47 protein-coding genes and 1 tRNA gene (2 of these 48 only partly in view) are annotated in these 57,671 nt (G+C 46.4%); 26 read left to right on the top strand and 22 right to left on the bottom strand.

Translation table 11 applies throughout. From position 1 onward, the window contains the following. The 5 genes from ACJJIC_RS10990 to ACJJIC_RS11010 form a co-directional block, all read left to right on the top strand. On the top strand, positions 1–47 hold the 3' portion of the coding sequence (locus ACJJIC_RS10990; RefSeq protein ID WP_445357886.1) for a DDE-type integrase/transposase/recombinase. Its footprint begins 322 nt before the window's first position; 47 of the gene's 369 nt are visible here — the last part of the coding sequence; its start codon lies off the left edge, out of view; the stop codon is at positions 45–47. A 396-nt stretch (positions 48–443) separates the two neighbouring features. Then, positions 444–668, top strand: coding sequence for a hypothetical protein (locus ACJJIC_RS10995; RefSeq protein WP_445356904.1), 225 nt, complete (start codon positions 444–446; stop codon positions 666–668). A 318-nt stretch (positions 669–986) separates the two neighbouring features. Beyond that, positions 987–1,862, top strand: a complete 876-nt coding sequence (locus tag ACJJIC_RS11000) for an RbmA family biofilm matrix protein (protein WP_445356905.1) — start codon at positions 987–989, stop codon at positions 1,860–1,862. Positions 1,863–2,161: 299 nt separating this feature from the next. Beyond that, positions 2,162–2,896, top strand: coding sequence for an RbmA family biofilm matrix protein (locus tag ACJJIC_RS11005; RefSeq protein WP_445356906.1), 735 nt, complete (start codon positions 2,162–2,164; stop codon positions 2,894–2,896). A 424-nt stretch (positions 2,897–3,320) separates the two neighbouring features. Next, positions 3,321–3,476 (top strand): hypothetical protein, encoded by a 156-nt coding sequence (locus tag ACJJIC_RS11010; RefSeq protein WP_445356907.1) that lies wholly within the window; start codon positions 3,321–3,323, stop codon positions 3,474–3,476. A gap of 858 nt (positions 3,477–4,334) precedes the next feature. Here ACJJIC_RS11010 and ACJJIC_RS11015 read toward each other — a convergent pair. Further along, positions 4,335–4,871: a hypothetical protein gene (locus tag ACJJIC_RS11015; protein WP_445356908.1), complete on the bottom strand. Its 537-nt coding sequence runs from the start codon at positions 4,869–4,871 to the stop codon at positions 4,335–4,337. A 296-nt stretch (positions 4,872–5,167) separates the two neighbouring features. On the opposite strand from ACJJIC_RS11015, the gene ACJJIC_RS11020 reads away from it, so the two are divergent. The 3 genes from ACJJIC_RS11020 to ACJJIC_RS11030 all read left to right on the top strand — a co-directional run bounded on the left by ACJJIC_RS11020 (position 5,168) and on the right by ACJJIC_RS11030 (position 6,277). Continuing rightward, positions 5,168–5,518, top strand: coding sequence for a Y-family DNA polymerase (locus tag ACJJIC_RS11020; RefSeq protein ID WP_445356909.1), 351 nt, complete (start codon positions 5,168–5,170; stop codon positions 5,516–5,518). Between the two features lie 349 nt (positions 5,519–5,867). After that, positions 5,868–6,161: a hypothetical protein gene (locus ACJJIC_RS11025; protein ID WP_445357887.1), complete on the top strand. Its 294-nt coding sequence runs from the start codon at positions 5,868–5,870 to the stop codon at positions 6,159–6,161. Continuing rightward, on the top strand, positions 6,158–6,277 hold the full coding sequence (locus ACJJIC_RS11030; RefSeq protein ID WP_445357888.1) for a DUF4113 domain-containing protein: 120 nt from the start codon (positions 6,158–6,160) through the stop codon (positions 6,275–6,277). Before ACJJIC_RS11025 ends, ACJJIC_RS11030 begins: the two co-directional genes overlap by 4 nt. Before the next feature lie 60 nt (positions 6,278–6,337). Here ACJJIC_RS11030 and ACJJIC_RS11035 read toward each other — a convergent pair whose 3' ends face one another. From ACJJIC_RS11035 to ACJJIC_RS11065, 7 genes are all read right to left on the bottom strand, one after another. Beyond that, positions 6,338–6,718: a hypothetical protein gene (locus tag ACJJIC_RS11035; RefSeq protein ID WP_444909949.1), complete on the bottom strand. Its 381-nt coding sequence runs from the start codon at positions 6,716–6,718 to the stop codon at positions 6,338–6,340. Between the two features lie 280 nt (positions 6,719–6,998). Next, positions 6,999–7,075: transfer RNA gene (locus ACJJIC_RS11040), tRNA-Arg, on the bottom strand. Between the two features lie 107 nt (positions 7,076–7,182). Continuing rightward, on the bottom strand, positions 7,183–9,402 hold the full coding sequence (locus tag ACJJIC_RS11045; RefSeq protein WP_445356910.1) for an ATP-dependent helicase: 2,220 nt from the start codon (positions 9,400–9,402) through the stop codon (positions 7,183–7,185). A gap of 72 nt (positions 9,403–9,474) precedes the next feature. Continuing rightward, on the bottom strand, positions 9,475–11,229 hold the full coding sequence (locus ACJJIC_RS11050; protein ID WP_445356911.1) for a SulP family inorganic anion transporter: 1,755 nt from the start codon (positions 11,227–11,229) through the stop codon (positions 9,475–9,477). Between the two features lie 112 nt (positions 11,230–11,341). Next, positions 11,342–11,773 (bottom strand): DUF6691 family protein, encoded by a 432-nt coding sequence (locus ACJJIC_RS11055; RefSeq protein WP_445356912.1) that lies wholly within the window; start codon positions 11,771–11,773, stop codon positions 11,342–11,344. A gap of 14 nt (positions 11,774–11,787) precedes the next feature. Then, the gene (locus ACJJIC_RS11060; RefSeq protein ID WP_252082222.1) at positions 11,788–12,219 is read right to left on the bottom strand and encodes a YeeE/YedE family protein; all 432 of its coding nucleotides are present in this window, start codon (positions 12,217–12,219) and stop codon (positions 11,788–11,790) included. Positions 12,220–12,223: 4 nt separating this feature from the next. Beyond that, positions 12,224–12,538, bottom strand: a complete 315-nt coding sequence (locus ACJJIC_RS11065) for an ArsR/SmtB family transcription factor (protein WP_252082221.1) — start codon at positions 12,536–12,538, stop codon at positions 12,224–12,226. A gap of 97 nt (positions 12,539–12,635) precedes the next feature. On the opposite strand from ACJJIC_RS11065, the gene ACJJIC_RS11070 reads away from it, so the two are divergent. The 3 genes from ACJJIC_RS11070 to ACJJIC_RS11080 all read left to right on the top strand — a co-directional run bounded on the left by ACJJIC_RS11070 (position 12,636) and on the right by ACJJIC_RS11080 (position 15,853). Further along, positions 12,636–13,514 (top strand): MBL fold metallo-hydrolase, encoded by an 879-nt coding sequence (locus ACJJIC_RS11070; RefSeq protein WP_445356913.1) that lies wholly within the window; start codon positions 12,636–12,638, stop codon positions 13,512–13,514. A 65-nt stretch (positions 13,515–13,579) separates the two neighbouring features. After that, positions 13,580–13,993 (top strand): protein tyrosine phosphatase family protein, encoded by a 414-nt coding sequence (locus ACJJIC_RS11075; protein WP_445356914.1) that lies wholly within the window; start codon positions 13,580–13,582, stop codon positions 13,991–13,993. Between the two features lie 147 nt (positions 13,994–14,140). Next, a complete protein-coding gene (locus ACJJIC_RS11080) occupies positions 14,141–15,853 on the top strand; it encodes a SulP family inorganic anion transporter (protein ID WP_445356915.1) in 1,713 nt (570 codons plus the stop codon). Between the two features lie 97 nt (positions 15,854–15,950). Here ACJJIC_RS11080 and ACJJIC_RS11085 read toward each other — a convergent pair whose 3' ends face one another. The 3 genes from ACJJIC_RS11085 to ACJJIC_RS11095 all read right to left on the bottom strand — a co-directional run bounded on the left by ACJJIC_RS11085 (position 15,951) and on the right by ACJJIC_RS11095 (position 19,973). Next, positions 15,951–18,128, bottom strand: a complete 2,178-nt coding sequence (locus ACJJIC_RS11085; protein ID WP_445356916.1) for a hypothetical protein — start codon at positions 18,126–18,128, stop codon at positions 15,951–15,953. Positions 18,129–18,493: 365 nt separating this feature from the next. Then, positions 18,494–18,643 (bottom strand): hypothetical protein, encoded by a 150-nt coding sequence (locus ACJJIC_RS11090; protein WP_445356917.1) that lies wholly within the window; start codon positions 18,641–18,643, stop codon positions 18,494–18,496. A gap of 418 nt (positions 18,644–19,061) precedes the next feature. Continuing rightward, complete coding sequence (locus ACJJIC_RS11095) at positions 19,062–19,973, bottom strand: LysR family transcriptional regulator (protein ID WP_445356918.1); 912 nt, start codon at positions 19,971–19,973, stop codon at positions 19,062–19,064. Between the two features lie 126 nt (positions 19,974–20,099). Here ACJJIC_RS11095 and ACJJIC_RS11100 point away from each other — a divergent pair, with 126 nt between their 5' ends. The 5 genes from ACJJIC_RS11100 (at position 20,100) to ACJJIC_RS11120 (ending at position 27,175) form a co-directional block, all read left to right on the top strand. Then, positions 20,100–20,942: a type 1 glutamine amidotransferase domain-containing protein gene (locus ACJJIC_RS11100; protein WP_445356919.1), complete on the top strand. Its 843-nt coding sequence runs from the start codon at positions 20,100–20,102 to the stop codon at positions 20,940–20,942. 160 nt (positions 20,943–21,102) lie between these two features. Beyond that, positions 21,103–21,930, top strand: a complete 828-nt coding sequence (locus ACJJIC_RS11105; protein ID WP_445356920.1) for an SDR family NAD(P)-dependent oxidoreductase — start codon at positions 21,103–21,105, stop codon at positions 21,928–21,930. Between the two features lie 454 nt (positions 21,931–22,384). Further along, positions 22,385–23,260 (top strand): SDR family oxidoreductase, encoded by an 876-nt coding sequence (locus ACJJIC_RS11110; protein ID WP_444909942.1) that lies wholly within the window; start codon positions 22,385–22,387, stop codon positions 23,258–23,260. A 1,535-nt stretch (positions 23,261–24,795) separates the two neighbouring features. Then, positions 24,796–25,719, top strand: a complete 924-nt coding sequence (locus ACJJIC_RS11115) for a DMT family transporter (RefSeq protein ID WP_444909941.1) — start codon at positions 24,796–24,798, stop codon at positions 25,717–25,719. 280 nt (positions 25,720–25,999) lie between these two features. After that, a complete protein-coding gene (locus ACJJIC_RS11120; RefSeq protein ID WP_445356921.1) occupies positions 26,000–27,175 on the top strand; it encodes a glycosyltransferase family 4 protein in 1,176 nt (391 codons plus the stop codon). A 754-nt stretch (positions 27,176–27,929) separates the two neighbouring features. Here ACJJIC_RS11120 and ACJJIC_RS11125 read toward each other — a convergent pair. Then, positions 27,930–28,538: a short chain dehydrogenase gene (locus ACJJIC_RS11125; protein WP_353375134.1), complete on the bottom strand. Its 609-nt coding sequence runs from the start codon at positions 28,536–28,538 to the stop codon at positions 27,930–27,932. Positions 28,539–28,664: 126 nt separating this feature from the next. Here ACJJIC_RS11125 and ACJJIC_RS11130 point away from each other — a divergent pair, with 126 nt between their 5' ends. The 3 genes from ACJJIC_RS11130 to rho all read left to right on the top strand — a co-directional run bounded on the left by ACJJIC_RS11130 (position 28,665) and on the right by rho (position 32,095). Further along, entirely contained in the window at positions 28,665–29,552 is an 888-nt protein-coding gene (locus ACJJIC_RS11130; RefSeq protein ID WP_445356922.1) for a LysR family transcriptional regulator, read from the top strand. 574 nt (positions 29,553–30,126) lie between these two features. Next, positions 30,127–31,011, top strand: a complete 885-nt coding sequence (locus ACJJIC_RS11135; RefSeq protein ID WP_445356923.1) for an alpha/beta fold hydrolase — start codon at positions 30,127–30,129, stop codon at positions 31,009–31,011. A gap of 145 nt (positions 31,012–31,156) precedes the next feature. Continuing rightward, the gene (gene rho / locus ACJJIC_RS11140; protein WP_445356924.1) at positions 31,157–32,095 is read left to right on the top strand and encodes a transcription termination factor Rho; all 939 of its coding nucleotides are present in this window, start codon (positions 31,157–31,159) and stop codon (positions 32,093–32,095) included. A 103-nt stretch (positions 32,096–32,198) separates the two neighbouring features. Here rho and ACJJIC_RS11145 read toward each other — a convergent pair whose 3' ends face one another. The 5 genes from ACJJIC_RS11145 to ACJJIC_RS11165 all read right to left on the bottom strand — a co-directional run bounded on the left by ACJJIC_RS11145 (position 32,199) and on the right by ACJJIC_RS11165 (position 39,060). Then, positions 32,199–32,660, bottom strand: a complete 462-nt coding sequence (locus ACJJIC_RS11145; protein ID WP_252085463.1) for a PaaI family thioesterase — start codon at positions 32,658–32,660, stop codon at positions 32,199–32,201. Between the two features lie 21 nt (positions 32,661–32,681). Beyond that, a complete protein-coding gene (locus tag ACJJIC_RS11150; protein ID WP_445356925.1) occupies positions 32,682–33,632 on the bottom strand; it encodes a DMT family transporter in 951 nt (316 codons plus the stop codon). Positions 33,633–33,760: 128 nt separating this feature from the next. Then, positions 33,761–35,863: a 3-hydroxyacyl-CoA dehydrogenase NAD-binding domain-containing protein gene (locus ACJJIC_RS11155; protein ID WP_445356926.1), complete on the bottom strand. Its 2,103-nt coding sequence runs from the start codon at positions 35,861–35,863 to the stop codon at positions 33,761–33,763. 60 nt (positions 35,864–35,923) lie between these two features. Beyond that, a complete protein-coding gene (locus ACJJIC_RS11160; protein WP_445356927.1) occupies positions 35,924–37,126 on the bottom strand; it encodes a 3-oxoadipyl-CoA thiolase in 1,203 nt (400 codons plus the stop codon). 56 nt (positions 37,127–37,182) lie between these two features. Further along, positions 37,183–39,060: an acyl-CoA synthetase gene (locus tag ACJJIC_RS11165; RefSeq protein WP_445356928.1), complete on the bottom strand. Its 1,878-nt coding sequence runs from the start codon at positions 39,058–39,060 to the stop codon at positions 37,183–37,185. Between the two features lie 457 nt (positions 39,061–39,517). Here ACJJIC_RS11165 and ACJJIC_RS11170 point away from each other — a divergent pair, with 457 nt between their 5' ends. Both ACJJIC_RS11170 and ACJJIC_RS11175 read left to right on the top strand, forming a co-directional pair. Then, positions 39,518–40,717 carry an acyl-CoA dehydrogenase family protein gene (locus ACJJIC_RS11170; protein WP_445356929.1) on the top strand — a complete coding sequence of 400 codons (1,200 nt, stop codon included), beginning with the start codon at positions 39,518–39,520 and terminating at the stop codon, positions 40,715–40,717. Between the two features lie 27 nt (positions 40,718–40,744). Beyond that, positions 40,745–41,872 carry an acyl-CoA dehydrogenase family protein gene (locus ACJJIC_RS11175; protein ID WP_445356930.1) on the top strand — a complete coding sequence of 376 codons (1,128 nt, stop codon included), beginning with the start codon at positions 40,745–40,747 and terminating at the stop codon, positions 41,870–41,872. 76 nt (positions 41,873–41,948) lie between these two features. Here the strand turns inward: ACJJIC_RS11175 and ACJJIC_RS11180 are convergent, their stop codons facing one another. Next, complete coding sequence (locus ACJJIC_RS11180; RefSeq protein ID WP_444885339.1) at positions 41,949–42,749, bottom strand: IclR family transcriptional regulator; 801 nt, start codon at positions 42,747–42,749, stop codon at positions 41,949–41,951. Positions 42,750–43,124: 375 nt separating this feature from the next. Here ACJJIC_RS11180 and ACJJIC_RS11185 point away from each other — a divergent pair, with 375 nt between their 5' ends. From ACJJIC_RS11185 to ACJJIC_RS11200, 4 genes are all read left to right on the top strand, one after another. Then, a complete protein-coding gene (locus tag ACJJIC_RS11185; protein WP_444898506.1) occupies positions 43,125–44,534 on the top strand; it encodes a serine hydrolase domain-containing protein in 1,410 nt (469 codons plus the stop codon). A 23-nt stretch (positions 44,535–44,557) separates the two neighbouring features. Next, complete coding sequence (locus ACJJIC_RS11190; RefSeq protein WP_444898505.1) at positions 44,558–45,352, top strand: class I SAM-dependent methyltransferase; 795 nt, start codon at positions 44,558–44,560, stop codon at positions 45,350–45,352. A 501-nt stretch (positions 45,353–45,853) separates the two neighbouring features. Then, positions 45,854–48,070 carry a M3 family metallopeptidase gene (locus ACJJIC_RS11195; RefSeq protein WP_445356931.1) on the top strand — a complete coding sequence of 739 codons (2,217 nt, stop codon included), beginning with the start codon at positions 45,854–45,856 and terminating at the stop codon, positions 48,068–48,070. A 612-nt stretch (positions 48,071–48,682) separates the two neighbouring features. After that, positions 48,683–50,908, top strand: coding sequence for a M12 family metallopeptidase (locus ACJJIC_RS11200; protein ID WP_444898503.1), 2,226 nt, complete (start codon positions 48,683–48,685; stop codon positions 50,906–50,908). 190 nt (positions 50,909–51,098) lie between these two features. On the opposite strand, the gene ybiA is transcribed toward ACJJIC_RS11200, so the two are convergent. Beyond that, on the bottom strand, positions 51,099–51,656 hold the full coding sequence (gene ybiA, locus ACJJIC_RS11205) for a riboflavin biosynthesis intermediates N-glycosidase (RefSeq protein WP_444904452.1): 558 nt from the start codon (positions 51,654–51,656) through the stop codon (positions 51,099–51,101). A 527-nt stretch (positions 51,657–52,183) separates the two neighbouring features. Next, positions 52,184–52,333, bottom strand: coding sequence for a hypothetical protein (locus ACJJIC_RS11210; protein ID WP_444888684.1), 150 nt, complete (start codon positions 52,331–52,333; stop codon positions 52,184–52,186). 644 nt (positions 52,334–52,977) lie between these two features. Between ACJJIC_RS11210 and ACJJIC_RS11215 the strand changes: the two genes are divergently transcribed. After that, positions 52,978–54,867: a phosphatidylinositol-specific phospholipase C domain-containing protein gene (locus ACJJIC_RS11215; RefSeq protein WP_445356932.1), complete on the top strand. Its 1,890-nt coding sequence runs from the start codon at positions 52,978–52,980 to the stop codon at positions 54,865–54,867. Positions 54,868–55,227: 360 nt separating this feature from the next. Here ACJJIC_RS11215 and ACJJIC_RS11220 read toward each other — a convergent pair whose 3' ends face one another. Further along, positions 55,228–56,883, bottom strand: a complete 1,656-nt coding sequence (locus ACJJIC_RS11220; RefSeq protein ID WP_445356933.1) for an amidohydrolase — start codon at positions 56,881–56,883, stop codon at positions 55,228–55,230. 110 nt (positions 56,884–56,993) lie between these two features. Next, a protein-coding gene (locus ACJJIC_RS11225) for a PQQ-dependent sugar dehydrogenase (protein WP_444898499.1) crosses the window boundary here: on the bottom strand, positions 56,994–57,671 show its 3' portion. The gene runs 384 nt beyond the window's last position; only the last 678 of its 1,062 coding nucleotides appear in the window; its start codon lies beyond the right edge, outside the window; its stop codon occupies positions 56,994–56,996.

Genomic DNA, 57,671 nt, shown 5'->3' on the forward strand with positions numbered 1-57,671 from the left:
TGGCTCGATACATTAATGATTTTCTAAAAAGTGAGAAGCATACCTGAAAGATCAAAAGCTGAAAGAAAGGTAAAGCTGCCCGCAGCTTGTCGAACAGATCAAAAATCAGGTCTGGGTCGGTGACGTTGGCCAGCTAGTATTTCAATTACTCGGAGTAGGGCGCTTAGGTGGCTGGGCTGTCTACGACCAAAGCCAGTTTTTAGCGGTTATCGGTGAATGACCAGAGCGCAGACATCAGCCCAGGCCCGAAGGCACAAATCTGCGTATTAGCAGGAATCAAGCAGATTTAGCGACATACCCAATAACGGCAAAGCCTACGCACAAGAGGACACCCTAGCGCCCGCCGTCAAGCCCGGGACACTATCGACGCACAACTGCAGCTAGAAGAGCAGGCCATACAAAACGATCCGCCGGGCACTGCCAGTAATGGCGAGCGTTACCTAGTGGCTTCGGGAAGCGGCGCCTGGGCCGGCAAATTCGGCCAGCTTGCTCGCTATGTGTCAATGTCAGGCTACAGGAAATTTTGTCTGGCAAAAGTGGCCCCGAAAAAAGCGGACAATCTGCTGTATATGAAAGGCAGTGGCGGCTGGCGTATCGCTTACCGCTGGGGGACTCTGCCGAAGATCACAGGGAATGCAAACAGTGATTTGGCTGGGGTGCTGGGGTAGATGTTATCCGCGTTAAATAATGTTTACTGGGGCAACCAGGTTAGTTGATCACTCTGCTTTTAACTGTTGGCTTAGTTGGTACATATATAGAGGTGAAAATTTTGGGGCATGGGGAAAGAATGAAATAAAATACTTCGGACAGTTTTGGCCTAGCTGTTTTAGGGTTGTAGCTCTGTAAAGGTATTTTTTCACAATTTGGAGATGTCCAAGAGTGCGATTAATGCCGATTATCAAGCTGCAGGCCTTATTAGGGTTGGGCATTAAAAAAACTGTCCGAAGTATTTATTTTTTTCATGGTATATGTAATAGGTTGTAATTTTGAAAAAGCTGGCTACAGAATCCGCTCTGCACAGGGCTGTGTTAAAAAATTCTATCGGTGGTATCACTTTTATCTGTGCATCGGCACTGGTTCATGCGGATACAATCAGTACAAAAATAGATCTAGGTGAGCCGTTTCCCTTTAGGATGGAAGATGGAGTTAGACATGAGGTGAATTTAGATGTTGGCTATCAATTCGATAACATTAAGAAAATTTGCATCAATACTAAGGTTAAAAATGGAACTGCCGACGCAGCATTTTATATAACAGAAAGTGAACCTTCAGGGCCTTTCACTCTCCCAATTATTGATTCGATGGCGCAAATGCTGGTTAGGAGTATAGAGCTTCCAACACCGGAAAATCCTAACCCTGTACCACAGCTACAAGAAAGCATCAATTTCTGCGAGGAAGAAAATAGCGTATTAGCAAAAAATTTTCTTGATGGAGAAGGCAAGTTTACGTTCAATGTATCTGGTGGTTATGTAGATTTCTGGGACTTTGAGCTGGTTGTAGATGGGGATGTCTCTGATACTCAGTTGGCGATTGTGCTTGACGAACCTGTCGAATTTTCAGTTCCTGCCTATGGAGGAAGAGTCAATTACGATGCGAGTATTCGCAATTTAGATTCTTCACAATCATTGGTTGCTCTTGAGCAATGGAGCGTGCTCACTCTTCCCAATGGGGATAATTACCCCATTCATAAATCACGTGATGTCGTGTTGAATTATTCTGAGGCAAAGGACTACACTCGAAATTATCTAACGATACCAGGGTGGTTTGAGGCTGGAGATTACGAGTTAACTTGGTATGTCACTGACCCAAGCACCGGGGTTCGGGTGAAAGACAGTCTGTATTTCACTAAAAGTGCTGACTAAGTTTTAAGCTTTCGACTGAGCTGGGGCGCTCTTGTGTCCCAGCTCTTCCTTTATCAAACCAAGGGCTTTGCTTTTTCATGACTGGGTTATAAAAAGCTGTCCGAAGTATTGTTGTGCCTCATAATGTATGTAATGGAATATCGTTTTGAAAAAAATCACAAGTAAATACCCTCAGTATAGGGCTGTATTGAAGAATTCTATCGCTAGTTTCACTTTAATCTGCGCATCGACCTTGGTTCAGGCAGATACGATCAGTACAAAAATAGATTTAGGTGAGCCGTTCCCCTTCAAGATGGAAGATGGAAGATGGAGTTGAGTACGAGGTGGATTTAGATATTGGCTATCAATTCGACAGCATTGATAACGCTTGTATCAGTAACGAGGTTAAAGGTGGAAATGCCTCTAAGGCATTTCTTGAACTGGAAAGTGAACCTGCTACCGGGTCCTTCATTTTGGGTTATTCTGAGTCCCATGAAATAGGGATGATATACAGCTTCGATTTTCCAACACAGGAAAACCCCAATCCTGTCTCAGAACTGATAAGTTTCGGTTTTTGTGCTGGAAGATTTAATGGTAGCCTCCTGAAAAGAAACTTCCTCGATGGGGAAGGTAAATTTACGGTCAGCGTATCCGGTGGTTATGTTGAATTCTGGGACTTTAAGCTGGCTGTTGAAGGGGACCTATCTGATATTCAGCTGGCGATTGAGCTTGATGAATCTGCCGATTTTTCAGTACCTTCCTACGGGGGAAGAGTCAATTATGATGCAAGTATTCGTAATTTAGATTCTTCACGATCATTGGTTACTCTTGAGCAATGGAGCGTGCTTACTCTTCCCAATGGGGATAAATATCCTATTCATAAATCACGGGATGTTGTGTTGAACTATTCTGAGGCGAAGGATTACACTCGAAATTATTTAACGATACCAGAGTGGTTTGAGGCTGGAGATTACGAGCTAACTTGGTATGTCGCTGACCCAAGCACCGGGATTCGGGTGAAAGACAGTCTGCATTTCACAAAAAGTGCTGACTAAGCTTTCGACTGAGTTGGGATACTCTTGTGTCCCAGCTGTCCCGTTCTAATCATATATGGCTCAGTCATCAAAATAAGTTTTGGATGTTAGACTGCCTTTCGATGTTAAAGCACTGTTGTGTATTTCTCTTACTTGCCGTAACAGCCACTTTAAACGGCTGCTACTAAACTGAGCCCGAGGTTTATGATCACAAGTAGTGGCTTCCCCAGTGGTCCAATGCCGATGGTGATTGTCAGAGCACTCGCCAAGAGCTGCTGATTCACCTCTCCTTGACTCCGGTGAACCTCAGAAATGAAAAGGCCTGTACCGTTATGCCACGCTTATGGGTGGCCCCCTATAGCGGCCAGTTTTTCCAAAAGGCTTCGGATCTGGATGTTGAGCATGTAGTCCTGCTCGCTTGAGTCCATAAGTATGGCGGTGCCAATTGGGCCTACGAGCAGCGCCGCGCCTTCGGCAAAGACCCGGCCACCTCTGGCTGGTGGAAGAGGGCCATAACCAGAGTAAGGGCGATAATGGCCCCGATGAGCGGCCCCCTTACCAGAGCCATCTACAAGCGGCAGTTTGGGATAGTGGCTGGTAAGTATGGGCTGATGTGGCGCAAAGAAATTAGGCCCGATAAGTAGGGCCTATTTTTTAGTTGCATGCTTATACCTGAGTTTGAAAAACCTTGCTCTTGCAGAAGGCTTTCAAGTTTTGTAAGCGCAGCAGCTTTGCTTCTGCGAGTGAAGGTGACGCCTACGGGTGTTCTGATTTCATAAGTAGTGGTTACAATGTCTGCGCCATCGACTTCCGTGATTTCATTAAGAATGAAGTCGCTTTCTTGAAGTATATTGGTTTCGGTGTGTACTTCAATTCCCTTTTCTTTAGAGGTTTCAACGTCTATATATTGACCACTTACTAGCCCTTTAATTCAACAAATTATTTATTACGATAAATTTCCCTCGGTGTAATGTAGTTAATCGAAAAAATGAATTGGGAGATATACAATCATTGACCAACAACTGCTCGGTTTCGTGCATGTATTGAGGAGGCAGACAATGCCAGGCAATAATTTGATCTGGATCGAATTTAAGCCCGATTTAATAGTTCGCAAGCTCTGTGTTGAGAGGGCGTGAATAACATAGAGAGCATTTCACTGGTACTCATTGCCGGGATGACCTACTGCGAAATCATTGAAGGCTTCTTGTGCATTTTACTGGTACTCTTGCAATGCCTAATGTCCTGCCTTGAGGGAGGAGGGCACCAAAGATTCCCAAGTGTGTCAATGCGCCCAGGAGGACAGACTGGCGCCGCTTCGGCCCGCCGTCCAAGGTGGTGAGGTTGGAAATTGATAGCAATATGCGGATGCGCTCTATTGAAATCCTAATGAAGTCCAGCAGGCGCCGCATACTGGAGTTTTGGCAAAACCGAAAATCGGGCTTTTAACTCTACATGGTGTTTAGTTAGTTGCGCTAGTCGACAGAGTGGAAAAGTGGTTATGTCCATCTTTAAAGATGCTTTTTGTGAGGGTGTTCAACTTCTTTTGTAGCCGCTTAAAATTTTCATGGTCCTGAGCAAAAATTCCAACCGACTGCGAGGCAAGCTCAGTTGATTTCCTCAGATCTTCAATCAGCGTTTGTACTTCTGGTTCGAAGTGGGGCGCCAGTTTCCCCAGCCTTTTATCAACTTTATTGAGGTGCGAGATGAAGGATTTTTTGGATTTTGTAGCTTTGCAGCCGGGACCATCGTCTTTACTTATTTTCTCGAATTCAGCTAGAAGGCGGTTTAGTTTCGACTCTAGGCCACTTATCAAAAGTACGGCATTTTCGTATGCCTTCATCTTTTCATCGTAAAGGACTTTTTTCTCAGGAACTCTGCCTTCTAAGCTTTTTAGTGGCTTTATTACACGCCAGACTATAAAAGCGCTAATTAGGAAAAAGGTTGTCGTGACAACGGCAGTGCGAATGACCTTTGTTCCAAGTTCGAGCTCGTCCATGATTTCTCCTGAGTCATTATTAAAAATAGTCATGCGATGCAGCAGCTTCTGAGTGGTTACTCCTCAGTCTTCACCGCAAATAAATCTGGCTGCTGTTTCAGTACTATCGAAAACTCCAGCCTGGTAATCAGTCGCCCTGTTGGTTGTTATGCGGCGCACCCTTATTAGGTATAAATTGATTCGCCCCATTTGTACCGCTTAACCTGCGAGAATGTAAACCATAAATCTGTACACCTTAAAGCGGTCGCTGAAGCCTCCAGACATGGGGCCTGCAGGATAGCCGCTATGCCAGCGGTGTGCAGATATTCCGGCCGGACCTGCGCGCCCACCGGGTAGTGATTTTCTCCAGCAATTATCTACTGTATGGCGGTACTTTCCAGCGGGTGATGGCCACTTTGCGCGAGTTCGGCCCGAATGTGGAAGTCTACAGCATTGATGAGGTGTTTATGGACCTGCACGGGATGCAAGTGGATTGGCAGGGCTACGGCCACAAAATCCGTAACACGCTCTGGCATAATATCCGCATGCCTGTGGGAGTGGGTATCGCCCCCAGTAAGACATTGAAGAAGCTCGCTAACCGCGGGGCCAAGCCCCCCCCCAAGTGCGATGGCGTCTGTGTGCTGGATACCCCGCAGAAATGGCAGTAGATACAGCGCCGCACTACCGTCAGTGATGCGTGGGGCATAGGTCGGCGTCTCACCAATCGTCTGGCGGATTTCGGCATAGAGACCGCCTATGACCTGGCCAGGTCAACCCAAAAATATTGCGCCGCCGTATCAATATGAATATTGAGTGCACTATTGAAGAATTGAGCGGGATTCCCTGCCTGGGATTGGAAGAAGAGCCCCGGCGAGGAAGCAGAACTATTTCACCCGCTCCTTTGGTGAAAAGCTCAGTGAGCCAGCGCCCAGACTGCAAGCCACCGCCCTCTAGGCCAGAGGGGTCACAGAGAAGCTGCGCGCACAGAAATCCCAGGTAAAGTCGATACAAGTATTCCTGTATATCTCACCCCATGAACCCAGCTACTACAGCCGCAGCGCCGAAGTGCAGCCCCTATACCCAACCGATGACATGTGGGTGATCGTACGGCTGGTGAGAGAAGTCATTGCCGAATTATACGGCACAGGCTGCCGCTTTATGGAAGCGGGCGTCGGACTAATCGAGATAATCACCCGTGCGCTCGGCCAGAATGATTTGTTCACCCCAGGGCAATCACTCAGGGCAGACCAAGCAGGCGAGGGGCCGGATCAAGAAAAAGTTTTGTCGCGGGAGGCTGTTTCTAGGAGCTGAAGGCATCAAGAAAATGGAAGATGCGGCAGGTATTTACATCGCCTACCTATATCGCCCGGTGGGGGAACTTGCCTGGGGTGGTGACTGGAGGGGTTGGTAAAGTTTTAGTTTTATAAGTAAGTGCTTCGTTCAACTTTTGGCTTTGAGTCACGAAGATGAAAATCCCTGATTACTTGTTACACCGACTTGATAGCACTTACGAGGCCCTTCACCAACCGACCTGTTAAAGTTGCAGGAACAATATGAAAACCAATTACAAGTACACGATCGACTAGGCGAATTTCTCTGTACTGTACAGGGGAAAGCTTTTTCTTAATGGTAATCGTCTCTGCTCCTAGCCAAGATTTACTTCCATAGGTAGCTTTATTTCCTTGTTCTAAGTCGACAGAAAACTTCTTTAACTCGGATGCGTCCATTTGAATTAAGTGGGAAGTTTTTTGGTATGCAACAGCAAAGTTGTAGGAAGGGTCAATTTTTAGTTCAAAATGATCGGCGGAAATTTTAGATAGTACGACTAAAACCCCATTATCGTTATCTCTAAATATTTCTCTATTCATATTTATGTGGCCAGCGCCGCGGAGTGGCTTTGCCCTAAGCATCGATTTTAAAGAGAGAGTATTTATAGTGGTTGATTCACTAACTGATGCCTAGATTGTGTTGCCTCTAAAGGTGTTACGCGCACTTTTCCGGGGCCAAAGTGTTCATGCTTAAGTTACTTGTCGAGATAGGGGGGAATACGGGGCCGTCAAAATATACAAAATTTGAGTGATTCCCCTATTTAATTTGCACCACAACAAAAAAAGGCTTACGCCGTGTGACGTAAGCCTTTGCTTTGTATGGCGCGCTCGGGAGGATTCGAACCTCCGACCGCCTGGTTCGTAGCCAGGTACTCTATCCAGCTGAGCTACGAGCGCGTTACGGGTGCGGATATTATAGAGACACTTTACCCAAGTCAACTGTTTTATTAAAAAAATCGTTACAAATCATTGTCTTACCCTATACATACTGATCTTGCCAAGCGCTACACCAAATAGCGGGCCAGGGTGTCCCAGTCGAAGCGCCGTGTTTTACCATCGCTGAACTGCACTTCCACACGCTGATCCTCCCATTTTAAAACCCGCCCTTGGCCGAGCTTGTTGTGGCGCAGGGCTTCGCCTTGGGTGGGCTTGCGTATGGGGGCGGCGGGTGCGCTGAGGGTTGGATTGTAGTCGCAGGCCTCTAGGTAGCGCAGGGCCTGGCGGGAGACCGGGATATCGGTATGGATATGTTCGGGGCGCCCGCGCAGGCATTGCGCCATCAGCTGGCTGAGGGGCAACTGCATTTCGTCGATAAACAGCGAGGGCTGTGCGGCCTCGGGATCTTTGCGTTTGGCCTCCTCGGTGGGGGCCAGCAGAAATAGTTTGGACTTTGCCCGCGTCATGGCCACGTACATTAGGCGGCGCTCACTTTCCAGGGAGGCGGGGGTGCTGAAATCCCGCTGGGACTGGTAGGGCATATTGTGCTGGGAGAGGGTGGGAATAATAACCTGGTCCCACTCCAGCCCTTTGGCCTGGTGCATGGTGGTAATTTGGATAGCCTCCGCGGCAGTCTGCTCGCCCTCGCGGTGTTGCCGTTGTAGTTCTTGCAGGTGCGCCAAGGCTTCTGCCGGAGGTTGCTTGAGGGTATCCAGATATTGGCAGAAGGCCAGAATAGTTTGCTGCCTCTCCTCACCCTGCTGGCGGGTGAAGGCGTCTTCGGCAATACCGCTGAGGAGTTCCAGCTCGCCAATATGCCGGCGCAGTAGCTCGCCGGCGTGGCCACGCCAGCTCTCTATTTGTATCAAAAGCTCCGCTCTTTGGCGCAGGCGCTTGGCCTGCGGTTTGCTCAGGGTCTCTGGCAGTTGCGCAAGCAGCTGTTTGCCCCAGCCTTTCTCTTGTGTGGCGAGGGTGGCACAGAGGGGTTCAAGTACTTTGCGCGGGATGCGCACATGCGGCGCGGTGAGCCATTCGTACAATCCTTGCTGGCGCCGTTTGGGAGAGAGTTCGCTAAAACGGCCCGAGGCGATATTCAGGCTCCAGAACAGTGGCCGCAGTTCACGGCGCGATAGCACTGTGTTGCGGCTGGCGGAATGGTAGGGGATGCTGTTGGCCAGCAGCGCCAGTTCCAGTGGTGCGGCAATGGACCAGAGGCGCACCAATATAGCGATACCGGCTAAAGATTGGCCCTGCTGTTGGCAGCGGCGCAAGTGTTCTACCAGCCAGTGGCCTTCCTTGTCGGTGTTTATTTGTTCAATTGGAGTTTGCCGCTCGCCATCGGCGGAAACACAAAAAATCTCGGCACGATCGCGGTTGTTCTCAATAAAGTGGTTAGCGGCCAGGGACAGCTGATGCCCGTAACGAAAAGTACGGCTCAGGTGGTAAATGTGAGACGGCGGAAAATCCTGGTCGAATAATTTGAGCAGGAATTCCGGCTTGGAGCCGCGCCACTCATAAATGGTCTGGTCGGGATCGCCAATGGCGATCACATTGCCATTGCCGCCGTGCAGCACTCGCAACAGAAAGTGCTGTATCTCATTGATGTCCTGGTACTCGTCCACCAGGATATCTTCAAAATTTCCACCGTATTGTTGTGCCAGCTCCGGCTTTTCATGGAGTAATTTTGCCGGGTCGTAAATTAAGTCGGCGTAGGTCACGGCCGCCTGGCTGCGGCGCCAATCTTCAAAGGTGCGAAATACTTGTAAAAAATAACCGTATTCGTCGCCGAGTTTTAGTTCCTTGAGCGCGCTGTGTTCGCCGCAGAGAAGGGTTTTACTGTAGTCGATAAAAAATTCTGCGGCCTCGATTTCCGACTGCTTGCGTTCGCGAATTTCTTCCAGCTCATGGGTGGGAGAACACTCCTCGATGGCCTTCCAGATTTGTAGCTGTACGCTGGATTGTGACAGGGGGCTGAGATTCGCTGCGGCGATATGGCCGCTGGCAATCATGCGCTGGTAGAGGCGGTAGCCGATGCTGTGAAAGGTGTGCACTGCCGGGGTATGGTTGCTGGCCAGCTGGCCCATACGGCGTTCGAAATCTTCCCGCGCGCTGCGGTTGTACATCAATACCAGCAGCTGGGCGGCAGGCGTGCCGGCATCCAGGCGATTCTTTACGTAGTGCAGCAGGGCGGTGGTTTTTCCGGAACCGGCCACGGCAATAATTTTGGCATGGCCACCGGAGTGATCCGCAATGGCCTGCTGTTCCTGTGTCAGTGTATCGCCAGCCATGGTGTCCTTCGCCCAAATACTGGATATTTTGCCAGTGATTGGTGGTGGCAGACAAGTTTACCAGGTGATGGATCAAGTGGGGTCGGCGGGGGAGGGCGGTGTGTTGGTTTGGCCGTCGTCATGGATATTGTGATGGCGCAGGGCCAGCTCGGCGATATAGGCGGAGAGAAAAACCCGGCCGGTTAATTCCTGTAGCAGCTTGGAGCGCCCCAACCGGTCCAGAACAGGGCCCTTTACCTCTGCCAGGTGCAGACGGATATTGCGCTCGAGCAAATCTTGGTTGACTTGTTGCAAGCGCTCAATGGCGGTGCTGTCGATACGGTTGACCGAAGAAAGGATCAATACCAGGTCGTGCAGGCTTTTCTGCCGCTGTACTTCCGCAAACAGGCGGTCTTCAATCGCGCTGATATTGCTGAAAAACAAGTTTTCATCGATGCGCAGGAAAAGGGTATCTGGTTGGGTTTTTACCGTGTAACGCAGCACATTGCGAAAGTGCTCGGTGCCGGGAACGCGCCCCACCACGGCGATATGGGGGCGGCTAGCGCGCCAGATTAGGGTGGCGAAAGAGAGCCCCACACCCAGGCCGATACCGGCCTCAACACCAAACAATATAACGCCCAACAGGGTGCCACCCATGGCCAGACCATCGGTGCGGTCGTAGTGCCAGTGGTGCGCCAGCGCACGCAAATCGATCAGATTGGCTGCCGCGACAATAATCGTTGCAGCCAAAACGCACACCGGCAGTTCGGTGAATACCTTGGTGGCGTAAAGCAGTACCAGGGCAATAAATATTGCGGCGATAACGCCACTCAGTGGTGATCTCGCCCCGGCCTCATCGTTCACTGCGGTGCGCGCAAAGCTGCCGGTTACCGCAAACCCACCGGAAAAAGCGCTGAGGAGATTGGCGGTGCCGAGGCCGCGTAACTCTGCATTGGCGTCGAGCTTCTCCCCCCGCCGCAGGGCGATGGTATGGGCTACCGAGAGGCTTTCGACAAAGCCGATCAGGGCGATAATCAGGGCTGGCAGCAGCAGCTGATAAATCATGGTGGGGTTAAAAACCGGCAGCGTGAAGTCCGGCAGGCCCGCGGGAATTTCGCCCACCACGGGTAAATCCTGCTCCCAGTGAAAGATGGCGGTAAGGGCGATAGAAAGCAGTACAACCAGCATGGGCGCCAGGCGCGATAGCAGCTTTGCCCGTGTGCGCTCAACGCCCAATGTACGCAGTAACAGGGGGAGCCCGAGGCGTGCGATAACCAGGCTGAACAGAGCGATCAGCCCCATTAATGCTGCATCCGGGTCGCTCATGGGGCTGTTGTCTATGGTGCTCAATAGTATCTCCAGGGCCGTGTGGCCCTCACTCTTGGTGCCGAGCAGGGGAGCTATTTGCCCTGCAATGATCAGCACCGCGGCGCCAGAGACGAAGCCGTTGACCACCGGCAGGCTCAGCAGGTTGGAGAGGCTGCCGAGGCCGAGAAAGCCCATTAGCAGCAGCATGATCCCGCTGAGCAGGGCCAGCAGTATGGCTCCGTTGATATATTCGGCACTGCCGGGTGTGGCGATGGGGGTGAGGGCGGATGCGGTCATCAGGGCCAGTATTGCCACGGGCCCTACAGAGAGTACCGAGCTGGAGCCAAACAGGGCATAGCCCACCAGGGGTAACAGGCCTGCGTAGAGGCCCAGGTAGGGGGGTAGGCCGGCCAGGGCCGCATAGGCCAGGGCCTGGGGAACCAGCATCATGCTGGCGAGGATTGCGGCCACGGCATCCCCTATCAGCCACTTGGGCTGGTAGTTTTTCAGCCAGGAGGGGATCAGCTGGTGCGCACGCATACCTTTATCTTTTGGGTATCGGCACCCGCTGTGCGAGCGCCCTGAAACAACAAGATAGACCGCTGCGGCGGCGCGGGTTATTCGTAGCAGTCGCCGCCCACAGTCTTTGGCCTTAACCTTGCGCCGGGACCATCTTGCCGGCACTGAGTCTGAAAATCCCCATACCGGCCAGCATAGCCAGGGTGAATATCAGAGCTTTTTCCTGCCCGGCACCACTCGCCACAATGGCCGGGCCGGGGCAGAAGCCCGCCAGCCCCCAGCCGGCACCAAACATCAGGCCGCCAAGCAGCAGGCGGCGATCAATATGATTATTTGTCGGCAGCTGTATGGTTTGCTTCAACAGGGATTGGCTGCGGCCTTTAAATAATTGGAAAGCGGGCAGGCTCACGGCGATGGCACCAGCCATCACCAAAGCCAGGGAGGGGTCCCAAGCGCCGGCAATATCCAAAAATCCGAGGACTTTTTCCGGGTTGGCCATGCCAGATAACAGTAGCCCGAGGCCAAAGATCAAACCCGCCAGCAGTGCAGTAAAAGTGGTTTTCATAATTCGATCCTCGCTTAAGCGGCCAGCAGGTGGCGTACAACGTAAACAGTGACAAAACCCGCAGCCATAAATACCAGCGTGGCGACCAGAGAGCGCTGGGAGAGGCGGGAAAGACCGCAAACCCCGTGGCCGCTGGTGCAGCCGGAGCCCAAGCGAGTGCCAAAGCCCACCAGTAGACCGGCTGCGATTAGGGTGGGGTAGCCGGCTTCAATTTCTATGGGTGGCAGGACAAAAAATAATTGCCAGGCCAGCGGCGCAGCCAACAATCCGATAACAAAAGCCAGGCGCCAGCCGATACCGGGGTTGCCCTCCAGCAGGCCGCCCAAAACGCCAGAGATACCGGCGATGCGGCCGTTAAACATCAGTAACAGAATGCTGGCTAGGCCGATAAGAGCGCCGCCGGCGAGTGCTGTGGCTGGGGTGAAAGCAGTCCAGTCGATGGTCATGGGGTTACTCCGCGCAGTAGAGTTGGTAGAGAGTTTGTAAAAGGGCCATTACCCGTGGGTCGGCTACCCGGTAATAGACGTGTTTGCCCTCCCGACGGGTATCTACCAGCCCCTCGCGGCGCAGGACCCCCAATTGTTGGGAAAGACTGGGTTGGCGAAGCCCCAGACGCTCCTCAAGTTCGCCTACATTTAGTTCTTCCTGGCTGAGCTGGCACAGCAGCAGCAAGCGGTCTTGGTTGGCCAGGGAGCGCAGCATGGCCGCGGCTTGGCCGGCGGAATCACGCATCTTGTCTAAGTCGAGGTTTGTGGTATCGGGCATGAACTTGGCCTGGCAATAATTTACAGATCAATAATATATTGTTTTATATATTATCAAAATGTATATTGTTCTGGTAGTGAAATTTGGAGGGCATAAAATGTCGCAGTTAGAGCAAGGCACCCAGGTGCAGCCATTCCTAGACAAGGAGACCGAAACCTGGAGCTATGTGGTGTATGACAGGGACGGCGGCTCGGCCGCGGTGGTGGATGCCGTGCTTAACTTTAACGCGGCATCTGGGCGCACCAGCAGCAAGGGCGCTCAGGCGGTAGTGTCGTTTATCCGCGAAAAGAACCTCACCCTGGAATGGATACTGGAAACCCACGCCCATGCCGACCATCTCTCTGCAGCCCCTTTCCTACGGGAGCAATTGGGTGGGCGCATCGCCATTGGTGAGCAGATTTGCCAGGTACAGAAGATTTTTCGTGAGGTCTTTAATCTGGAGCGGGAGTTCCTTGCCGATGGCAGTCAGTTCGATCACCTATTCAAAGATGGTGAAACTTTTCAGGTGGGGGCACTAGAGGCGCAGGTAATTTATAGCCCCGGCCACACGCCGGCGGATATGGCCTGGCTGATCGGCGATGCCCTGTTTGTGGGGGACACCCTGTTTATGCCCGACGTGGGCAGTGCCCGTTGTGATTTTCCCGGTGGCGATGCCGCGCAGTTGTATTTGTCGGTGAAAAAAATATTATCTCTGCCGGACGAAACCCGCATGTTCATGTGTCACGATTACCCGCCGCAAGACGAGCGGGACTATCAGTGTGAAACCACGGTGGGTGCTCAGCGCCGCGAGAATATCCACCTGCGCGACGGCATTAGTGAAAGCGAATTTGTGGCAATCCGTAAAAAGCGCGATGCCAGTCTGCCTATGCCGCGGCTGATTATTCCCTCGGTGCAGGTCAACATCCGTGCAGGGCAACTTCCCCCGGCGGAATCCAATGGCACTGTTTATTTAAAAGTGCCGCTGAATCAGCTGTAAAAAACCAGTTAATCCCAGCGCTGTAGTTCTATTTTAATGAGGACTGCTGTCATTTCGAGACGACTATGAATATTAAAAAGTTAGATGAACAGGTGAGTGTTTCTGAACATATTACCTGTGAGGCAATGGCACCGTTGGCACAGAGTGGTGTACGGGTGGTGGTTTGCAATTGCCCGGAGGGGGAGAGTGAAGTACACCCCAGTTACAAAGCTATGGAGCGGGCCGCCCAGGACGCCGGCTTGCGTTTTATTGCGATCCCTTTTACCCGTGGGCGAATGACGCGGGAACACTGTGAGGTCTTTCGTGATGTATTGCAGGGCGGCGAAAAAATCCATGTATTTTGTCGTACCGGCAATCGTTCCAGCCAGGTGTGGGCTGGCGCCAAAGTTTTAATGGGCGCAGATAAAAAACATTTGTTCGGCCAAGCGCAGATGGCCGGCTTCGATGTCAGTGCCGCGCTGGTTGCTATTGAGCCCTAATAAAGACATTTCAATGGCCGGCTAGGTCATACCCAGAATTGCGGCACAGTTGTGAAAGTGTGCCGCAGTTAAATGCCCGTGATGTGCCGTGATAAAGCGGGAGATACCGACGTTGTTAAACAACAGAGTGGAAGGTGAACCAAGGTTATGCAGCAACTCTCCCGATGGTTTCCCATCCTCACTACTTTTCAATCCTATAACCGCCGCACCTTAAACCGCGATCTGCTCGCCGCCGCAATTGTCACAGTGCTACTGATTCCCCAATCTCTTGCCTATGCCCTGCTGGCGGGCCTGCCGGCGGAAGTCGGCCTCTATGCGAGCATGGTACCGCTGGTGGTTTACGGTATTTTTGGTTCCAGTAGTACGTTGTCTGTGGGGCCGGTCGCGGTGATCTCACTGATGAGCGCCGCCGCCCTGGGAGAGGTCACCGCCACGGGCGAGGTGGACTACCTGAGCGCTGCCGCCGCGCTGGCACTGCTTTCCGGGGGAATACTTTTTCTGCTGGGTACATTACGCCTCGGCATGCTGGCGAACTTTCTCTCCCACCCGGTGATCTCTGGTTTTATTACGGCTTCGGCATTACTGATAGCCCTCAGCCAGTTGCGGCATTTATTGGGGGTGGCCGCCCAGGGTGATACCGCACCGGAGCTGCTGCTATCACTATGGCAGAACCTGAACAGTATCAATAGCCTTGCTTTGATCACCGGAGTAGGGGTGCTGATTTTTCTCTACTGGAGTAGGGCCCTTGCTGCAAAATGGCTGGAGAAAATGGGCTCGTCTAGCAGCAATGCCGAGCTGTTTGCCAAGGCGGCCCCAGTAGTGGGTGTACTGGTAACTATCGTCTTATCCATCTCCATAAATTTTGAAGCACATCAAGTGGCCTTGGTAGGCGCTATTCCTGCTGGGTTACCGCCCCTATCACTGCCGCACCTCTCACTGCCGCTGCTGCAATCTTTATTTGTGCCCGCACTAATGATTGCCATTATTGGCTATGTAGAATCTATATCGGTGGCCAAAACCTTGGCCGCCAAGCGCAGGCAAAGAATTGATAGCAACCAGGAATTGGTTGCCCTAGGGATGGCCAATATAAGCTCAGGCATTTCTGGCGGTTTCCCGGTGAGCGGTGGTTTCTCCCGCTCGGTGGTGAATGATGCAGCGGGGGCGCAGACACAATTTGCCAGCCTGTTTACCGCATTGGGTATCGCCCTGGCTGCACTCTTTTTAACTCCTTTTCTATATTACTTACCGAAAACCACACTAGCCGCCACCATTATTGTTGCGGTTCTCTCCCTGGTGGATTTCTCCATCCTGCGTAAAACCTGGCACTTTGCTAAAGCAGACTTTATTGCCGTTACCCTAACAATTGCCGTTACCCTGCTAATGGGCGTCGAACCCGGTGTAGCTTGTGGTGTTGGTGCATCCTTATTATTGTTTATCTATCGTGCTTCCAAACCCCATATCGCCGAAGTGGGCTTGGTGGAGGGTACCGAGCACTTCCGTAATATTCACCGGCACCAGGTAAAAACCGTTCCCGAGATTCTCACCTTCCGCGTAGATGGTCGCTTAATCTTCTCCAATATCGGCGTATTGGAAGACCGTATCTATACCGGCCTTGCCAATAACTCACAGGTAAAACATGTCATTCTGATGTGCAGCGCAGTGAATGAAATAGATTGGAGTGCCCTGGAGGTACTTGAGTCTATTAATAGCAATCTATTGGACAGAGAAATTCAACTGCATCTATCGGAAGTTAAGGGGCCTGTGATGGATTGCCTGGAGAGAAGTAGTTTTCTGCAGAAATTATCTGGAGGTATATTCTTGAGTCAGTACCAAGCATTTTCTTCTGTTGCGGAGTATTAACCTTAACTACTTTGAAACTACTTAGGTTGTTGTTCATTAAAAATGGAGAGCAAGGCTCTCCATTTTTTAACACGATAATGATCGCTCAATAACTAGATTAATTGACACTGTTTGAATGGTAAATCATCGCTTGCCAAATATTCTGCTTGCCGCCACCGTAATTATCATAGGTGGGGTTCTTGATGTATGACCAAGCTACTTTACCGTTGCCAAGGAAAATGGGTTCATCCAGGCCACCCCAACCAAACTTGGTTAGTTTTACTGGCCCTTCTAATACATTGAGGTCTGCGTCAATCTCCATAACATAATAGGCCTTGGGGACTAGCATACGCATTGCGCCATTCTTCGCTGAACTTCGGTTGTACGATAGGTTATCAGAGATACACTGAAATTGTGCGTAGCCAAACAGGTAGCGACCATTTTTCAAATCAATAAGTTGAGGATCACTGATTTGACAGTCGGGCTCTTCTACCAGCCATTTAAAGCCTTGCCCCTCGATACTGCCGTTACCATCGACTTTGGCGATACCAATACGGGTTAAAGAAGAGGCGTCCAGGGCATCACCTCCGCGTAGGCCCTGCCTGGAGATGGTTGGGTTGCTGTTGCTTGACATATAGGAGAAGAAGCAATTCGTACTATCTGAACACTGCTCATCAAAGGGGCCGCCACTACTTGTATCAATGCCGTATTCACTTTGTAGGAAGCGATTCATTTCCTCGTCATCAATATACTTGGGGGAGACGATAAGCGATAGATTTGTGTCTTTATCAACCGGCACTACCGTGTGCCCACCGCCATTGGAGAAGAATGCATTGTCGGAGGGAACAAGGTAATTGTAACTTCCTTCAAATCTACTGGTAGAGGAAGTATCCTCCATTTTGATCGCAATAGTGTTTAACCCGCGAGACTGATTATATTTTCCGCCATCGCTGGTACAAATTGCTCCATACCTTTCATTACCTGGATTATAGAAGGCGCGAATGTTTAATACGTGGCCATAGCCACAAAGCCAATACCAACCTCTATTATTACTTCCACTCATGTTTAGGGACCAGTTATCTCGATCAATAACCGTCATTCCTGCAGAGTAGTGGGAGCCACCATAGCTGCCGTCAAATACTCGCGCTGTTACGGAGAAGGCATAGCTGGTGCGGCCTTGGCTATCATTGTCCACATAGATTAGCTCCTGGGCTCCGGCATGGCCACCACCGTGCATCTTGTTCACAACATAGGCCGTAGGCTTTTCACTGAGTGGTTGATCGTCCCACTCCATGAGCCAGATCTGGTCGTTATATTTATAACCTCTCTCACGAATGTACTCGACCATCGCGTTATAGTCGGCTTCAGAGAGCTGATCGACGATATAAGCCATCTCCTCTTGCATCTCTTTCCCTTTAATGGTCTTAAAGGATGGAGAATCACCAAAATCGGTCTCTGGGAATTTAGCTTTAAGCCCAGGGAGGAAGTCCTCAAATGTTAGGGTGGGATGATCAGTAAAGTAGCCGATGTACTGACTATGATTGGTTGAAATCATCAGGCCGATGTCCCTTTCGATTCGGGCATCGATAGGACCGATATTGTCTTCCATTTTCATCCAGTCGCTACCGTATTGCTCTACCAAGTCACCCTGCACCTCATAACGATTGTTGGCTTGGTATTCTGTGTTGCACAAGACCGCAACACGGGAGCAATCCGAGCTGGCCGCAATACCGTGCGACTCGTAGCATTGTTTTAGTATCGTTGTGTTACCGGTTTGATCGAAGCTTGAAGTCTCTGGGTTATATTGCAGCTCATAAACAGTGCCATAAGTGACTTCATTATCTCCACTACCCTCGCTTAGGGTCTTGGAAACAAACATTCGAGGTTTGTCGGTGTCAGTTGCGCAGGCAGCTGTGTAACTTCGCATGGGGACCGACTTTAGGGTGTCGTCCTGGGTGCTGTCTGTTCTGGCAATATAGTGTGGGAGCCCGTGAACCTCTTGGGCATTGGGTTGGCCATTCGGTAGGGTGATATCCCGAGAAGTGATTCGGGCAAATCCCAAGTCTGCAGTTTCAATATCGCCAACAGTCACTGTGCCGGGTTCATTGTCTGGAAGTGGTGTAGTGCTACCTGATCCGCTGCCACCAGTGCCGCTTCCTGAGCCCTGGCCACTACCATCTCCCCCTGTGGGTGGGACTGGGTCGGAATCCGAAGAGGAGCCTCCACCGCCGCTGCAAGAGGCCAATACAACAGTAAGCGCCAATGCCAAAACTTTCTTGCTAAATAGCTTATCCATAGTCTGCTCGAAGATACATTATTTAAATCGAATGCAATGTGGAAACTTGTGGGCCACTTCACAATATTGAAAAAGTAAAATTAGGGAGCCATTCTAGTTCCCTTTATTTACTTTTCTGTGCAGTACTTAATATATTTTCCACTGAACCTTTTTTTGAGCGAGGATCTTGAAAAATTTAGAGAGCACGCAACTCTTGAGGTTTAAAAAAGTATTATGATATGAATCCTCTCTGTTTGGATGGTCTCCAACTAGAGAGGACGTATACAGAACTTTGAGCAATCTCGGATATGTTCAATTCCAAGTGGGAAAATCAATAGGTAGTAAAGAAAGGTGGGCGATCTAGTTGGGAGAGAAATCACCAGTAACTATGGGATTCGAATCTCAAAGTGTCTTGGCTGGGTGCCTGACATATTCAGTACTATCTCGTTGTCGATATAGAGTGCGATGTGGTGGTGATTGCCCATTACTGCATAGGCAGCGATATCTAGCGCAAATTTTCCAGCTGGTTTATGCATTTGAAAATCAATCCACAAGCGGAAATATTTGTAGTCTCAATATTCTAAAGACCTAATTTATGAAAGTTGTAGTGGTAGTTATGATATTGATAGTCGGTGTTGTCTATTTTTCCAGACCGGAAAAAGCAAGTGAGTTACTTGCTGAATACTGCAGAGATTCCTATCCGGATAGGTCATTAGAGAATTGCAGACAGCAAATAACGACCCCTAAAATCAGGTGTGATATTCGAAAGGTACCCTGGAGGAAGGTGATGTGTGCGTAAGGTGGAGGCCGCCAAAAGGTTCTCGGCGGCCTCTTGATAACGATATCAATTTATAAACTAAAGATTTGAGAGGTTTCACTGATTGTAACCACACATAATAAAGCATCAATACTTGATGCACTAATTAAGATGGTTAAAACTAAACTTACTTGAAACTAGTATTCAATACGAGCAACTTCCACGATCTTTTCCCTCAACCATTTATTTGCCGGATCATCCTTATTTTTTAAGTTCCAATAGGCTTTCATAGAGTATTGGGGGAGGGTGACAGGTGGAGTAAAATGCACAATATTGAATTTGCCGGTAATAGACTGGATAAATTTTCTTGGTGCGGTGAGGATTCCGTCACTGCATTCTACGATGTAGGGCGCACTGGAAAAATTCGCTACTTTAAATTGAACATTTCTGGATAAGCCAATTTCTTCTAGTGCCTTGTCAACTGTTCCGCGGTTATCTCTCCCCGTGCCTGCCATAATATGCGGATATTGACAAAAACTATGAACATTTTTCTTGTCTTTCAAAAATGGATGATTATTTCTTACCGCTGAGACAAAAGAGTCTTTATACAAGGTTTTTACTATCAGGCTTGGATGACTTGATTCCATAACACTGATAGAAAGATCCGCCTCACCACTCTCAATCTGGTTGGCGATCCTGTGCTTATCTAACTTTATAAAAATAACCTGAACTCTCGGAGCGTCTTTTTGCAGTAATGCTATTAGGGGGGGAGCGATGCTTTGCTCCACCAGGTCGCTCGTCGCGATATAAAAAGTGCGCTGCGTACTTTCAGGATTGAATTCTTCTTGATTTAAAATATTCCGCTCAAAATCACTTAGCCAGCGACTTAACGGTGTTTGTAGGGACTCAGCCCTTGGAGTCAGTACCAGTTGATTGCCTTGCCTTATGACTAGCGAGTCATCAAAACTGTGGCGGAGTTTCTTCAGCGTATGGCTTACCGCAGACTGCGTTAGCCCTGCACGCTCACCAGCCCGGGTCAGGTTTCGGGTCTCAAATATAATCTGCAGGAGCCTTAGTTGGTTCAGCTCAATGTCCGAAATATTGCCCATTCTAACCAGTCTCAGCCATTAGTTATGCTCATGCCTATATTAGGTTAATTAATTTCAGTAATGAAGCCTGGGGTCCTATTCTGTCGCCACTTCAATTGATTCAACCCTAATTTCGAGGAAGTGATTATGAACTTGAAGAAACTGCTTGCGATGGCAGCATTGCTAGTCAGCCCACTGGCGGTGGCAGATAACGTTCTGGTTGTGATGTCAGACGTGTCAGAAATGAAGCTGAAGGGTGGTAGTGACTACAAAACGGGCTTCTATTTGAATGAGCTTATGGAGCCGGTCAAGTTGATGATGGAAGCTGGCCACACAATAACATTCGCTACCCCGATGGGGCTGGCACCGACACTGGACCCGGTTTCAGACACGCCTGACCATTTCTTGGATACTAGTCAAGAAAACTACAATGCCCATAAAGCGTTACTCAACCAGCTAATGCTGACTGACAAAGATCACAGCCCAGTAGTTAGCTTTGCTCGCATTGAGCAAATCGGTATAGAGAATTTTGATGCGCTGTTTGTACCTGGGGGTCATGCACCTTTAGGTGACTTGGTATCCAATGATCAATTGGGCAGTTTCTTACGTCATTTTAACGCTGAGTCCAAGCCTACCGGTTTAGTGTGTCATGGCCCAGTTGCGCTGTTGTCCGCTTTGCCTAACAGCTCTGAATTTGAAACCCAAATGAAAGCCGGTAAGAAAACTAAAGCTGCCAAGGGCTGGGTATATGACGGTTACAAAATGACCTCTTTTAGTAACTCAGAAGAAGCTGTAGCTACTCAATACTACTTAGGTGGTGATGAGCTGTTCTACTGGCCTCAAAATGCACTCACCAATGCCGGTGGTAATTACTCCCGTAGCAAAGAAGATTGGCAGCCGCATGTAGTTGTTGATCGTGAACTGGTAACAGGCCAGAACAACAAATCCTCCATTGCTGTTGCTCAAGAGCTTCTAAAATTGATGAAATAGTCGTCTATCTTAGTAGCAGGCTTCTTCAGGCAAAACTCCATTGAGAGTCCCAAGGCTGTAAAGAATGATTTCGGTAAAAAGCCTATGCCTGAAGGAGCAGTATTAATACCGTATTCCACAAACTCTAATTTATGTCTTTGACGATAATCCAGGAATCCCAATGAGCACATCTACTATCTTTCAGTCGAATAATGTTGCAGTTATTACTGGTGGTGCCAGCGGAATAGGTTTTGCGGCAGCAAAGGCCCTATCAAAAAGAGGGATGAAGATTTGTTTAGCAGATGTTAACAAAGAAAAACTGGAAGAAGCTAAGCGCGCTCTACCAAATGATACTTTAATAGTAGAAACCGATGTGAGTGATTTTAGCTCGGTACTAGCGCTCAAAGATCAAGTTAAACAAGAATTCGGTCGTATCAACTTTCTTTTTAATAACGCAGGAACTGTTGTTAAAAATGGAAGTTGGGAGAATTTAGATGGTTGGAATAAGATTATCAACACAAACCTTTGGGGTGTGATTCATTGTATTCATGCATTTGCCCCCGAAATGATCAGTCAAAATAGCCCATCTGTTATCGTTACGACCGGATCTAAGCAGGGAATTACCACTCCACCGGGAAATCCGGCTTACAACGTCAGTAAGGCTGCGGTAAAAGCTACTGCGGAGGCGTTACAGCACTCTATTCGAAATACACCTGGAAGCCAGGTCTCATCTCACTTGTTAATTCCTGGTTTCACTTACACGGGTATGATTGGTAGCCCTAGTAAACCAGATGGCGCATGGACTGCGGATCAAGTGGTCAATTTTATGCTGGAGAGCGTCGAGCGTGGTGATTTTTACATTCTTTGCCCGGATAATGACGTAGATCGTGAAACTGATGTTAAACGCATGAGCTGGGCCATAGGGGATATTATTAACAATCGCCCGCCACTCTCTCGTTGGCACCCCGACTACCGTGAGGCATTTGAGGCGGAGATGGGTAAACAATGAGAATACAACTTTCCTAGTGGGAAATATAACTAGGGTTATCTAAATGGTATGTGGGTAGGATTTAATTCAATTTTTTAATTGTTTAAGTCCTATACTTGTATGGTGCTAGATGACTGCTTTTAAGGTTTTCATTCCTTAGGCTGGTTATTCAAAATATCTTATGATTTTTTATTCTGCACGTTGTGTCTAGCTATTTTTCCACTAAAAACTAGATGCAAAATCTGATAGATAACCAGTGCGGCTCTTAGTGCTGAAGGCCTTTGCTCTTAATTTTTTTCAAAACCCCCTGATTGAATGTCTGATCAATAGGGGTGGCTTATGAAGCCTTTTGCGTACTGGTTTTGTGGCTATTATTTTTATTCATTGCTATATGCATTAAATCAATTTCATTAATGCACGTGCAATTCTTAATCTTTACACCAGTTGATGTGATGCAAAATTTAAGGAGACAATCATGACTCAAACAGCGCTTATTACTGGTTCAAATAGTGGTTTTGGTTATCTAATAGCCAATACACTTGCAAATAATGGCTACAAAGTAATCGGCACTATGCGTGACCCAAGTGGCCGCAATGCTTCTGTAGCCAATGAGCTTATTGCTAAAGGTATCGTTGTCGTCGATATTGATGTAACCGATGATGAGAGCGTCGCCAAGGGTATTGCTCAAGCAACTAAAGAAGTCGGCCCAATTGATATATTAATTAATAATGCGGGAGTCGGTACGCTCGGGTGGCAGGAAAGCTTTACCATCGAGGACTTTAAAAAGGTTTTTGATATCAATGTTTTTGGCGTTCAGCGTTTAATACGTGCAGTGTTGCCGCAGATGAAACAGCGCAGCAGTGGAACTATTATTCAGATATCAAGCATTTTAGGTAAGTTCGTATTACCTTTCCTTGGTTCTTATAATGCCACCAAACATGCTGTAGAAGGAATGGCAGAGAATTATCGCGTTGAGCTGGCGCAATTTGGTATTCAATCTTTGATTGTTCAACCAGGCGGATTTGGAACCGATTTTGGCTCAAACCTGTTAAGAGCAAGTGACAAAGAAGTGGCTGCGAGTTATGGTGAGTATGCAGATGCCCCTGAGCAAATGTGGGCCGGTACAGAGAAGGGCCATGAATCAGAGAATGCCCCGAGCCCACAATTGGTTGCAGAAGCGGTTCTGAACTTACTGAAGACAGAGCCTTCAAGTCGACCGTTTCGAACAACTGTTGATGGTACAGGATTGAACCCTACGATAGAAAAGATCAATCAAGTTACCGAAGAGGCAATGCAGGAAATTTATTCAGCATACGGAATGGGTAATTTATTCCAGCTTAAAAAATTCTAAACGACTTATGGTATTAGTGGGCACTCTGCATACTTTCACAGGTATAAAGGTGCCTTTTTGTAAATGTACCTATCAAAACTTCTTGAGTTCGGTTGTGGATTTTGCTTGAAAATAGAAATCATCAAGTAGAAATTAACGTATGCTAGAGTATGGTGCCTGGGAAGAAAGTAAAGAGATAGACAATGGGCTTTGCACTGCGGGAGAGTTATAGAGAACTATTGATGCTGTTATTTTAAGCGCTTATTTACTAAAGAGCTCGCATTTACCACAGATTGCCATTTTCAACGCTTGTGAATTCTACCGTACCAAAGATGATTTTATTGGAAGCCGTTTTATAATTTTAAATTAACAATTTGTATAGTCTTACGGAGACATAAGATAAATAAGTGTGAGTAGATTTAAGCCAGTATTAACCTACTCTCAGTGGAAATTGATTAATTCTTGCTTTCTCCAATTTAAATGTAAAAAGCTGCCCTAAACCCATTGATGATCGTGCATATTTTGAAAACATCTTGTGCGTTTTGTGTTCAGAAGGGAGGTGGGAGTACTTCTATCCATATCACCTCTATCCGAATATTTGTTGAAAAAGCCTTCATTTTCTGGTTGGGGGTCTTAATTGGAGACTTGGCCTAAAACTCTCGAGCACCCAATTAAAGATCCCTGATTAACTTGGAGGAAGGTTTATCGGGTGGCAGCGTTGCTTCAGCAAAGAAAGCGATCCAGGGGTTAGAAAAACCAAGTGGTTCGAGGGTGTAAAGTGGGTAGTGTTGGTTGATGGAGATGGTATTTAATTAGAATGTGTGGTTGCTTTGACTTCGTTAGCAGAAGTAAATTTATTACATTCACCATTGGATTTTACCTAAGAAAAAAATTAACGTTTTGTGTACGACAAAGCTATAGATTATTCCCCACTGTAGGAATGGAAGGAAACCTCCAAAATAAAATAACAAAAATCTTAGAAGATATGTGCGACCTAAAAAATGCGCGAATTTTTGTATAGATAAGGAGATACCGTCAATTGGTCGTCAAGAGGAGTCACTATTTTTTCTGTATTGCTTAAATCTTAATTATATGAAGAACAAATCTAGATATTAACTCCATTCTTTTTATCAACGATTCTGGCATATTCAGCCCCAGGTTTTCTCTAACAATGACAGATTAACATTGCGAAAATATTGGGTTGGCAGGCCATTTGGTCTAGCTTAATGCCACTAGTTTCTCAGGTAGCTTCGCCATTTGTGTTTATGTACGGCTTTGATGAGTCAATATTTAAGGTTATCAATATATTTAGAGTCGCAGCAATATATTTATTTGTCGAAGATAGGTTGGCCTGTACTGGTATTTTTTATGAATCTGCTCACGGTTTGGTTATAGATTAGTTTTTAAAGCATATTTGTATGTGGGGCATTGTCTGAGTGGCCTTCCTGCAAGTAGATTATATATGGCTGGCATTAGTGAGGGGGCTGCACTATTGCATAGTGAAAAACAATCGATGTATCATGTTTACTTGATTTTTTCAACTGGGGAATATGGAGTTGAGCATAAAAAGTGGTCGAGGAATATTCCTCAGTATTGTAGCTATGCTCTGTATAGCTGGTATGGATGCAGTCGGAAAGCTACTTGTTGAAACCTATCCTATTGTGCAAATTATGGCTGTCCGATTTGCATTTTTCTTTGTTGTTGTAATACTTATTGCTTCTCTCAAAGGTGATCTCAAGCAAGTTCGAAGTAATATTTGGGGTACTCAAGTTTTAAGGTCGCTTTTACTTGTGGTTGAGGTTACGGTATTTATACTTGCCTTTAGCATGATGCCATTAGCTGATGTCCATGCTATCGCTGCAATGGCCCCATTGTTCGCCATTCTAATGGCTGGATGGTTTCTTGGGGAGAAGGTAGACCGAAGAAGCTGGATTGCCGTTGCTATTGGCTTTATAGGTGCTTTGATTATTATTCGCCCTGGATTGGGTGTTATGAGCTGGTATGTTGTTATACCGATCAGTGGGGCTATTTTATGGGCGTCCTATCAAGTCCTTTCTCGTCGTGTCAGCCAATTTGATAGTTCTGCTACAACAGTCTTTTATACGGCCTTTATAGGTCTCATTGTATTTGGTGGGCTTGCTCCCTTTAACTGGGTAGAGCCGACGTCGATTGGCTGGCAACTATTAATACTTAATGGGCTGCTTGGTGCAATGGGACATTACTTATTGATTAAAGCTCTTGCCTATGCTCCGGCTTCAACTTTGCAGCCTTTTAGCTATACCTTGTTGTTTTGGGCTATAGCAATAGGCTTTATTTTATTTGACGAACTGCCAGATGAGCTCACACTGATTGGTGCAACTATTGTGTTGAGTGCGGGGATATATGCTTCAGATGCTGGACGGGAAATTAGTAAAATTTATTTGGTTGGATTTAAAAAGAGATTTCATAGTGCACGAACTACGCCAAAGATACTAGATTGACATTTTTTATTAAAAGATGGATGCTGTTTTAGATTTCGCAAGCAATGTTTTATTGTATGTCCTAAATTTCATTTTAATTTTACTGGCTTGAAATAAGTCTAAAATTATTTGCTTAAGATATAGTTTTACTTTTTTCAGCATTAGAGGAAGCTGAAATCAATGTATCTTCATATATCAAGTATTGCTTGATTGTAAGGCTATAAAGTGTTCTATTTAAAGTTTCAAATAAAGAATGGGTATGTGTTGAAAGGTTAATCTCAATTATATTTGGAGGGTGGTAGTGCATATTCTTATCCCTGTCTACTTTATGGCGCCACTGGGTGGACTTCATTCTCATGTATATGCTCAAGCAAGAGCAATTGTCAATGAAGGGTGGCGCTGTACTATATTGTGTAAACCTGGCCCTTTCGCTCAACAATGTCGCAGTAATGGCATAGAAGTTATTGAAGACGATTTTAGAAGTCCTTTTGCATCGGCCGATCGAATTGCTGAGACTTTTGATTTCGATCTTATACATACACATCCCTTTGCTTCTAGGGAGATCGGGCAGCGTATTGCTAAAATATTAAATATTCCCATAATACTTACAATTCATGGTAAGTATACTGATTCTTTGGAAGATGATTGTGAGGATTTTAGCCGTATTTACTGCGTTAGTCTTGGTGTAAGGGATCACCTTGTAAAGAAGCGAGTCGAAAACCTTCATAAAATATTGGTATATCCAAATGCAGTAAATACCGATGTTTTTTATTGTGACCATATCAGTCGAGAGGATAAAGTAGGCCTTTTAAGGAATTTGATTTCTAGCCCAATCAGGAAGGATGATCGAATAATTGTTTTTACGTGTCGTATGGGGCCGGATAAAAAATTTATAATTAAATGCGTTATAGATGCCTGGAAGGATCAAGGTAAGAAGGAGTTGGATTCTTGGCAATGGATAGTAGCTGGTGATGGCTCGGAGAGAGATGAGTTGATATCTGCCGCAAACACTTTGAACAAAATTCTTGATCGTCAATGCATAACCTTTTTAGGATGGCAGTCGGAAGATAAGCTAAACACCCTTTATCAATCGGCAGACTTAGTTATAGCTCCCGGAAGGAGTGCTCTAGACTGTATGGGAAGTAGTAAGCCAGTAATTGCTATCGGTTCTAAGGGTTATATTGGCATTATAGATGAGGAAAACTGGTACAGGGGGGCCTATTCAAATTTTGGTGGTGTTGGTGAAAAAGATTATATTTCTGGTAAGTTATTTCAGGATATTAATACCATTATCAATGATGATGAGAGGCTTGCAGCACTCGGTAGATTTGGCAGAAAACAAATTTTAAGTTTTTATAATCAAAAATATTGGAATAATTGGTTGCTAAGCCAGTATCGTGAAGTTGTGACGCTACACAAGAAAGTTATCCCTCACCTTAGTGAATCAAAGAAAGATTTAATTTCGCTTGATGTTTGATTTAATTCTAGTCAATAGATTCTCGATTAATTTTTAAATTGGCCTATTCTGGTTGATAGAATAGGGTGTCGTATTTTGCCAAGTATATGTTGATTGGAATAGTACTTTTTTGATGTTCTGATGTATAAACCATTAGCTGACAATGAATTAGGGTGGGGATATGCGTGTGCTTAAATATATAAATGTAGTGGAATACCTTAAGAGCAGTTGGTGAGGTCGTAGCTACATTTGTAGCAGTTGCTATCTTGGTTTGTCTCGCTGATTTGATCAGGGCACAAAACAAGGAGCCGAAAATAGCTTCTTCGTATGGAATATCTGTCGTATATAGGGAGGTTATGACAGCCATCTGTGAGTGAGATATGGCATATATCTATGCCAAAGTGATGAAAGAGTTTGCCTTCCTGCCCAGAGCAGATACTTTACGACTTATAGGGTTTGTATGTGGATTTTTTAAGGTTTAGGTTGAAGTCTTTTTTCAGTATAAGACTAATTGATTGGATGTTATCTCTTGGGGATCAAGGCGGTATAACAATTAGCAATGCCTGAGTCTAGACAAGTGGGAATATATTAAGGCTAATGTGAGATATCTGAAAATGAATGATATCTTTTATAGTTCCCATAAGTCCGTAGTAGAAGATTCGTAGCAGCATAAACTGTACCAATCCGCTAAGGACACCTAAAGAAATTTTAGGAGGTCTGCTCCACGATTATATCTAGTTACTTCACACAGGGAAGGGGGGTTATCCCCCCCGGGCTAGGCATCGACGAAGATTACTTCGCCAGTGATAAATCCATCTACAGAGCGCTCAAAAGCTTTTCCGACCAGGTGCCCCGGCACGGGCTCAAAGCCTGGCATCATATCACCGTAGACATCCCAGGCTTCTTCCAATACCGTTGGATTAACCACATTGATTCGAATATCCCTGGGGAGTTCATAAGCAACACATTTGACAAAGGTATCAATTGCTCCACTGGTTGTTGCATCCGCAATTGCCATAGGGATCGGTTTGATGTTTAGAATACCGGATATTAGCGTAAAGGATCCTTTATCGGCGATGTACTCTTGACCGACTCTTACAAGATTGATTTGTCCCATCATTTTGCTCATTACTGTTGTCATCCACTGTCGCTCAGTCATATCGACAAAGTTTGCGTATTCACAGAAGCCAACGGTGTTTACGACAGCATCGAAGTCACCCACCGTCTTAAACAGTCGTCTGATAGAGTCTTCATCAGTAATATCAACCTGATGATCACATCCCTTTCCCGAGCGACTCGCTGTGATAACCTTGTGGCTGCTTAACCCTGTTAAAGCGGCCTGTCCCATCTTACCTTGTGCGCCAATAAGGATAACGTTTTTCACTCTAACTACCTGTTTTATATGAAGAATTTACTATTTGCCGCAATGCGATGCTGCTTAATTACTAGGAGAATGCTAGTTTTATTGTGATACAATGTTAAACAGTATTTATTTGTAAGAGATACAAGTGTGAACCAAATAAATCGATTGGAGGTCAAGCAGCTCCGAATATTCCAGGCATTAATATCTGAAAGAAGTGTATCTCGTGTCGCAAGTCAGGTCGGCCTTACTCAGCAAGCTGTTAGTGAACATTTAAAAAAGTTGAGAGATATTTTTAGTGATGAACTTTTTCTCCGGAAAAGCAATGGACTAATTCCAACGCCGACAGCAATAAACTTAGGGAAAAAGGTTGATGCGATCCTCCAAGGGTTAGATAAATTGTTGGAGCCAGCAGTTTTTGAGCCATCTAAAATAGCACAAACCTATACCATCGCTGCGACAGATTACTCCCAACAAGTGGTGCTTCCCAGCTTATTGCCTAAACTCAGAGCGCTAGCTCCCAACTTGAAAGTGGTAATACGGGATATTGCTACAGACAGACTGGAAGAGTTAATGAGTGAAGCCAAGGTGGATTTAATAGTTGCAGATTCGGATGTAAATTCTGAGCTGTACTCTTCTATCACATTATTTACTGATTACTATGTCTGCGTTGCGGCAAAGAGTTCGCCTCTGGTAAAGAAGAAGCTGGGTTTGGAGGAAATAGCTTCTGAGCCGCATCTTAGGGCATCTCCGCTTAAGTCTGGTACGGCAGGAGTTATTGATGGTTGGTTTGCAAGGCACCGTTTGCGTAGAAATGTTGTTATGTCTACGCCATGTTTTACCACGGTTCCACAATATCTCAAGAAAACAGATATGCTTGCTTTTTTACCTAACCGGGTAGCGAGTGATTCAAACCTTGCCATTCTTAATCTGAAAAACAAGCCGGTAGAGTTTGATGTTATAGCCGCATGGCACCCTCGTTCAGATCATGATGCTTTACATAATTGGGTTGTAAGCTTGTTGAGAGAGTGTGTCTAGCGTGCTTTAGTTGATATTAAAGTACATAAAGGTGCGAGAGTGGCATAGGGGATTCAGGAGTTACTGAGTAAATGAGATCTTTAGAAACGCAATTTTATCGGAAAAATAAATGATTCTTGATTTTTATTCGTGCAATAAAAAGTTGAACAGGAGAGGCGCGGCGGAGAGGGTGGCGTAGAAATATATCAAGCCCTTAAATGCAGAGATTTTAATAGAGCATGAAACTTTGCTATTCCTGTTGTGATGCCACGGTTTAGCTCTGTGGGTGAGCTTACTCATTGTGATATTGAGGAGATGTATATCATTTTAAAATCTAAAGGCATTTTGACTATCGAAGGCGAGAAGATACGAGTTTCCGCTGAATGTATAATTTTAAATAAAAAGCTGGAACCCATGGATTAGTTAATGACTCATCGAAAGAAATGGAATTGTTAATTAATCAAGCCAGTTTGAAGTGGTACCACCTTAGTAAGTCAGTTAATTTGACGGTAGAGAATTACCAGGCTTTAATGCCCCAATTTTCATTGGGGTGACGATTTAACAACGTGATTGAGAGTGGGGAAGAGTGTTGAAAATGCGAAACTTCTTAAGAATGGTAATTATCGGGATTGGTTTATCTGTGGTCAATGTAGCTGCAGAAGAAGTCGAGATAGATAAAGACCTCACTATTTATTATGAACAATCGGGGAGAGGTGATACTGCCATTATTTTTATTGCTGGCTGGATGATGTCGGCAGACGTTTTTGAGCACCAACTTGCCCACTTTAAAGATTCTAAAAAGTACCGCGCGCTGGCATATGATCCCCGTGGGCAGGGCAGATCATCAAAGCCCGTCGAGGGGCACACCTATCAACAACATGCTAGAGACCTGGCTAAGTTAATAGAGAAATTGGATATAGACAGCGTGATCTTGGCAGGTTGGTCATATGGCGTAACAGAGCAATTGGCCTATTTGAATCAGTTTGGTTCCGATAAACTGAAAGCGATGATCATGATTGATACTGGACCAGATATAGCGGGAGCAAGCCGTGATGAGTGGGTTTGGTATCTAAATGATGATTCGGACGGCTATTCACGCTCATTTACTGAGGGCATTATAGAAGATCGAGATAATGTAATTAGTGAATTTGTAAAATGGATGCTTGAAAACCCTTCAAAGGAAAATGTTGCCTGGGTTACCCAAATTGCTAATCAGACCTCTAGTAGTGTCGCTTCAATTACCAACGCGACCGGGTTTTACCTGGACTATAGTGATGATCTTGTAGCATTGGAAGGTAAATTGCCCCTACTGTATGTCGTGAGAGAGGAAGTTAAAAGTGTTGCGGATAAATGGATCAAGGCCAATACACCATCAGCCACTGCTGTTTATATGGGGAAACACATGATGTTTTGGGAGAGACCTAGAGAGTTTAATCAGGTGCTCGATCAGTTTCTTTCTGCCATGGAGAATGATAAATAATATATAAGCCCCTGCTTTACTTACCTTGTATTTAGAGTGGTTTCGTGTCGATAAACACAGAGGGTCAGGAAAATCTGGTTCTCTGTATTTTTGTTTCAAAAGTTAAAGTGCTCCCCAATGGGGAATGATTTGTAAAGCGCATATTATGTCTAGAAAAATATTATCCTTAAAGGTAAAAAGAAATACGGAGCCTAAAAAGGTTGATAAAAAGCAAGAGGATACTTCTGATCTAAAGAAGCGGTTCTTAAATGGCGTAGCTATTAATCCATCTGAGCCTATTCGCCTTGAGTCAGGTTCTCAGCAACTTACGGTACGGGCGATGGATTTGATTACGCCAATTGGCAAGGGGCAACGAGGCTTGATTGTGGCTCCACCGGGCTGTGGCAAAACCACTATCCTCAAGCATATTTGCCAAGCCGTGGGGAAGGCTTACCCCGAAATAAAGCTGTACGCTTTGCTTATTGATGAAAGGCCAGAGGAGGTTACTGACTTTAAGCGAAGTGTACCGGCGGAAGTTTATGCTTCCTCTTCTGATCATAGCTATAAAGAGCATGTGCGGGCAGCTAATGAACTCCTTGATAGGGCCTGTAAGGAAGCCGGTGAAGGCCAGGATGTAATGATTGTGGTTGACTCGTTGACAAGGCTATCACGGGTGCATAATGCGCAGCAGAGTGGTAGGGGACGTACAATGTCAGGTGGGATAGATGCCAGGGCTATGGAGATACCCAGAAAGCTGTTTGGCGCTGCGAGAAAGATTGAAGATGGTGGATCACTTACGATTCTGGCAACGATACTCGTGGATACCGGAAGCCGAATGGACCAGGTGATATTTGAGGAGTTTAAGGGTACGGGAAATATGGAGGTAGTATTGTCAAAGGAAGTTGCGAGACAGCGAATTTTCCCTGCCTTGGATATTGCTAAAAGCAGTACTCGCCGTGAGGAAGTCCTGTTCAACTCGAAAGATATTGCAACTATAAGAGCTTTACGAAGAACGCTTGCCAGCCTCAAGACTGTAGACGGCACTAAAAAACTTATTGAACTCCTTAAAAAGTACCCGACTAATGCGGAGTTACTTGGCCACTAATTTTGGTTAAGTTTAAGGGGAGTATTTAGCCGCTTAACATATTAGGGGTTAGTTACTGAACGCCCAAGCCCTTATTATGACAGCTGTTAGTCAGTTGAGGGCTTCACACTTTAATTCTGTGGTGTGTTTTTGCAGGATGCTCTTCAATAGCTTCTCCCTCTAGTATTTCACTACCAGTTTGGTAGCGCATTGTCATCTGGCCAGTTGCAAGCAGGGTTCCTACACTGTCATAAACTTCGGTATAGGAATAAAAGATTTTATGCCCCGAGCTGGTCAACTTACCTATGGCGGTTAACTGGTTGGTTTTGGCTCGACCGGTGAAATTGGTTGTTAATGAAAGCGTGAGGGACTTACGCCGACGATTTGGGTATGGGCAGTAGAGACCACAGTAGGAACCGGCAATATCAATTAACGTTGTAATAAATCCCCCATGGGGTACTCCGTGGCTATTCAAATGCTCAGGAAGTACGGTTACGCTGATCACTACACGGCCTTCCTGCCACTCATCAATTTTCACACCCAAATGATCATTAAACGGTGGTTGTTTTTTATTTTGCCAGCTCATTTCGACTTACCTTTTGGGAAATTAGTTAGGAACAGGGTGCGTTCGGGCAGCCTGCTGGGTGGAGAGATACACTGTGAGCAGGCCTGCTGTGACCACTATACAAATTCCTATCATCGCAATTGTGTTAGGTAGATGTTGCCATATCAGCCAGCCAAAAATGCCCGCAATAACCACTCCAAAATAGCTGATTGGTGAAACTACACTGGGTTTTGCATAACTATAAGCTTTGGTGTAGAGCCATATCGCTAATAAAACAGAAACCCCATTAAAAGCCAGGTAGGGAATAGTCCAGCTAGGTATTGATTGCCAGTAGTAGATACCCAGGGGAAGGCTGCACATAAATGAGATAAGGACATAGTAAAACAAAATAAGACTCGGCTTATCAGTGCGAGACAGAATACGTGTGCCCACCATAGAGGCAGCTAGAGTAATACCTGACAGTAAGCCGAAGGCGTGGCCACTACTGATACCATGGATATCAGGTTGAAGAATCAGTGCGATACCAAGTAGCCCAAGCACAATGGGTAGCCAGCTTGTGGCGGGAATCTGTGCACGCGCCCAAAGCCAGGCTACAAGCGGAACAAAAATAGGGGCGGCATTGCGCAGTAAGCCTGCCTCCATCAATGAAATACGGCTGAGTGCATAAAAGTAGGAAAAGAAGCAGAGCCAGCCTGCAAAGCCGCGCAGTAAATGGGTTTTCCAGTGTTGTGTTATGAGCTGTTGGGGTGACTGGCGCACCAGCCAGGGAATAAGTAATAGTAAGCAGATGCTGTATTGGCTGAGAACTATTAAAGGTACTGGTACCGCGGGTGATATCCATTTACTGGCTGCGGCGGCTGTACTGGCAACCATAGCGGTGGCCAGTGCGTAACCTATGCCTTTCCAATTGTTTCTCTTAACCTTGGCTTGGATCGCTTTGTGGTGATCTGGCGGTTCTGGTGACTGTTCGAGCTGCAGCTCATTAAGACGCATTTGGCTCGGTCGTAGTTTCGATTCTATTAACGTATCAGGCCTTATCATTGTGCTGCCAACTAAAAATCTCTCAACTTTGGCAAAAAGGGTAACCGGTACTTTTACCGGTTACCCTTGAGAAGCGAATACTATCGCTGATCGTCTGCCCAGTCCGTAAATGTTTTACCTTCTTTTGCCAGTTGGACGAGCAATGGTGCGGGAGTCCAATTGGCTTCGCCATGTTGGTCACGGAATGTGCAAATAGTATCGTAAATCTTTTTCAAGCCAATGCTATCTGCGTAAAACATGGGGCCGCCGCGATGGGGAGGGAAACCATAGCCATAAACATACACAACATCAATATCACTGGGGCGTTGGGCTATTCCATCTTCCAGAATCCTGGCTCCCTCATTAATTAAGGCGAAAGTAAGGCGATTAAGAATTTCTTTATCAGAGATTTCTCGCCGCTCTATCCCGTGCGCTTTGGCTTGAGCCTCTATCATTGCTTGGACTTCGGGGTCACTAGTACGAGCGCGAGTTTCTGGGTCATAGCGGTAATAACCGGCTCCACTCTTTTGGCCCAGGCGCCCCATCTCTACTAAAGCGTCCGCAATGCAGTAGGTTTTGGGGTCGCCTTTTTCTGTTTTGCTCAGGCCCTCGCGAGCCTTATGGCCAATATCGAGACCGGCCAAATCTCCAACGGCTATGGGCCCCATGGCCATGCCCCAGGATTGCATTACGCTATCTATTTGCTCTGGGGTGGCTCCTTCTATTAAACAGAGTTGTGCTTCACGGGCATAGGGCCGTAGCATCCGGTTGCCAATAAACCCATAACAGTTTCCGGCCAGCACGGGAGCTTTCTTGATAGTTTTTGCCAACCGCATTGCGGTAGCAATAACATCGTCGGCGCTCTTTGAGCCACGAACGACTTCTAGAAGTTTCATAACATTGGCAGGGCTGAAAAAGTGTAAGCCGATAACATCTTCTGGCCGATTGGTAGCAGCGGCGATCTGGTCGATATCCTGGTAGGAAGTGTTTGTTGCGAGAATGGTGCCGGGTTTACAGTATTGGTCCAGCTTGGAAAAAATTTCCTTTTTAAGCGTTACATTCTCAAACACAGCTTCGATAACGAGGTCTACCTCTACCAGGTCGGAATAGTCAGTGGTGCCCTGGATTAGTGAGAGATAGTGTGCTTTTTGGGGCTCTGTAATCTTCCCCTTTTTCATACTGATATTGTAATTTTTGTCGATTACTGCCAGACCACGCTCTACGGCAGCTTGATCGATATCTAGCAGCTTGACTGGGATACCGGCATTGGCAAAATTCATGGCGATACCTCCCCCCATAGTGCCGCCGCCAATAATGCCAATACTGTTTATTTCTCTGATAGAGGTATCTTTGGAGAGACCCTGAACTTTTGTCGCACGTCGCTCGGCAAAGAACATATGCCTCAGGGCGGCGGACTGACTTGAGAGTAGGCATTCGATAAATAGATCCAGCTCTTTAGCCAGCCCTTTATCGAATGGCAGTTTAACCGCTGCCTCCACACAGGAGACAATATTCTGTGGGGCCAGTTGACCAGGTGCTCTTTTTTCCAGTCGCTGGCGGAAATCCTCGAACAAGCCCTCTGGAATACTGGCAGGATCTATTGTGATGTCCCGGACTCTGCGTGGTGGGGCTTTCTGGTCAATTAGTTCGCGAGCAAAGGCGAGGGCCCCTTCGAATAGATCATCATCAACCACGTGATCGATCAGCTTCATGCTTTTGGCTTTCGCGGCCGGGATTGGGGCACCTTTGGTGATCATTTCTAATGCAGCCGCAACGCCGGCCAGACGTGGAGTGCGCTGAGTACCACCGGCCCCAGGCAATAACCCCAATTTAACTTCAGGCAGGCCGACTTTGGCAGATGCCAGGGCACAGCGATAGTGACAAGCCAGTGCCACCTCAAAGCCCCCGCCCAATGCGGTACCGTGAATAGCGGCAATCACTGGTTTACGAGAGTTTTCGATTTCGGTAATCACTTCAGATAAGGCAGGTGCCTGTGGTGGCTTACTAAATTCTGTGATGTCTGCACCAGCAATAAAAGTGCGGCCTTCACATATCAAAACCAGTGCCTGAGAGGCATCTTCCTGGGCACTCTTGATCGCTCCCCAAATGCCTTCGCGCAGCCCGTGGGAAAGCGCGTTGACAGGGGGGTTGTTAAGTCGAATAACACCAATATCGCCAATAAGTTCATAATTTACGGTAGACATTGTTATCTCCAGATCTTAAATGACTATTAGATGGTTTCTCCTAGAGGGTCTCGCCGGTTTTTATATACGCTCTATTATCACTGCGATTCCCTGGCCAATACCAATACACATGGTGGCTAACCCGTAGCGCCCGCCGCTACGCTCCAGCTGGCGTAATGCTGTGAGTAGAATGCGGGCTCCGCTGGCGCCGAGCGGATGCCCAACTGCAATTGCACCACCATTGGGGTTTACCCTGGAGTCCTCGTAATCAATCTCGAGCATTTTCAGGCAGCCCATGGCCTGTACAGCAAAAGCCTCGTTAAACTCCATGACATCCATATCTGCCAGGCTCAAGCCTGCACGAGCCAATGCCTTACGGGTAGCCGGGACCGGGCCTAACCCCATTACTCTTGGCTCCACTCCCGCAATAGCACTGGCGAGAATACGTGCGCGGGGCTTGAGATCTACGGCCTGCCCGGCCTCCTGGCTGCCAATAATGAGTGCTGCGGCACCATCGTTGATTCCAGAAGCATTTCCAGCAGTTACTACGCCGCCTTCAAATAGCGGGCGTAGCGTTTGCAGGCGCTCCAGGCTGGTATCGGGGCGGGGATGCTCATCAGTATCGATAAGGCGGGGTGGTTGCTTTAGGTCCTGTGGCACCTCGATAGGAATAATTTCATCAATAAAAAAGCCATCAAAACGCGCGCTTTCATATTTTGCTTGTGAAGCTAGTGCAAAGATATCGCACTCTTCCCGCTGAATATTGAGGTCTGCGGCGATATTGTCTGCAGTTTGCGGCATGGTATGGCTGCCAAATTCTGCAACAATATCGGGATTGGTGAAGCGTGGACCCAAAGTGGTATCCGCCAATTGCTGGGTGCGATCGAAAGGGCTGCTTGCTTTGGAGAGGACCAAGGGGGCACGGCTCATGGATTCAACACCACCGGCAATGAACAAATCACCTTCCGAGGCTCTGATGCAACGGGCTGCATCGGCAACGGCAGATAAGCCTGAACCACATAGGCGGTTTACCGTAATACCACCGGTGGAGATTGGCAGTCCTGCAATTAGCCCGGCAAAGCGGGCGATATTACGACTGTCCTCACCGGCCTGATTGGTATTTCCGGCAATCACATCCTCAAATTGCTTGTGATCGAAATTATTACGTTCAACCAGGGCTTTAATGACATGCGCGAGCATATTGTCAGGCCTGATACTGGAAAGGCTACCTCCATGGCGACCAAAAGCACTTCGGCCGCCATCATAGATATAAGCTTGTGGCATTGTCAGTTTTCCCAATGATTGATTATTGTTTTGTGAGCAGTAGTAAATGTCCGCGCTTAATCAAACTCCAGCGCTACCGGAATGTTTTCCAATGCCTCCTCTGCTACCGTTTTAGCTGAAGGTTTTTCCAGACGAACTTTTGCAACCTGGCCCAGGGCACTATCAAAACGGGCAGAAAACTCTGCAGATATATTTTTTTCCTGAAGTGCCTGGCCAATAACATATTCGGTAGCGCGATTGCGCAAAGCGGGTTTGAATACCTTGGCTACTGCGGTTAGGGGAATTTCATCAATAATCTCTACCCGCTTGGGTATCGCTGCACGTTCAGAAATCTGGGTGCGGCAGTAGTCGATAAGCTGCTCTTCTGTGGGTGGATTTTCGGACGGGTATAGAGTGACGTAGGCCACCGGAACCTCACCGGCATAGGCATCGGGCTGGCCAACGGCAACAGCCATAGCCACGGCGGGGTGACGGCTTAGTGGCTCTTCAATCAAGGCTGGATCTATATTGTGGCCGCCACGAATGATTAAATCCTTGGCTCGCCCGGTCAAATAAAGATTGCCATCGCCATCGACATATCCCATATCGCCAGTATTAAACCAACTGTGGTCAACCCAAGCCTTGGCGTTATCCTCTTCGGAGAGATAGCCTGAAAAAATATGTGGCCCCCGTGCAAGTACAATACCGACTTCACCGGTGTTACAGGTTCTCACTAGCCGGTTTCCATCCAGTTCGGCAATTTTCATTTCCATATAAGGGAGGCGGCGGCCGACGCTGCCCTCGGGTGCTTGCATATCTGTTGGGGGGCGGGCCAGCAGGCAGCTGGACTCTGTCATGCCATAGCCGTTACTTACCGTCACATTGAATTTTTCCTCAAACGCACTCTTAAGCGCTGCGGGTAAAGGCGAAGCCCCGCAGCCAACATCTGTCAGGCAGCTGATGTCATTGTCGCCCACAGGGATTTGCATCAAGATGCCGAGAATAGTGGGCACGGCGCCAAAGCCCTGTACACGGAAGCGGGCGACGTGATGCCACCAGTTGGGGAGCACATTGGGGGAGCGAAAACCTGAGGGGGTCATTATAACAATCGTGCGGCCGGCGAGCAGAGTGCCAATGCCGGCGACCACAGTGCCGAAAATGTGAAACAGAGGAAGGCCACTGAGGGTAGCAAATCGCCCCTTACTGGATGTTGTGTCCACACTCAGCTGTGCGACAAACGCAATATTGCTGTGGGTCAGGCGTGCAATTTTAGGCCGCCCGGTTGTCCCTCCGGTGTGGAAGTAACTGGCAATTTCATCGCCTTGAATAGTTCTCCCACTAATTAAATGGTCATTTGGCTGTTGGGCAATAGCCAATACAAAATTCTCTACCTTAATGCCGGAAGGTATGGATAGGGTGCTAACCGGTTTTTTACTGATTAGCAGCAGTGCCTTCAAGGTTGGAACCTGCTTAATGACCTGCGCAACCTTTTCCCAAATCTCCTCACTGAGATCCTGACCAAGGCTGACTAATACCTTGGCTTTGGTGGCATTCATGATCTCGGCGATATGCTCCGGTTCCAGCAACGGATTGATAGGGCTGGCGATTCCCGCGGCTTGTCCACCCCAGAGTGCAAAATGCGTTTCAGGAAGGTTGGGTAATAGTAATGAAACGGTATCTGTCGAATTAACGCCGAGAGAATGGAGTAGATTGGCGGTTTGGTGAACTTTTTCGGATAGCTGCGAGTAGCTCACAGTCACACTTTCTTCATCTGGTACAGCGGTGGGAAGAAATTCGATGGCTGCATCTTGTTGGTAAAGACGGGCGGCCTGCCGAATTAAATCGTAGGTGTTTTCCCAGGGATAACGTTGTAACAAAGGTACTTTTTCATATTCCTGGATTTCTGCAAGAGATTGCAGCATGGGACTGCCAGTGGAAGTGGACGTGATAGACATGGGGGCTTCTCTCACTATGGTTATTATGTTGATGACAATATCAAAAGTGAAAAGAGCATTCCACTCTGCGGAATTCAATGGTAATGTTTTGTGCGTCGAGTGGTTATTTAAAAGCTAATTGGTGGGAATTGGCGGATAAATATTTACATCAGCTATATATAAACGCCACTAAGTAGAAAGTTGCGTCAATAGAGTTGGCTCGATAATTGAGGACCTACTTGCGTGAGTCAGAAAAAGTCAAAATTACGATGCTCAGATATCAATATCATCCTGAAATTGTTTGTAGATAGGTTTAATTAAGACAAAGAGTGGAGCTCGCCGAGCCAGATCGAAAGTGAATTTATTCCGCTTGTATAAGGGAACTTCCGAATTTAGTACATGTTGATTGTGCAAGTTGGTGAAGGAAGTTAGCTGAAAAATCTCTGCCAATTGCACCCATATAAACAGGAGCAAGCGAATGAATATAGATTTTTCCCCCGAAGAATTAGCTTTTCAGCAGGAAGTTAAGCAATTCCTGCAAGAGAAGCTTCCGGCGGATATCAGTGAGAGGACTCTGGATGAAATTCCCCTGGGAAAAGAGGACTATGAACGCTGGCAAAAGATCCTGTACGAACAGGGTTGGGCTGCGACTAACTGGCCAGTTGAATATGGGGGTACCGGTTGGACGCCAACACAAAAATACATATGGGCCAATGAGTGTGCCAACTTCGGCGCGCCAGATGTAATTCCTTTCGGCTTTAAAATGGTTGCACCGGTTATCTTCACTTATGGTAGTGAAGAGCAAAAGCAGCGGTTTTTGCCGGATATCTTGGCAAGTAATGTTTGGTGGTGCCAAGGATATTCGGAGCCAAATGCGGGCTCTGATTTGGCGTCGTTAAAAACCACAGCAGTACGAGATGGCGATGAGTATATCGTTAATGGTACCAAAACCTGGACGACTCTGGGACACTGGGCCGATTGGATTTTCTGCCTGGTTCGTACCGGAGGCCCCGAAGTCAAAAACCAGGCCGCAATCACTTTCCTGTTAATTGAAATGAACCACCCGGGCATTACTGTATCGCCCATTATGACTTTGGGCGGCCATCATGAAGTGAATGAAGTGCATTTTGATAATGTACGGGTACCAGTGGCCAACCGTATTGGAGAGGAAGGTCACGGCTGGACCTATGCCAAGGTACTATTGACCCATGAACGCACAGGCATTGCACGGGTTGCCACTTCTAAAAAACGTTTACAGACTTTAAAAAAACTGGCAGGTGATACTTGTGATGGTGACGCCAGCCTCCTGGAAAATCCAGCCTTTGCGCAAAAGCTCGCAGAAGTTGAAATAGAACTTTTAGCTTTGGAGTTTACTGAGCTAAGAGCACTCGCGGCAGTGAGTACCGGTAATGCACCGGGGCCTGAATCCTCCATTTTAAAAATTAAGGGAACTGAAATCGCCCAACTTATTGATGAACTTTACATGGAAACTGCGGGTTACTACGGAATGCCATTTGTCCGAGAGCAATTTAAAAGCGGATTTGATGGCGAGCATGTAGGCCCTGGAGTTATTACCAGCAGCGTGCCCCGTTACTTAAATAACCGTAAATCCTCGATTTATGGTGGCAGTAACGAAATTCAAAAAAATATTATCAGCAAGTGGGTACTTGGTCTGTAAACGCGACGTTTAATGAGGATTGGAACGATGGATTTTTCCTATAGTGAAGAGCAGCAGATGTTGCAAAGCAGTGTGTGCAAATTTATTCAACAGGATTATGACTTTGATCGTCGCAGTAAGTTAATAGACAGTGATACTGGGTTTAGTGAGGATAACTGGAAGTTATTTGCCGAGTTGGGCTGGCTAATGGTTCCATTTAGTGCAGAAGACGGTGGTCTGGGTGGTTCTGCTGTTGATCTGATGGTGGTGATGGAAGAGTTTGGTCGTGGTCTGGTGGTGGAACCCTTCCTGGCCAGTGCAGTTTTAAGTGGTGGGCTAATAGCAAACGGTGCCAACGAGGCGCAGAAGCGAGAGCTAATAAGCTTGTTGATGGAAGGCCAGTTGCAGCTGGCATTTGCATTTGCTGAGCCCCAGAGCCGTTTCAATCTTTCTGATATTACCACCAAAGCTGTAAGGAACGGAGACAGCTACGTAGTAAATGGCCACAAAGCCGTTGTTCTGAACGGTTCAGCCGCAGATAAACTATTGGTGGCAGTACGTACTAGCGGCGGCCAACATGATTGTGAAGGTATCACTTTATTATTGATTGATACCAACACTGAGGGTGTTCACCGCCAGGGGTATGCCACTGTGGATGGGCACCGTGCGGCTGAGGTAAAGTTTAATAACGTCATGGTTCCTGTGGCAAACCGGGTCGGAGAGGAAGGGGCCGCTTTGCCAGTAATGGAACAGACAATTGACCGGGCCACACTGGCGCTGTGTGCCGAGGCAGTAGGGGCCATGGAGAAAATTTATAGAAAGACCGTGGAATATACAAAGACCCGGGAGCAGTTTGGCGTTCCCATTGGTAAGTTCCAGGCCTTGCAACACCGGATGGTGGATATGTTTACCGAATATGAACAGGCCCGCTCTATTCTATTAATGGCAGCGTTACAGTTGGATGTGAATAATGGCGTTGCCCCTAAGGCAATTTCTGCAGCAAAAAGTCGCATTGGAAAAGCTGCCCGGTTAGTAGGCCAGGAAGCAATTCAGTTACATGGCGGTATAGGGGTTACAGAGGAGTTGGATGTGAGCCATTATTTTAAACGCTTAACCACAATCCAGTATTTCTTCGGTAGTACAGATTATCATACTCGCCGATTTGCCGGGCACTAGCGAGGCAGGCAGCCGTGAGGTGATGAGTTGTCCCCCAGGTTGGTCGCATTGCGCTACTAACCTGGGGTTAAGCTATCTAGTAGCGGATCAGCATGGCCTCTATATTGCCGACCATATTTTTCAATAAGGGGGCGACTTCTTCTTCCAGGAATTCTGGACTCAGGCGGTAAGCAGGTCCGCCCGCATTAAATGTATAAATGCGCCCCTGGCTTAATTGTAGGGGGACAGCAATACCATTAACATCGCGGTTCCAGTCGCCAAAGGAGCTACAAAAGCCACGCTGCTTATAGCTTGCTACCGCTTCCTCAATTCCAACCTTGATTTTAGGCCAGCGCTCGCTATTTCTTTTCTCCAGGTGCCCATAAAAGTACTCGCGCTCCTCTTGAGGTAGCGCTGCCAGGAAAGCCCTTCCTGAACCACTGGTAGCTAAAGAAACACGGTTACCTATTTCGTAGCGAAAAGTCGTAACATTAGCGGCTGCACAAAACTCGACAAATATCATGTCGAGTCGATCACGGTCAGACAGCCCTACAGCAGTTCCTGTGGAGTTTGCAAGGTCTTGCATTAGGGGTTTGGCAACCTGCCGAATAGCCAGATTAGAGACGAAAGAGTAACCCAGCGCTAGTACGCCGCTACCTAATTGGTACTTTTCCAGTCGGTCTGAGTAGGTCAAATAGCCTAATTTTGTCAGAGTATAGGTTAACCGTGAAATACTGGAGCGAGGCAAGCCTGTGCGTTGGGCGATTTCAAGGTTACCCAGAAAGCCATCACCGGGCTGAAATGCCCGCAGAACATCCAGTCCTCTGGCGAGGGCTTCAATAAACTTGCGATCGGGTTCTGCGCTTTTCTTTCTTGGGAGATCACTCAGCGGAGCCATGGTCTTAAATCCTGCATCTATAGTAGCAAGTATACAAATTTTACTCCTGGATCTGAAGTTAGATACTTAGCCTTAAAGAGAAATTTAGGCCTGTGAAGGGTGTTTGGAAAATAATGAGCAGTAACGTAAATTGTGGTTGTACTTGGGGGGCAACTGTGAGTCCCGGGCAAGAGTGTTCTTTAAAGCAGATATGGTTTAATTGTATTTTTTGCGGAATACCTACATATACATTCTATTTATCGTATTTTGCATAGTTGCTGCTTGTTTCAAAGATGAAATTAGTGTTTGAATCCGTTGCCAGTGAACTTTTCCAGGTTTGAGCTCATTTAAAAAAGAATTTTAGATATGATAATAAGGCTTCTCATTAGTATCACAATGGCTTTGATTGTCGTTAGTAACTGTTATGCCATAGATGATAATGTTGGAAAAGAAATAAAATCAGCTCTGGAAGAGCTGTCTAATAGCAACCGCTTAATTGGCTCACATTTTGTTGCGGTAGTTGATAAGAACGGGCTTGATTTCTTTTATGCCTATTCTGAAGGTGGCCCTCAAGTTACAGAGAACACGCCTTTCTTAATCGCAAGTCACACAAAGTCTTTTACCAGTACTTTGATGGCTATCCTGCATAACTCAGGCAAGTTAGATTTAGATAAACCCATATCATCTTATAAGCTCCAGCTGGGGCTTGAGGGAAAAGTTGATATCAATAAAATCAGTGTTAGGGATTTACTTACCCATACGTCTGGATTTACAAGTGTTCAACATACCTTTAAGTCAGCTTTTTTAGGTTATTCCGGTCCAGAGGAGCTGGTACATTCATTAAGTGAGAATCTACTTATAGCGCCAGATTACAACTTTAGGTATTCAAATACGGGCCCGATAGTCGCCTCGATGATTGCAGAGAATGTCACTGGAAAAGCTTGGGGAGAGCTTATAGAGAAGTATATAACTGAGCCTCTGGATATGAATTCGACTACGAATAAGGTGTCCAAAATGGATAATTTTCTTCCATCTATTATCACCTCCAGTGATGGTAATATCTTTACTTCAGGACATTTCAAGTCTGATCTAACGATGCACCCCTCAGGAGGCTTGGTTTCTACTGTAAGTGATTTGGCGACATGGCTTCAGGTAAATATAAACAAAGAAAGGTCAAATGTATCTAAGATTAATGTTTTTGATGAGCTTCATGAAAAGCAGGTAGATCAATCAAAAACCTATTTCACCTATAAGAGAACAGGCTACACCTTGGGGTGGGATCTGGCAGAGTATAATGAAGAGACTCTTTTAACTCGGTTTGGAAATTATGGTGGATATAGTATCCATGTATCATTTATACCAGAAAGAGAGATAGGTGTAATTGCATTTACCAATCAGGATGCGGCTTATATGTTACCCCATGTAATAGCTAATTATACTTATAACTCAATTTTAAATAAAGCAAATAGAGATACGCTGTTTGAGCAGGAGATTAAGCGGCTGAAGAAGTCTGTCCGAGGCGAGCTATTGGAAGCGCCAGATCCTGCATTGGTTGTCAGTGCCGAAAATTTCCCAAGAAATTTTCTTGGTATCTATGTGAATAGTAATGGCTGGCCGGAGCAAAAACTCTATATTGAGGGTGATAAAATAATGGTTAGTTGGGGAGGGCTCAGTGGACCATTGCTAAAAACTGGGGAGGTATATAAGGTGCATTTAGGAGCGCTCCAAAGAGATCTTTCATTTCATTTTCAGGGTAAGGGCGTTGTAATGTCTCAGAATGGATCAGTCAAGTTTATTAAAATATAGGCTGGGTGCTAAAGAGGTATTCCATGAAAGAAAATACAGATTTTTTTGTCAGTAAATCCTTGGCCTCCTGGGATGAGGCTGGGCCTGTTCACTGGGAATTCAGCAAGCGGCTACTTGAGAAAGTCTCCGAGTCTAATTTTAATGCCTTAGAGCAAGACTTTGATGGCATGTTGGATGGGTTTGATCTTTCCGGAAAGTCAGTGGTTCAAATTTGCTGCAATAATGCGAAAGATTTAATCTCCATCAAAAAGAAAGGCGCCGGGCTCTGTGTGGGGATTGATGGATCCCAAGCTTTTGTCGATCAAGCTCGGCTTTTGGTAAATGCCTCAAGGTGTTCGGATGTAGAAATCGTATGCTCTAACATCTATGAGCTGCCTGATGAGTATATCGGCCGTTTTGACTTTGCGGTTATCACTATTGGCGTACTTAATTGGATGCCGGATCTAAAGCAGTTTATGAGAATTTGTACTTCCTTGCTGAAGCCGGGTGGTTATCTTTTAATGGAAGAAATACATCCGGTTCTAAATATGTATGAGGAAGGTAATCCCTCACACATTGCCATGTCTTATTTCAATCGCGAGCCGCAAAAGGATGATCAAGGTTTGGGCTATTTGGATGGTAGAAAATATCAGGCTAAAGAAAATTATAATTTTCATCACACCTTGTCAGATATTTTGATGGCGGCAATTGAAAGTAATCTATCTCTAAAGAAGTTTGTTGAACTCGGGAAGAATGTGGGTAATTGGTGTGGAGATTTGGAAAGCTCTGAATGTGTTCCGCCAATGGCAATGCTGGCTTGTTGGAAAAAGGACTTATAGATTTTGACGTTCACCAAGGTCCTAAGCTATAGAGCCAGTAGAAATAGGCTAAGAAAAGAGGCCTGCCATTAAATTTGAGTCTTAAATTCCTTAATTTTCGTATTTATACGGACAATATTTCTTCCAGCAGTGATACCTCAATATTTTAGAGGGCGTGCCACTGTTGTCTACTTGGTGTTCTGTAGATTTCTTGGGCAGCAGCATCTGTATTGAGATCGCCCAATTTGCTTTATTGAGAGGCTAAATGAGCCACATTGGCTAATTATTCGAATGATTTATAAGTTCAAATGAAATCACTTAATAAATCGTTATCAAGATAAAGTATACTCTTTATGCCCATGGTGGCGCCGGTAGTCCAAAGGGGGAGGTTGTCGCACAAATCACTCACTTAGCCGCAGTTTCAGACTGCTGAGACGGTAGAATTGGCCGGCATAGGCCAAGAGAGGGTAGAATCCCGCTCTTAAAACTATTAAAAGACCCTTTTTTACGAGGAGATAGCAAATGCGTCAGACAATGATCGCACTAGCCGTAGCCGCATCCCTGGCGGTTGTGGGCGGTTGTGGTGAAAAGGCAAAACAGGCTGAGGTAGCTAAAGACACTGTGAAAGCCGAAGAGTCCATGGCTGTAACTCCAGAGCACGCCAGTAACATGCTGCTGGCAGAGTGGACTGGTCCCTTTGGTGGTGTACCTGCGTTTGACAAGATGAAGCTGGAAGATCTCAAGCCCGCAATTGAAAAAGGTATTGAGATAAGCCTTACCGAGCTAGGTGCGATCGCTTCAGATTCCGCTAAGCCAACCTTTGCTAACACCATTGTGCCGATGGAGCGCAGTGGCGCCGAGCTAAGCCGCGCAACGGCTTACTATGGAATCTGGGCTGCGAATATGTCTTCACCAGAGTTCCGCAAAGTTCAGCAAGAGCTGGCACCGATCTGGGCTGATTACGAGTCCAAAATTTATCAGAACAAAGACTTGTTTAAGCGCATCAAGGCGATCTACGACCAGCGCAACGCGATGGACCTGGATGCTGAACAGAAGCGTGTGGTTGAGCTGATCTATACCCAGTTCTCTACCAATGGTGCGACCCTGGAAGGTAAGGCCAAGGAGCGCTATGCGGAAATCAACAAGCGCCTGGCTGAACTTTATACCAAGTTCTCCAACAATGTACTGGCAGATGAGGAAGGCTACGATATCTTCCTGAGCAAAGATCAGTTGAGCGGCCTGCCGGAATCCTTCGTTGCAGCGGCGGCAGCACTGGCGGAAGAGAAGGGCGAGAAGGGTAAGTACGCAATAACCAATTCCCGCTCCTCTATGGATCCATTCCTGACTTACTCCGATGATCGCGAGCTGCGCAAGCAAGTATGGACCAACTACTACAGCCGTGGGGACAATGGCGATGAGCACGATAACAACGCCATCATCGCTGAAATCCTGAAGCTGCGTGATGAGCGCGTAGGCCTGCAGGGCTTCGATAACTACGCTGAATGGCGCCTGCAAGACCGTATGGCTAAAAATCCTGAGCGGGCCATGGACCTGATGGAAGCGGTATGGCCCGCAGCAGTTGCCCGCGTAAAAGAAGAAGTAGCTGATATGCAGGCGGTGGCGGATGCCGAGAAAGCCAATATCACTATTGAGCCCTGGGACTATCGTTACTACGCCGAGAAGGTTCGCAAGGCCAAGTACGACTTGAACTCCGATGAAGTGAAGCAGTACCTGCAGCTAGATAACCTGCGTGAAGCTATGTTCTACGTAGCTGGTGAGTTGTTCAACTTCAAATTCACCCCGGTGAAAGAAGGTTCCGTACCGGTATTCCACGAAGATGTTAAAGTTTGGGAAGTCACTGACAAGACCAGTGGTGACCATATCGGCCTCTGGTACCTGGACCCATTTGCCCGCGCTGGCAAGCGTTCCGGTGCCTGGGCAACCATGTATCGTGACCACTCCACCTTTGATGGCAAGAAGAACGTCCTGTCTTCTAACAACTCCAACTTTATCAAGGGTGCGCCGGGTGAGCCTGTGCTGGTGAGCTGGGACGATGCCGAGACCTTCTTCCACGAGTTTGGCCACGCACTGCACTTCCTTGCTTCTAACGTGACTTACCCGACCCTGAACAGCGGTGTTCGCGACTACACCGAGTTCCAATCCCAGCTGCTGGAGCGTTGGTTGTCTACCGATGCGGTTATCGATAACTATCTGGTGCACTACAAGACTGGTGAGCCTATTCCTGCGGATCTGGTGAAGAAGATTAAGAAAGCCGCCAAGTTCAACTCTGGTTTTGCCACCACTGAGTACCTGGCCTCTGCGCTGATTGATATGAAGTTCCACACTGCTGATCCCGAGGGTATCGACCCAGATAAGTTTGAGCGTGAAACTCTGGATAAGCTGGGCATGCCGAAAGAGCTGGTCATGCGTCACCGCACCCCGCACTTTGGCCATATCTTCTCTGGTGAAGGTTATGCAGCTAGCTACTACGGTTACATGTGGGCCGACGTGCTGACTTCCGACGCCTCTGAGGCCTTCTCCGAGTCTAAAGGTGGCTTCTACGACAAAGAGGTAGCAGCCAAGTTGGTGAAACACCTGTTTGCACCGCGTAATGCTGTAGACCCCGCTGATGCTTATCGTGCTTTCCGTGGTCGTGATGCCAATATCGAAGCGTTGATGCGCGATCGTGGCTTCCCGATCCCGGAGAAGAAAGAGAGTACGGTTGCCTCCAAGAACTAGTTTATTGATTTAATAAATTGTTCATGAAAAAGTCGCATCTTTGGATGCGGCTTTTTTTGTTTAAGTGGTCTTTGAGTTAAGAAGTGCTCGAGAATAAAAATTTATTAACCATATGTTTGCGGCATATGCAATCTGCATTGTAAAAATTTCCTATTCAATATTGGTCTCGTGATCCCCTCATTGGCTGGTAAGTAGATACCCAGAAGTTATTTCTAGGACGAATTTTCAATACTGGGCAAGGTCTTCATTTATAAAAGTAAGTCCCTAGCTATATCTGCTGCCCTCTATTTTTAGCGGAATCAGATAGCTGGTTCTTATGTTCCATTTCTGATTGGTCGTTGTTTTTTTGTTTTGTTATTTGTTAAAAAAAATTTAACTAAAAATATTAGGTTGCTTGTTGAAGTGTTCTTCTCTTTTTCTGCCCTTGTGCTTATAAATTAGCAATAAATATCCTATCGACCTTAAATTTCAACGGCTGTATTCTTGCCCGCGTCGACATGCCCATTGATATTTTATTATTTTGACTTATATCAATTGGTTTTGTCGCCTTTCAAAATCTTAAACACCAGATTAGGTTACAAATCCGTGAATTTTCAGAGAAGGAACATGAAAATGAAAAAGTTAACCGGTGCAGTGCTGGGGGTTACCACAAGCTTGGCCATATTAAGTCAATTGACACTGGCATCAGGCCAGGCAGTGGCTAATAGCATTCCAAACTTTACCGAGAATGAATTTGCACAACTGGAAGAGCAATTCTCCTCAAGGAAGGTGATGGTTGATGGCAAACTCTATCAGTTAACTGGGGATATGCTGGAGCTGGTTCCACAGGAATCCGGGCAGGTCAGTATAATGTCAGCCTTTGAGTTGTCAGTAAATAAGTGGCCTGAAGGTGTTGTCTATTATGATTTTCATGAAGACGTAACAGAAGAAAACCGCCAGCGATTCGTTGATGCTACCAAGGTTTGGGAAGAGGTCGCAGATTTACATTTTAAATTGCGCAAAGACCAAACCAATTATATCTACGTGCGAAATGGCAGTGAAAATCGATCTATGGTTGGAATGTCTGGTGGCGGGCAGTTTTTCAGTATGAAAGACTGGAGTATGAAATATATTATTGTTCATGAGCTGGGTCATGCCATCGGCATGAGACATGAGCAGCAGCGTTCTGATCGGGATCAATATGTGATGATCCTGGAAGACAATATAAAGCCAGCGTATATCTACAATTTTGATGTTCGCCAATCACACAACTACAGCGAATACGACTTCCTGTCAGTCATGCACTATCCCTCCCGCGCATATAGTGCTAATGGGAGTGCGACAATTGTCCCCAAAAAAGGCTATGAGAAATATGATGGCATTGTAGGGCAGCGCGTCGACCTCGGAGCAGGTGATCAGGTAGGGGCGGCTTCTCACTATGGTACTGTGAATATCAACATTCCTGATTCGGCATTTAAATCTTATTTGCTTGCTTATTTTGATGCCGATAATAATGGTGAAATCAGTAGTTTAGAGGCGGCGAAGGTTGAGGAAATTCATACCCCTGGAAACGGTGAAATTCAATCTTTGCAAGGTATACATCTTTTTCGATATCTAAAACATCTTACTGTTGCCAGTGAAAATCTAACCGAGGTTCCTGAGCTACCCAAGCGCTTGGAGTCTATGAATTTCTCTGGCAACCATTTGGATTCCGTTCAATTTGAGTGGGTAATGGATAAGCCTTTCCTAAAAGAGGTAGATTTCACCAATAATTTATTGGATGTTTATTCCTGTGAAATGCTCACTTTTATCAATGGTGTGATCGAGGGCGGTAATATCCAATACAGCCCGGTTAAGGGTGGTGAAACATTTATTTGTGATGAAGAGGCGGAGCGAACACTTATTTCTGGCAAACCAAGGGTCGACTTACGGGGGAAAGATGGCAAGCTATTTCACATTGGTGTCCCTGAAAATGCTCAAAAACTGACTATTCAAACAGAAGAGTCGGAAATAGGCGGTGAGATGAATGTATATGTGGCTCATAACCGCCTACCCGATACCACAGATTTTGACTACAAGTCTGAAAATGCCGGTAATATCGAAAACATACAGATCATCTCGCCTCAGTCAGGCCGTTGGCATGTATTGCTCACACCGGTAGAGCGTTCATTTGAAGGCGTGGATCTAACCGCGACTCTGGATTTGGGAGGTGAGCCTGGCAACCAGCTAGTCAACCTTCAGGAAATAGGTGGGTTGGCTGCCAGCAAGGGGGAGGCCTTGTATTTCACCATGAACGTTCCCCAAAATGCTAAAGATCTACAGTTTGCCATGAATGGCGGCAGTGGTGATGCAGATCTCTATGTGCGTTTTGGTGAGAAGCCAACGGAATCTGTCTACGACTATCGTCCCTATATAAGTGGTAATGACGAAACTGCTTCAATTGCTAATCCGAAAGCGGGTGTGTGGCATATTATGCTATTGGGCTATGCGGATTTTGAGCAAGTCACTTTAATGGGCTCCTTCAAAACGTCTACCCCAGAAGAGTTTCTCGTAGCTGGCGAGACCATCGCCGACTTGGATGGCAAAGCGGGTGATGCGCTTACTTTTAAAGTTCAAGTGCCAGAGGGCGTAGCCAAACTCTCTATTGCCACCGGGACTTCATTTATCGCTTCTCTTGGTGATGCAGATTTGTATATAAAGTACGGTGAGGAGGCTTCTGTGAGCAACGCGGATTTCACTTCAGAAAACTGGACCAGTCATGAGTCTATAAATGTGAATGCGCCCCAAGCAGGTGTCTGGTATGTCACCGTTTATGGCTACACTGATTTTGAAAATCTCTGGTTAAGTGTTGATTATTAATGGCTAGGTAATTTATTGATTTTGGGTGATGGGTTGATTTAAATTTAAATCAACCCATTGCCTGCTTTGCTTTTAAAAAATTGATCAAGTGCAATATTTTGTGTGTGTGCTTGATTCAGTGAAAGCTATTTAGGGAAGGTTGGGTCATATTTTATTGGCGATATTGGTTGAAACTACTTAGGGCTTCATCCTAGGAGGGGTTAAAGCTCAGTTGATCTCTCACTTCCATAAGTGCAAAGCCCATAAGGTTAAGGCCTGCCCAGCTTCTTGGGTCTTGTATTGTCGAGCTATCCTGCGCTTGACCTACCCCCCAAATTTTATCAACGGGGCTAGCCTCCACCAGAATCCTATCCTTTGTATTGAGCAGAAATCTCTTCAGGTCATTATTTTGGGAAAACTTAGCAAGGTTACCATTAACGACAATCTCAAATCGTTTTTTTATCCAGATATCATGGTTAAAACCAACAACCTGCCGGCCTAATTCCTTGGCTTTACCTGGGTGATCTGAGGTTAGAATCTTTTCACAGGCCTTGTGGTCCTTAAAAAGTTTGGCCTTGTGGTACATCATGTAGTGTTCAGCGGTAATAAAATGATACCCATCTTCCTCGAATTTGGTGTCATACCACTGGCTAAGACAGCTCTTTGAGATCTGGTTATCTATTTCTTGATGCCCCCAAAAAAAGACATACTTAACTTTATTTCCTTTGTCTACGAAGTCGATAAGTTGATCTCTTGACCTTATATTCATTTTTCATCCATTTAAAGATTGTTTTGGTGTAAAACTCTTTGTTCGGAGAGTTTGTTACTGAAAAGCTATAGATCCACTTTTAATGGAACATTATAGATATAATTGGGGTCGCTGGAGCTCCAGATCACATACTTTTAGTATGAGTTTAGATAAGTATCTGGGGATTTATGCAGAGAATATAACTCTTAGCTAATTATAATTATTGCTGAGATTCTTTCTCTCCTTCAATCCAAGTTTGCAAAACCTATATCTGCCAGATTTCTTGTGAGTCAATTTCAACAATTCATAACTCGAAAGATAAAATCGGAAAACTTTCTGGGCGGTAGGTCGCCTATGATTTCTTCCTGATGGCTGGCATAGGCTGCATTCAGGGGAAAAAGTCTCAGAGCCATTACTTCTATGGTACGCCAGCCTCTAGTGGGGGTACTCAGGTGGTCAAGACGGGTTACTATTGTATGGAGGCAATCAGGGGGAGCTGCAGGAAGCGGATAATATCTCCACCTCAACCACCTGCGCTGGCGATATCCTTACTGACTTTTCTTTTTATCCAGGGTCTCAAGAACCTTGAGTACGATGTGGTTGGCTCTACAGCCAATTTCATGTTCGTTTGCCTGAAAATTGTTATCAATGGCCAGCTTTAGTAGCGATAACAGTTTTCTCTCTGGGTAGAGCTGCAACCCTTTCTCCTATCAGTAGTCGTGATAGTATTCCAGAAGCGCCTCGCCACGCCTGCCCAGGGCACCATCGGTAGATAATTTAATACTGCGTATGTAGTGTTGCGCATCAAAGTTGATACTAAGAATTTTGTTCTTAAATAATATTTTTTAGAAAATAGATTGCTAAAATGAATCTTAAATATAGGAAAAGTTACTAAGGGGCAATTTTTTGACTTGGCTAGTAGTTTGTTTTGCCATTTGAGTGCAGCACAAAGCTAGTATGAGCGCTCAGATCCACTGAAGGTCAACATGGTTAGATGAAAGGAAATAAGCTCAGGTCTTTCGTGTCATTATTTTAAGTCCGATATCATCATAATTACATCGCACTTCTTACTTGCATGTCACTTGCGGTTAAATGTTGACGCTTATTGTTATGTTGTGGCGTGACACATCATTAATGTTTCCAAGGTGGCTAACTAAGGTATTTATTCGCATCGTATTTTAGCACGCTGGGCGAGAATATGTAAATAAGCTCCCTAATGTTGTGAATTTTTTGAGGATCTTACATATTCTTATTTGGCATGGTTGAAAAGTATTTGTAAATGGCGACAATATTTTGTGATTGAAATAAAATTTTTTTTTAGATTAATATAAAGCCGAATAAAATGAAAAAAATAATTTACTTTCCCTTGCTAGCTCTTTCTCTGGCTGCAAATGCTGAATTCTATGATCCTATTGATGTGGATACTTTTATAGTATCAGATACCTATAAAAAATTGAGATTACAAAGAGATTTCAATTTAAAGACTCCATTTTCGCAGCAAAGTTTTTGGGGGTCGCACAATACTTACAATACTTACTCTCATAATTACCCATGGCCTAACCAGGGTATCAGTATATATGATCAGTTGCGAATGGGGGCTCAATTCATTGAACTTGATTTGAGTTACGAAAGGAGTGGAATTCGACTATGCCATGCAGTTTGTGGGACTGTTGATCAGAGTTTGAGCGATGGCCTTTTAGAAGTAAAAAATTTTCTTGATAACCCGTCTTTTAAGAATCAAGTTGTTATTATCTACTTGGAAGATAGAAATAATAATGTAGGTTATAGTGATAACGCAAGTGCTGAGCTGTTGGATACAATTAACAATACGATTGGAGATTATGTCTATAAAAGCAATGGCATTGGTAGTATTCCGAAGAATTTAACTCCGCAAAATGTTTTGGCTCAAGGCAAACGCGTGGTTATTTATAAAGATCGTGATGTTAGTGTTAACGGTACATTAAATAACATGCTGTTTACTGGCTTGGGGCATATTGGTAGGAGTGCAGAATCAATTGCTAATGATTTTATTCCTCCCCAGAACCCATGGGAGAGTTTTAAGGATTTTGACTTCGATAAAATCCAAAATATTCACAGAAGTAACCAAGCTAATCTAGTTAATCTTGACCATATTGGTGGAGAGTACAATGACCTTGCCGCAATGGTTTGGAGTTGGGATCCGCTAATGAGAGGAAATGCAACTGGTGATAGTTACTTGAGGGCTATTGCTTCTGATGGTGTTTACCTCAATTCTGGCTGGAATGTCAGTGGTAATACATCTGAAAAGGCGCGATTTGCTTGTACAGATGGGAATACCTGGAGGATTACAGCTGGGGAGAACACATTTAATACAGGCGAGACGACCTGTCAGAATGAATTTAATGAGGGATATCACTTTGCGTATCCGAGAAACGCCTATGAAAATCAGCAATTAATAAATGCAATTACGGAATTGTTTCCCGATAGTACTTCTCTGATTGTTTATGACAACCAGCATAAGACTGGCGAGTCAAAGGTCATCAATGTTGAGGGTAGTTTTGGAGGAACCATAAATTTGAGTGAAGACTGGCATGACCGAATAAGCTCTCTGGTGGTTCCGAGTTGCTGTTACATAACAGCATGGACTGAAGAAGATCAAGGTGGGATTCCACAATTTTTCTACGGAGGAACATATAATACTATTTCGAATGGTTTTGATAATGCAATCAAGAGTTTTGCCATTTCTGAGAGGGGGCCTAGCGATCCCTACCGTCCACCGGTAAAAGTGTGGTTAGCATTGACTGTGGGGGACAATCAAACTACCACTACTACCACTACTACCACTACTACCACACAGGCTTTTTGCGGCCAATCTGAATTGCCAGTATCAGATAGCCTGCCAGCAGAACATACAAATTTTTACAATGGTGAAACTCTGCTAGCCACTAATAAGGCTCGCCTTGAATTTAGTGGTGGGGAATTGAATTACTATGTGTGTGAAAAAAGAGTATGGACTTCTCCCAATTGGAGGCCTACTAATGACTCTCCAAGGGTGGTTTTCCAGGGGGACGGACACCTTGTAATTTATGGTTCATTAGAGGGTGGATTCCATCATCCCGTTTGGGGGTCGGGGACACATGGTAAAGGTGTTACCGCGCTTCGTATAGACGAAAACTGTAAGCTTGTATTTGAGGATTCTAGCGGCGTAGTTAAAAAAATATTAGTTGATGGGTCATCTAACTGTTCTAAATGATCGGCAACGAGTCGCTCTTAATTGCAATGATAAGATTGAGGGTCCTTGTTGCTTCAATTTAATCGAATAAATCTTAGTGCAAGTATTTCTTCTATAAAGTTGAGGCATATTTTCCTTGCTTTAGATAAAAGCTGATAAATTTGCAGCTTATCGATGCACAACTTAGATCGCTCAGACTAGTCTGAGCGATCTGTTTGTGAAAAAGTAAATAGGGAGCTAGCAAGTCCTTGTAACTATTTACTATGAACTAAGATCTGCCCTTTAATACGATATCTGTAGAGTCGCGCCTTTAAATTTACGGATCCGAATCCTGCAGTGGGTATTCGTTGACCACTCAGGGCAGGAGAAGTGTAGACAAGCCTATAAAAATGTATTCTGGTAAACCCTTTCCCCCTCAACCCAGGTCTCCATTACTTTTACTTTCCAGATTTCCTGAGGGTCAATCTTAAAGATATTTTTATCCAATAAAATAAAGTCTGCAAATTTCCCTGCTTCAAGACTGCCAATCATTTTCTCTTGGTGGCCGGCATAGGCTGCATCCAGGGTAAATGCGCGTAGGGCTTGCTCCAGCGTCATTGCTTCTTCGGTGCGCCAGCCTTTGCTGGGGTTACCCTGGCGGTCGCGGCGGGTGGCTGCGGCATGAAGGCCAAACAAAGGGTTGGCGGGTTCAACCGGGAAGTCGGAGCCAGCTGCTATTGGTGTGCCCTGGTTGAGAAGTGTTTGCCAGGCGTAGGCGCCGATCAGGCGTTTATCACCAAGGCGGTCACCCGCCATATTTTTGTCGCTGGTGGCGTGGGTGGGCTGCATGGAGGCAATCAGGTTGAGCTGTGCGAAGCGGGGAATATCCTTTACCTCTATAACCTGTGCGTGCTCTACACGGTGGCGATACTCTTGCTGGCTTTTCTTTTTATCCAGGGCCTCAAGATGGTTGAGTACGATATGATTGGCTCTATCGCCAATCGCATGTACGTTCACCTGGAAATTGTTATCCGTGGCCAGTTTCAGTAGCGATAACATTTTGCTCTCTGGGTAGAGCAGCAACCCCTTCTCCTGTGGGCGGTCGTGATAGGGTTCCAGAAGCGCTGCGCCACGGCTGCCCAGGGCACCATCGGCAGATAATTTAATGCTGCGCATATAGAGTCGCGTTTCTGGGCTGCCGATATGGCCAGCCTTCAGCAACTTGATATAGTTGTGGCTGTCCACCGATAACATTGGATAAACCCGCATAGGAATGGCGTTTTCCTTGGCTAATTCTCGGTAGGCAGTGAGGGTTTGTTCGTTGATACCCGCATCGTGCACACTGGTCAATCCCAGAGAAAGTGCCGTAGTAAAGGCGTTTTGCAGGGACTTTTTTTCCTGGGCTAGGGTGGGGGAAGGTACTGCCTGTTGTAGCAGGCTCATGGCGTTGTCAATTAAGATCCCAGTGGGTTCCCCTTCGCTATCCCGCAGAATCTCTCCGCCCTCAGGGGCCTGCGTGCTCTTATCGATTCCGGCAAGATGCAGGGCTTTGGAGTTTGCCCAGCCTGCGTGGCCATCTACCCGCCGCAACCAGATGGGATGATCAATCTCCAGAGCGTCCAGTTGCTCTCGACTAGGGAACTGTTTACCGGGCCAGATGACTTGGTTCCAACCGCGGCCAAGCAGCCACTGGCCTGGTTCCAGTCTTTCGGCTTGGTGTTTTATCGCCGCAAGGGAATCCTCCAGAGAGTGGTCGCGCAGATCCAGTAACTCATTAAGTTGCCCAAGGCCCAGCATATGTCCGTGAGCATCAATCAGGCCGGGCAATAAGGTCTTGCCCTTGGCATCTATCCGTTCAGCATCTGAATACTTTTCATCCAGCTCAGTAAAATTACCAGTCTCCAGCACCTTGCCCTGGTCGAAGGCCATGGCATTGAACTGAATTAACGCTTTATCCGTGGTTTGGTATCCTGAAAAGTTATGGATGAGTGTCACTGCCTGGGAGCTGATAGAAGTGGCGGCAAGTAGTGTCGCCGCCAAAGTTTGGGCTAGACGCATATTGGAATGCCTTGTTGTTTTCGTTATTGGCCATTCTATGGTGGCTTCATGCCCCCTGAAAAGTAGATTAAATGGCCACTGGGTTAATGAGTGTGGGAGTAGGGGGCTTCTTACTGATCGGGTTCTATACGAAGTAAATGGCCCTGGGGTCCATCGGTGATGATGTAGAGATTGCCGTCTGCTCCGATTTCAGCGTCTCGAACCCGCTCACCGATGACAATTCTTTTCTCAATATTCAGCGGATCCCCTTGCGGATTGATTACCCTCAGGTCTTGGGTGACCAAACCAGCAGAAAGGAGGTGACCACGCCACTGTGGAAATGCTGTGCCAGTATAAATGGTGAGGCCGCCGGGGGCATGGGTATCAATCCAGGCAAGGAAAGGAGAGGTAAATTCCGGGCTGGCAATTTTGAAAGAGATATTGGATCCATCCCGATAATCCCTACCAAAGGTCACTCTAGGCCAACCGTAGTTAGCGCCCTTTTGGACTTGGTTTAATTCGTCTCCAGCTGCAGGGCCGTGCTCTGAGGACCAGACAACCTGGCTTTCAGGGTCGATAGCAAGCCCCTGAGGGTTGCGGTGGCCAAAACTCCAAATCTCTGGGAGGGCGCCTTTGGTATTTACAAAGGGGTTGTCATCAGGTACTGAACCATCGGGGCTAATACGGATTATTGAGCCAAAATGTGTTTGTAGATTTTGTCCCTGCTCACGGGCAAAGATGTCGAGAAAATCCTGTGGGGGATTGCCGCCGTCCCCAATACTGGCCAGAAGGGTACCGTCAGGGAGAAA

It is taken from the genome of Microbulbifer mixtoriginis (SeqCode) (assembly GCF_052468275.1).

Bases quoted from the DNA above. Each gene is read 5' to 3' on its own strand.
- ACJJIC_RS11005 (WP_445356906.1), top strand. From the start codon at position 2,162: ATGGAAGATGGAGTTGAGTACGAGGTGGATTTAGATATTGGCTATCAA.
- ACJJIC_RS11015 (WP_445356908.1), bottom strand. From the start codon at position 4,871: ATGGACGAGCTCGAACTTGGAACAAAGGTCATTCGCACTGCCGTTGTC.
- ACJJIC_RS11035 (WP_444909949.1), bottom strand. From the start codon at position 6,718: ATGAATAGAGAAATATTTAGAGATAACGATAATGGGGTTTTAGTCGTA.
- ACJJIC_RS11045 (WP_445356910.1), bottom strand. From the start codon at position 9,402: ATGGCTGGCGATACACTGACACAGGAACAGCAGGCCATTGCGGATCAC.
- ACJJIC_RS11050 (WP_445356911.1), bottom strand. From the start codon at position 11,229: ATGCGTGCGCACCAGCTGATCCCCTCCTGGCTGAAAAACTACCAGCCC.
- ACJJIC_RS11055 (WP_445356912.1), bottom strand. From the start codon at position 11,773: ATGAAAACCACTTTTACTGCACTGCTGGCGGGTTTGATCTTTGGCCTC.
- ACJJIC_RS11060 (WP_252082222.1), bottom strand. From the start codon at position 12,219: ATGACCATCGACTGGACTGCTTTCACCCCAGCCACAGCACTCGCCGGC.
- ACJJIC_RS11065 (WP_252082221.1), bottom strand. From the start codon at position 12,538: ATGCCCGATACCACAAACCTCGACTTAGACAAGATGCGTGATTCCGCC.
- ACJJIC_RS11070 (WP_445356913.1), top strand. From the start codon at position 12,636: ATGTCGCAGTTAGAGCAAGGCACCCAGGTGCAGCCATTCCTAGACAAG.
- ACJJIC_RS11075 (WP_445356914.1), top strand. From the start codon at position 13,580: ATGAATATTAAAAAGTTAGATGAACAGGTGAGTGTTTCTGAACATATT.
- ACJJIC_RS11080 (WP_445356915.1), top strand. From the start codon at position 14,141: ATGCAGCAACTCTCCCGATGGTTTCCCATCCTCACTACTTTTCAATCC.
- ACJJIC_RS11085 (WP_445356916.1), bottom strand. From the start codon at position 18,128: ATGGATAAGCTATTTAGCAAGAAAGTTTTGGCATTGGCGCTTACTGTT.
- ACJJIC_RS11090 (WP_445356917.1), bottom strand. From the start codon at position 18,643: ATGCATAAACCAGCTGGAAAATTTGCGCTAGATATCGCTGCCTATGCA.
- ACJJIC_RS11095 (WP_445356918.1), bottom strand. From the start codon at position 19,973: ATGGGCAATATTTCGGACATTGAGCTGAACCAACTAAGGCTCCTGCAG.
- ACJJIC_RS11100 (WP_445356919.1), top strand. From the start codon at position 20,100: ATGAACTTGAAGAAACTGCTTGCGATGGCAGCATTGCTAGTCAGCCCA.
- ACJJIC_RS11105 (WP_445356920.1), top strand. From the start codon at position 21,103: ATGAGCACATCTACTATCTTTCAGTCGAATAATGTTGCAGTTATTACT.
- ACJJIC_RS11110 (WP_444909942.1), top strand. From the start codon at position 22,385: ATGACTCAAACAGCGCTTATTACTGGTTCAAATAGTGGTTTTGGTTAT.
- ACJJIC_RS11135 (WP_445356923.1), top strand. From the start codon at position 30,127: ATGCGAAACTTCTTAAGAATGGTAATTATCGGGATTGGTTTATCTGTG.
- rho (WP_445356924.1), top strand. From the start codon at position 31,157: ATGTCTAGAAAAATATTATCCTTAAAGGTAAAAAGAAATACGGAGCCT.
- ACJJIC_RS11145 (WP_252085463.1), bottom strand. From the start codon at position 32,660: ATGAGCTGGCAAAATAAAAAACAACCACCGTTTAATGATCATTTGGGT.
- ACJJIC_RS11150 (WP_445356925.1), bottom strand. From the start codon at position 33,632: ATGCGTCTTAATGAGCTGCAGCTCGAACAGTCACCAGAACCGCCAGAT.
- ACJJIC_RS11155 (WP_445356926.1), bottom strand. From the start codon at position 35,863: ATGTCTACCGTAAATTATGAACTTATTGGCGATATTGGTGTTATTCGA.
- ACJJIC_RS11160 (WP_445356927.1), bottom strand. From the start codon at position 37,126: ATGCCACAAGCTTATATCTATGATGGCGGCCGAAGTGCTTTTGGTCGC.
- ACJJIC_RS11165 (WP_445356928.1), bottom strand. From the start codon at position 39,060: ATGTCTATCACGTCCACTTCCACTGGCAGTCCCATGCTGCAATCTCTT.
- ACJJIC_RS11170 (WP_445356929.1), top strand. From the start codon at position 39,518: ATGAATATAGATTTTTCCCCCGAAGAATTAGCTTTTCAGCAGGAAGTT.
- ACJJIC_RS11175 (WP_445356930.1), top strand. From the start codon at position 40,745: ATGGATTTTTCCTATAGTGAAGAGCAGCAGATGTTGCAAAGCAGTGTG.
- ACJJIC_RS11180 (WP_444885339.1), bottom strand. From the start codon at position 42,749: ATGGCTCCGCTGAGTGATCTCCCAAGAAAGAAAAGCGCAGAACCCGAT.
- ACJJIC_RS11185 (WP_444898506.1), top strand. From the start codon at position 43,125: ATGGCTTTGATTGTCGTTAGTAACTGTTATGCCATAGATGATAATGTT.
- ACJJIC_RS11190 (WP_444898505.1), top strand. From the start codon at position 44,558: ATGAAAGAAAATACAGATTTTTTTGTCAGTAAATCCTTGGCCTCCTGG.
- ACJJIC_RS11195 (WP_445356931.1), top strand. From the start codon at position 45,854: ATGCGTCAGACAATGATCGCACTAGCCGTAGCCGCATCCCTGGCGGTT.
- ACJJIC_RS11200 (WP_444898503.1), top strand. From the start codon at position 48,683: ATGAAAAAGTTAACCGGTGCAGTGCTGGGGGTTACCACAAGCTTGGCC.
- ybiA (WP_444904452.1), bottom strand. From the start codon at position 51,656: ATGAATATAAGGTCAAGAGATCAACTTATCGACTTCGTAGACAAAGGA.
- ACJJIC_RS11215 (WP_445356932.1), top strand. From the start codon at position 52,978: ATGAAAAAAATAATTTACTTTCCCTTGCTAGCTCTTTCTCTGGCTGCA.
- ACJJIC_RS11220 (WP_445356933.1), bottom strand. From the start codon at position 56,883: ATGCGTCTAGCCCAAACTTTGGCGGCGACACTACTTGCCGCCACTTCT.